Genomic DNA, 57,671 nt, shown 5'->3' on the forward strand with positions numbered 1-57,671 from the left:
ATCACGGGCAGCCGCATCACCCTTGGCGGATTGCTCGAGCAGGGGGGCAAAAGCCCGGCTGAACATCGTGTTCGCGGCCAGTCCGGCCTGCGCCAGCAAACCGGACTGCTGCACATAGTTTTCCAGCGTCAGCGCCACTTCTTTGTTGAACGCCAGCTGGTCGTTATGCCATTGGCGATAGACGTTACCGGCCAGTACCAGCGCCAGAAAAACAAAGCTGAGCAGAAACAGCGGAACATTCATCAGCGTGGAACGGCGCAGGTCGTCCTGGCCAGCTCGCTGTAACAGACGAAACAGCATGGCTAAAGAGTCTTATCTTTATTAATCATCATGGCGGAAGTATAGACAGCCAGGCGGGGTGTAGGCGACTTAATAAAGTACTGATGACATTTCTGTGACTTTGGACACAGCCAATAGTGTCTGCACGCAGAAAAAGCCACGACAATGGCCTGTTATGTTGCCATTAGCGGCGCTTTTCAGTAGCTTTGCCGCCATCTGATACGAGGTATTTTCCATGGCACAGTATGTATTCACCATGAACCGCCTGGGCAAGATTGTTCCGCCCAAGCGCCAGATCCTGCGTGATATTTCTCTTTCGTTCTTTCCAGGCGCCAAAATCGGTGTGCTGGGCCTGAACGGCTCCGGTAAATCCACCCTGCTGAAAATTATGGCGGGCCTGGATACTGACATTATTGGTGAGGCCCGTCCGCAGCCGGATCTGAAAATCGGCTACCTGCCGCAGGAGCCGGAACTGGACCCGGCCAAAGACGTTAAAGGTAACGTTGAAGATGGTCTGCGCGAACTGCTCGACGCCCGTGCCGCTCTGGATGCGGTCTACGCGGCATACGCTGAGCCGGATGCTGATTTCGATGCGCTGGCGAAAAAACAGGGTCAGCTGGAAGCCTTTATTGAAGCCTCCGGTGGTCATGACATGGAGCGCCACATGGAAGTTGCCGCTGATGCGCTGCGTCTGCCGCCATGGGATGCGGATGTGACCAAACTGTCCGGTGGTGAGCGCCGCCGCGTGGCATTGTGCCGCCTGCTGATGTCGAAGCCGGATATGTTGTTGCTGGACGAACCCACCAACCACCTGGATGCCGAATCTGTAGGCTGGCTGGAACAGTTCCTGGAAGAGTATCCGGGCACCGTGGTGGCGATTACCCACGACCGTTACTTCCTCGACAACTGCGCGGAATGGATTCTGGAGCTTGATCGTGGTCACGGTATTCCTTACGAGGGTAACTACACCACCTGGCTGGAAACCAAAGAAAAGCGTTTAGAGCAGGAAAAGAAACAGGAAGAGGCACACTCCAAAGCCATTAAACATGAGCTGGAGTGGGTGCGTCAGGGGGCTAAAGGGCGTCAGGCGAAGAGCAAGGCGCGTCTGGCAGCATTCGAAGAAATGAACTCGCGCGAATTCCAGACCCGTAACGAAACCAACGAGATTTATATTCCACCAGGCCCGCGTCTGGGCGACAAAGTCATCGAGTTTCATAACGTCACCAAATCTTACGGCGATCGTGTGCTGATCGATGATCTGAGCTTTACCGTCCCGCCGGGCGCTATTGTCGGTATCATCGGGGGGAACGGTGCCGGTAAATCGACCCTGTTCCGCATGATTGCCGGTACCGAGCAACCGGATTCCGGCAGTGTGGTGATGGGCGAAACCGTCAAACTGGCGTTTGTCGAACAGCTGCGCGATGAGCTGGACGATAAGAAAACCGTCTGGGAATCCATCTCCGACGGTATGGATATGATCAACATCAACGGCAAAGATTACCCAAGCCGCTCGTACATCGGCCGCTTTAACTTTAAAGGCGGTGATCAGCAGAAGCGTGTGGGTGATCTTTCTGGTGGTGAGCGCGGCCGTCTGCAACTGGCTTATACCCTGAAGCAAGGGGCTAACGTACTGCTGCTGGATGAACCGTCCAACGACCTTGACGTAGAAACCCTGCGGGCGCTGGAAGAAGCGGTGCTGGCTTTCCCCGGAGCGGTGATGGTGGTGTCGCACGATCGCTGGTTCCTTGACCGTATTGCCACGCATATTCTGGCGTACGAAGGCGATTCGAAAGTAACTTTCTTTGAAGGTAACTACACCGAATACGAAGCCGACCGTAAAAAGCGCCTGGGCAACGATGCGTCGCCTAAGCGCATGAAGTACAAGCGTCTGGCGTAAACGCCGGATAACAGGGGCAGAAGTCAGCCGTTATCAGCGGCTGACTTCTGCTCACTGATCTCCTTTCTGTCACAAACGGCAGCCGCCGCTGTTTGCGATATCAGTAATTCCAACTAAACCTTTATACATCTGTGGACATAATGTCCCGGAATGTGACAGAGGTAAGTCATGGATTCTCGGCAGTTCAAGCGTGTGCATTTTCTTCAGCGTGTCCAGGTCGAAACCGGCGGCGAACGCATGGAAACCCATTGCCTGGATATCAGTTTGCGTGGTGTTTTGCTGGTACGCCCACAGGATGTGAACTGGCGTCTGGAGCAGCAACTGGTGGTAACACTGGTACTCTCTCCGCAGGAGGCCATCGAAATGCGTTGTTCGCTGGTGCATATCGATGATGACGTTGTTGGCTGTGCCTGCGACTCGATGGATCTCGACAGCATGACGGCATTGCGCCGTTTGCTGGAGCTTAATATGGCAGACCCCAACGCGGTTCACCGCGAACTGGCTGAGCTGGTCCGCCCAACCGCAATGGATTAAACGTCTGTTGGCAGCGCTCCTGTGCTGACAAGATAGCCTGCTGACAAGGTATAGTAACGGCCTGTGATATTGATCAGGCCGTTTTTCTATGTATTTTCCCGTTGTTGAAGGTCGGACCTTCCCCCAGCCTACCGGCAAAATTGTCTGTGTCGGACGTAATTACGCCGAACACGCCCGCGAGCTGAACAATCCTGTTCCCAGTCAGCCGATTCTGTTTATCAAGCCCGCCGATGCTGCGGTATCTATGGCTCCGTCGTTCTGCATTCCGCAAGGGCAGGGCGCTGTGCATCATGAGCTGGAGATCGCGCTGCTGATTGGTCAGCGCTTATGCCACAGCACGGAAGATGAGGTACGGGCCGCCATTGCTGGTGTGGGCCTGGGGCTGGACCTGACTCTGCGCGATGTGCAGGACGGCCTGAAAACCAAAGGCCAGCCCTGGGAAATTGCCAAAGGCTTTGATGGTGCCTGCCCGCTGAGCGATTTTGTTGCCGCCTCAAAGGTGGACAGCTGGCAACAGCTGAGCCTGACACTGGTGCGTAATGGCCAGGTGCAGCAGCAGGGGAACAGCGCCGATATGCTGTTCCCTCTGCTGCCGCTGATTGCCTATATGAGCCGGATTTTCACGCTGAATCCGGGCGACATCATTATGACCGGCACCCCAGCCGGTGTTGGCCCTCTGCTGCCTGGCGACGAGTTGGAAGCCCGTCTGCAGGATTGGCTGACGGTTCGTTGCCATGTAGGAGAAACTGACTGATGGCGGCTTGTGATATGCCTGGTCTGACGCCGCTGGCGCAGGCGCTGGAAAGCCTGCTGGGCGCGATTGAAGCGCGCACCAGTAACGAATTCATTCGTCTGGAACAGGCGCTGGGCCGGGTGCTGGCTGAGGATGTACGCAGTACGCTGAACGTACCTCCGGCGGATAATTCGGCGATGGATGGCTATGCCGTGCGTGCCGCCGATTTAAGTGCCGACTGTGAATTAACCTTGCAGGGTAAAAGCATGGCAGGCCATCCGTATACCGGTGCGGTTGGTCAGGGCGGGTGTGTCCGTATTATGACCGGCGCGCTGCTGCCCGCCGGTGCTGACAGCGTGGTTATGCAGGAAAACGCCGCCTTGCTGGAAAACGGCCAGGTGCAGTTTCACTCGACTGTGCCGAAGGGCGATAACGTGCGCTATTGCGGTGATGACATTCGTGCCGGTGAGATTATTCTCCGTGCCGGTCGCCGCTTGCGGCCTGCGGATCTGGGTTTGCTGGCCAGTATTGGTATTGCGCAGGTCTGTGTTTATACGCAATTAAAAGTCGCACTACTGGCCACCGGTGACGAGCTGGTGATGCCGGGTGAGCCGTTAGCTGATGGGCAAATTTATCAGAGCAACAGTTTTACCGTGGCGGCTGTTGCCCGGCGTCTGGGTTGTGACGTGGTGGATCTGGGGAAGGTTGATGACAGCCCGGAAGCGTTACGACAGGCGTTTATTCAGGCCGACCGTCTGGCCGATGTGGTCATTACCTCTGGCGGTGTATCGGTGGGTGAAGCGGATTACACCAAAGACATTCTCGCCGAGCTTGGTGAAATCAGTTTCTGGAAGCTGGCGATTAAACCGGGCAAACCCTTTGCCAGCGGTCGTCTGCCCAATAGCGTATTTATTGGCTTGCCGGGTAACCCGGTATCGGCGCTGGTGACCATGCATCAGTTGGCCGCTCCGATGCTGCGCAAACTGGCGGGTGAGACACCGGTGCAGCCGCTGCGTTTACCGGCGCTGGCCGCCAGTGTTATCCGCAAAAGTCCCGGTCGTACGGATTTTCAGCGCGGCATCTGGCAACTGAATGAACAGGGTCAGGTAATGGTACGGCCAACCGGCGGGCAAAGCTCCGGTGTACTCAGTTCGATGAGTCAGGCGAACTGCTACATCGTACTGGAACAGATGCGTGGACCGGTTAATGAGGGCGAAAGCGTCATGATTGAGCCTTTTGATGCTTTACTGGAATAGTGTTGTTCGTCGGCTAATGGAACTCCCATGAGTCATACCCGTCCTACGCCGCTTGTTGTCCACAACCTGACGAAGAGTAACTTATGATCCCGATTACCCGACCGGTCGCATCGACCCGTATCGCAGTAGGCCTGATGGCCTTCGCTGCTGTGAGTGCCATGTTATCGGCACCCGCCAGCGCCGATGCTCTGCAACAGCAGGCTCAGGCTGTTTTTGGCTCAGGAGAGGCGCCGCAATTGCAGTCCTCAGAAGCGGAGGCCGCTCTGGGAAGGGTGTTATTTTTCGATACGCGTATCGGTCGTGATGGCACCAACTGTGGTACCTGCCATGAACAGAGTAAAGGCGGTGCCGACGGACGCAAAACCGCGCTGGGAGCATTTGGCCGCCAAGGTAAACGCAATACACCGACCATTGTCGATATTGTGCCGCAGATCAGTATGCACTGGACCGGCGACCGCGAATCTCTGGCTGATCAGGCGATCCGTTCGCTGACTGCGCCACCGGCCTATGCCCATGCTTCGGCCGATGAAGCGCTGGCGGTGATTAAAGCCCTGCCAGACCTGAATGAACGCTTTAATGCGCTGTACGACGACGGCGTAACCGCTGCCAACTGGGGTAAAGCCCTGAGCGCTTACCAGGAGCATCTGGTGACAACCTCTGCTTTTGACCGTTATCTGCAGGGGGATGTGCAGGCTCTGAATGCAGCGCAAAAACAGGGGCTGAAAACCTTTATTAATACCGGCTGTGCAGGCTGCCACAATGGGCGCTTACTGGGCGGAACTTCTTACCAGAAATTTGGCATCGTGGCCGACTACACGCTGTATACCGGTTCTCAGGAAGACATTGGCCGTATGGCATTTACTGGCAAAGAAAGTGATCGCCGGGTCTTTAAAGTGCCGCCATTGCGTCATGCCGCTCAGACGGCGCCGTATTTTCATGACGGCTCGGTCGCCGAGCTGAAGGATGCGGTTGATATTATGGCCAAGGTACAGCTGGGACGAACACTGAGTGCTGATGATAATCAGGCGATTCAGACGTTCCTGCAGGCGGTTACCGCGCCTATGCCGGCGGCACTGCAGCGGCCGTAACCGGCACCGAACAACAGACAATAAAAAGCCCTGCAAATGCAGGGCTTTTTATTGTTCCTCAACCGTTTAGCTCACAGAGCGAGTGAATCAGAACGGGATGTCATCATCAAAATCGTCAAAGCTGTTGCTTGGCTGTGGTGCATGCTGTGGCTGCTGTACAGGAGCCTGGGCAGGCTGCTGATAACCACCTTGGTAGGCTGGCTGTTGCGGAGCCTGTTGTGGTGCTTGTTGCGGAGCATGTTGTGGCGCTTGTTGCGGAGCATGCTGTGGCGCTTGTTGCGGAGCATGCTGTGGAGCTTGCTGATAACCGCGCGGAGCCTGAGCAGCTGCCATCGGAGCTTGTTGTGGCGCCGCCTGTGGCGCTTGTTGATAACCCTGGGGTGCGCTCATCGGCTGACCCATCGGCTGTGATGGCGCAGAGTAAGAACCCATGTTGTCGCCACGGCCATCCAGCATCATCATATCGTTGGCGATGATTTCGGTGGTGTAGCGCTTAACGCCGTCTTTTTCCCACTCACGGGTGCGCAGCTTACCTTCGAAATAGGCTTTTGAGCCCTTTTTCAGGTACTGCTGGATGATTTCCGCCAGCTTGCCGTACACGGTAATACGGTGCCATTCGGTCGACTCTACTTTCTGACCGGTTTGTTTGTCGTTGTAGCTTTCGTCGGTGGCCAGTGTCAGATTGGCCACGGCGTTGCCATTCGGCATATAACGAACTTCAGGGTCACGACCCAGAGTACCAATGAGTGTCACTTTGTTAACGCTGCGACCCATGCTCTTCTCCTGTGGAATGAATGATGGCTAATGCCTGTGTTCGATCAAAGGCATCAGCACTGACTTTTAAATAGATTGCGCCTTCACTGGCAAGCAGACTGACTTCCGAGACTCCGGCCAGTGCCATCAGTTGTGCAAGTTGTTGTTCGCTGCAGCCATCCGCGCTGTCCAGACGCACACTGGTCAGGTGCTGTGGGGCGGAAGACTGTGTCATAAGCAGCGCCCAAAGTATCACTAATGCCCCCAGTCCGACAAATAATGCACTGCTGCCATACTGACTCATCAGCCAGCCGCCAAGGCTGCCGCCGGCAAATGCGCCGAGGAACTGCATGCTGGAATAAATGCCCATAGCGCTGCCTTTTGCTCCGGCCGGAGCAATCTTGCTCAGCCAGGACGGCAGGCTGGCTTCCATCAGATTGAAGCCCCAGAAGTACAGCAGCATCAGCACCACCCAATGCCACATTTCAGAAGCGGCTGACATACCAAACAGGCTAATGGCGATAACGCTGGCACCGATGATTACTACGCTTTTCATCTTGCGGCGTTTTTCGGCAATGATGATAAACGGCACCATCAGTACAAACGCACTGAGCAGTACCGGCAAATACAACCAGCTGTGATGCTCAGCCGGCAAATCCAGTTTGAGCAATTGGCCGGGAATGGCGATGAAAATGGCCACCATCAAGGCATGCAGCAGAAATATTCCCAGGTTAAGAGGCCACAACTGGGTATTACGCAGCTGAATACCGACTTCGCTCAATACCGCTGATGCATCACGGTGGGGCAGTGCTGGTGGGGTTGGAATAATAAACAGCGTCACCAGAATACCCAGCAGGGCGAGTACGCCGGTCAGACCAAAAATAAGACTCAGGCCACCCATACCAGCAAGCCAGGGGCCAAGAACCAGCGCCACCGAGAATGACAAACCAATGCTGGCACCGATGGAAGCCATAGCCTTCATGCGGTTTTCTTCGCGGGTCAGGTCGGTCACCAGCGCCATAATGGCACTGGCAATGGCTCCACCACCTTGTAGTGCCCGGCCAAGAATTACGCCGTAAACGCTGTCGGCACTGGCGGCGATCAGGCTGCCAAGGGCAAAAATCAGCAGGCCACCGATAATAATAGGTTTGCGGCCAAAGCGGTCAGACAGCGTACCGGCGGGTATCTGCAAGAGTGCCTGCGTCAGGCCGTAGACACCCATGGCCAGGCCGAGCAGCTGCGGTGTGGCACCGTCCAGCTTCTGGCCTTCAATCATCATCACTGGCAGCACCATAAACAGCCCGAGCATGCGCAGGGCATAGAGTGACGCAAGAGAGACAACCGCGCGTTGTTCGGCGGCGGACACTCCGCTTTGTACTGTTTCAGGAGGGGTAGAACTCGACATACTCACAGGTATTCCGGTTGGCACAGCTAAAAAGTGCGCCAGTTTAACAGCAATGCCGTCTGTGGATTAAGTCTTAAGCGTGGTTATCTGTTGATTGATTGTTTTCTGCCAGCTTCTTTATTGGTACTAAGGTTCCTTAAAAAGCAGTAGGTCAATCCGTAAAACTACGAAAAAAAGTCATGCTCAAGTGGCAATTTGCAGCGGATTGCGTACACTCTTAGCACTGGTTTCGGAAGACCGGTTACGGATCACCCACTGGCATAAAGGAGTTATGTTATGGATCGTCAGACAAGTCTCCCTGGTCGTCGCATTATCTTGTTCGGCCAACAAAATCTGCAGAATTCCATCCTCATTGGTTACATTCATCAGCGTACCAACATCGACTGCCAGTTGGTCAGCGTGCCGGAATGGCGTGAAGACTGGAATCGCTATCCCTGTAAAACACTGGTTCTGGTTGATGCCGAGTGTGCTCGTCCGGAGAAGTTGCATGATCTGCTGGAACAGGTGTACGAACAGCCGGTGGATATAAAAGTGGCTTTTTTCAATACCCCGCATAATCATCCGGTCGAGCGCCTGATGGCCTGGCCGATGGTGAATGGCCTGTTCTATCGCGAATGCTCACAGCAGCAACTGAGCAAAGGTATTGTGGGTCTGTTTGAAGGGGAATACTGGCTGCCACGCCAGTTAGTGGGGCAGTATCTTGAGCGCACCCGCCACAAGCCACGTAAAATGAACACCACGACCACGGTACTGACCAAGCGCGAGAAGCAGATTCTGCGGTTAACCGCGACTGGCGCGACCAATATCGAGATTGCGGACAAGCTCAACGTCAGTATGCACACGGTTAAAACCCATATTTACAACCTGTTCAAAAAGATCGGTGCGGGCAACCGTATTCAGGCGGTGAACTGGGCTAAAGAATATATGGAAGACCTGTTGCACGAATCAGTTGAATAAGCGGCTGAACCCAACCTCTGCATGCACTACAATGGCGGCTTTTCTCTGATGTGATGAGTCGTCTATGGATAAGATTCAGGTGAGAGGGGCCCGTACCCACAATCTCAAAAATATCGATATCGATATTCCCCGCGACAAGCTGGTCGTTATTACGGGGCTGAGTGGCTCGGGCAAATCCTCTTTGGCATTTGATACGCTCTATGCGGAAGGACAGCGCCGTTACGTTGAATCCCTGTCGACTTATGCCCGTCAGTTCCTGTCGATGATGGAAAAGCCGGATGTTGATCTGATTGAAGGTCTGTCACCGGCGATTTCTATTGAACAGAAGTCCACTTCCCATAACCCGCGTTCCACTGTGGGTACTGTTACCGAAATTTATGACTACCTGCGTTTGCTGTTTGCCCGCGTAGGCATTCCCCGCTGTCCTGAACATGATGTTGCGCTTGAAGCGCAAACCGTCAGCCAGATGGTCGACAGCATTATGGATCTTCCGGACGACAGTAAGCACATGATTCTGGCTCCGGTGGTGCGTGACCGCAAAGGTGAGCATCTGCATGTGTTTGACAGTCTGCGCTCGCAAGGATTTATCCGTGTGCGGGTGAATGGTCTGGTATGCGACCTTGATGACACGCCAGAGTTGGACAAGCGTCGCAAGCACAGCGTCGAAGTCGTCGTCGATCGCTTTAAAGTGAAGGAAGGTATTGAACAGCGTTTGTCAGAGTCGCTGGAAACCTGCCTGGAACTGAGCGGCGGACTGGCACTGGTTGCCTCTATGGACGACGACAAGGCTGAACCATTACTGTTCTCTTCTCAGTTCTCCTGCCCGCACTGTGGTTACAGCTTGTCGGAACTTGAGCCGCGTCTGTTTTCTTTTAACAACCCGGCCGGTGCCTGTACCAGCTGTGATGGCCTGGGGGTAAAACAATATTTTGACCCTGATCTGGTTGTGCATGATCAGAACCTGAGTATTGGCGAAGGCGCGATCCGGGGTTGGGACCGCCGCAGTATTTACTATTATCAGATGCTCAGTTCAGTCGCCGAACATTATGGCTTCGATATTGAGAAAAATTTTGGCAAATTAAGCGTCAAACAACGTGACGTGCTGCTCTACGGCAGTGGCGATGAAGCGGTGAATTTTAATTACGTTAATTCCCGTGGCGACCAGATTATTAAAGCGCATCCTTTTGAAGGTGTGCTGCCTAACCTTGAACGCCGTTACCGCGAAACCGATTCGCAGATGGTACGCGAAGAACTGAGCAAATATCTCAGTGTGCAGCCATGCCCATCCTGTGAAGGCTCGCGCTTACGGATTGAAGCGCGCAATGTGTTTGTGGGCGATAAAACCATTCACGCCTGTACGGCGATGCCGGTTGAACAGGCATTTGATTATTTCACCGAGCTGCACCTTGCTGGTCACCGTGGTGAGATCGCCGAAAAAATTCTGAAAGAAATCCGCGAACGTCTGCGCTTTCTGGTTAACGTCGGACTCGAATACCTGACGCTGAACCGCAGCTCGGATACTTTGTCCGGTGGTGAGGCACAACGTATCCGTCTGGCCTCACAAATTGGTGCGGGTCTGGTCGGGGTTATGTATATCCTCGATGAACCGTCGATCGGTTTGCATCAGCGTGACAATGATCGCTTGCTGCAAACCCTGTTTCACTTACGTGATCTGGGTAACACCGTGCTGGTGGTCGAACACGATGAAGATGCTATCCGCAGTGCCGATTATTTAATTGATATCGGTCCGGGCGCGGGTGTGCATGGTGGTGAGATTATTGCTCAGGGAACGCCAGAGCAGGTTTTTGCGAATCCGAACTCGATTACCGGACAATTTTTGTCTGGCAAACGATCCATCCATATTCCGGAAGTGCGCACGCCTTACGATCAGGATAAAGTCCTGCAGTTAAAAGGCGCGCGTGGCAATAACCTGAATAATGTCGATCTGACCATTCCGCTGGGACTGATGACCTGCGTGACTGGTGTATCCGGCTCCGGTAAATCGACTCTGATTAACCGTACATTATTCCCGCTGGCTTCGACTGCACTGAATGGTGCCACGACCCTGAAAGCGGCTGAATACGATTCTATCGTTGGCCTCAAGCAGCTGGATAAAGTCGTCGATATTGATCAGAGTCCGATTGGACGCACACCGCGTTCCAACCCGGCCACCTATACCGGTATTTTTACACCGGTACGGGAATTATTTGCCGGCACTCAGGAATCCCGTTCACGCGGATACAAAGCCGGACGCTTTTCTTTTAACGTCAAAGGCGGACGCTGTGAAGCCTGTCAGGGTGACGGTGTTATCAAAGTGGAAATGCACTTTCTCGCCGATATTTATGTGCCCTGTGATATCTGTAAAGGTAAGCGTTATAACCGCGAAACTCTGGATATCCGTTATAAAGGCAAAAATATTCACGAAGTGCTGGATATGACGGTTGAAGATGCGCGTGAGTTCTTCGATGCGATTCCGGCCGTGGCACGTAAATTACAGACGCTGATGGACGTTGGTCTGAGTTATATCCGTCTTGGACAGGCGGCAACCACGTTATCCGGTGGTGAAGCCCAGCGGGTGAAACTGGCGAAAGAATTGTCGAAACGGGATACCGGAAAAACGCTGTATATTCTTGATGAGCCAACCACGGGTCTGCATTTTCACGATATTGAGCAATTACTGGCGGTGCTTCACCGTTTGCGCGACGACGGTAATACCGTCGTGGTGATTGAGCATAATCTGGATGTGATTAAAACCGCCGACTGGATTGTCGATCTTGGCCCCGAAGGTGGCTCCAAAGGAGGGTATATTATCGCTGAAGGCACACCGGAAGACGTGGTGAAAAACAAAGCCTCGCATACCGGTCATTTTCTTAAAGCGTTGCTTAAACCACGTAAATAATGAGTGAAGAGCATCTGCAAAAACGCCGGCACTGTGAGCAGTGCCAGCGTCCGCTGTCGGTGTGCTTGTGTCTATACCTGAAACAACTGCACAGTCCGCTACAGCTGATTATCTGGCAGGACCCGACGGAAGCACGACATCCTTTGTCGACAGCGCCATTACTGCATAAAAGTATTGCCGGCAGCCGTCTGGTTGTTGCCGATACGCTTCAGCCTCAGGATATTCTGCCGTCAGATGATCTGACGACAACGGCGTTGCTGTATCCTTTTACACATAAACCGCCGCTGACCGATACCGCACGTGGTGATATTAAACAATTGCTGATACTGGATGGAACCTGGCGTAAAGTCCGGCGTTTATTGCATTTAAATCCCTGGTTGAATGACTTGCCACATATCGCACTGAATCCTGCCGAGCCCAGCCGTTATGCCATTCGTTCTTCACGGCAGCGGGGTGGCTTATCGACCATTGAAGCAGGCGTTGCGGCACTGGAATGGCTGGACCCTGTAAACGAGTATGAACCTTTGTTGCAGGTGTTGAATAAAATGGTCGAAATTCAACAGGGCTTTGGTCATAAGGGTTGACCGCATGTTGAGACGATATGAAAACGCAGGAAAATAAAAAGGCGCCGAAGCGCCTTTTTAGTGTCTTAAATTCTCAGCAAAATCAGAATTTAAAGACAACCTTAACGGAACCATCGACCACCGAGGCATCGACATAACCGATCAGGTTAGGATTTTTAGCGACCAGGTCTTTGACTTCAGCATCCGAACCAGATTCTTTTGGCGGCGTACCTTTACCGGTAAAAATCAGGCGTGACCAGTAGGCTTTCAGCTGACTGGAGCTTTTGCCCAACACTTTATCGTTAAAGGCTTCACGACTGGCAGCCCCCTCTGTCTGATCGACCGGGATTGCCTGACTGCCATCGGGAAAGTTTGATGTCTTGCCCAGAAATACCCGTGAAATGGTATCTTGATCCAACGCCGCATTGGCATTGGATGCACTGACAATCACGGCGACTTCAGCGTGAACCAAAGAGCCAATCAGCAGAGTCAGGCCAATCGCAATTTTGGAGATTGATTTAAATAATTTCATGGTCTCTCTCCTCAAAATACCAGGTCAACAGCGACAGAATACAGCATGCCGGATTCGCCGGGAGCACCCAGGTAAGTATCTTCGTCCTGATACTGAGCTTCAACTTTGAAAGCGGTACTGGTGTCATAATCAAAACGCGCACCTAATGTGATGCTGCTTTCTTTACCTTCCAGATTTTTCTGAATCTGACCAACGGTGCCGGATTCCAAGTCATCGCTTTGATTGGAGTAGGTCAGGTGGATGGTCGTATCATCAAAACGTTTGGCTGCACTCACCATATAACCGGTGTCATCATTAAAAATGGCTGTTTCATGATTCAGTGCGGTCCATTCGGCAATAAAAAACATATCGCCGTTATCGTAAGTGACCGCTGCTTCATAGAAGCTGGTGGTTTCACCGTCCGGAACGAATTTATCGCCGACGCCTGCTCCGGTTGCCGCAGTGATAAGGCCATCAAGCGCTCCCGTTTTGGTTCCCAGCTCAGGCATATACATATCTGCCTGGTGATAGCTCAGGCGGGCACCAAAATCGCCTTGTGTCAGGTTCAGAACCACACCGGTAAAGTTGCGCAGCTCAATGTTGTATGTTTCGTCGACGGGGGTGAAGTCATCACTGAAACGACCGTAATAGAACTGCACCGAACCATCAACAGACCCGGTGCTGAAGCGTTGGGTAAAGTCGACACCATTGATGGATGAGAATGTATCCAGGCGGTACACCTCACCGGATGGTCGAATCCAGTTATAGGCATAACCGACTTCCAGGAAGTCGGAATAATAGAAGAATGGCGTACGCAGACGACCAAAGCGAACATCTAAGTCTTCGGTGGCGGCGTAGGTAATGTAAGCCCATGCAGCTTCGGTGTTGTAATCTTCGGTTCCGCGTGAAACCAGCTGCGCGGTGGCAGACGTTGTGTCGTTTACCTGCTTACTGATCTGCAGACCGACAATGGTGTCGTTGCTGAACGACGCATTGTCATCATAATTACCAATGTGCACATCGGTATTTGATAAAACACTGGCTCCGACGCTGACAAAGCCATTGATATTTAAATCGTCAGAAAAAGCAGCGGGGCTGCAGGCCAGCAGCACAGCAGCTGCCAGACCAGATTTACGAAGAACCATGGATGTATCCTCTACAGTTGGTTATCACAAATAACCTTAGTAGAGGTATTGAATAGTTCAAATTGGCAGAGTTTTTATTTTTATGCTTTTGGACGTGTATTTATTATCAGGCACTTTCTGTCATGGCTGTGATGTGTTTTATCTGGCGTTTAATTAACAGCTGATTTTTTTCAGCCAGGCTGTTCAGCCAGTAGCTGGCTTGCTCGCGCCCGTGTAAATCAGACACCAGTGGCCCTTCTTCCCAGGCAATACCGGCATCCTGAGGAATGTGGTTGAGCAGGGCATGGCTGACCAGCAGGCGTCGTTCTTCACCATTGGTCGCCAGATGCGAAGCCCAGTGCACGGTATCGCCGATCAGGCTGCACTGCACTTGTTCGTCATCGCTCAATGGCGCCATCAAAACCGGGCCCCAGTGAGCGGCGACGCGGAATTCGATCGGCAGTGTTTTACGGTCGTGATCACGCAGGTGATCGATCAGGCCGAGGAATAATTGGGCCGCATAAAGACAGTGTAAGGCTTCGTGTTCGTGGCCGGATTGCGGATCGCGTGACATACCGAACAGCATCACAACGCCATCGCCCAGGTAGCGATCCAGTTTGCCGTTGTAGAGTTTGGCGGCATGCGACAGAAGACGGTGATACTGGTTCAGTGTTTGGCCCAGTTGTTCGGCACTGAGGCGACTTTGCAGTACTTCCAGATCCTGAATCTCAATAAAGAGCAAGGCGCAGTCATGGTAGCGCAGCAACTCACCCGTGGCTGGCGACGCAGAAATAAAGCGGCCGAGCGCATCCTGCATGGCGCGCTGTTGTTGTTCTCGCAACGCTATTTTATTCAGCGTGCTGTGCAGTTGCTGTAAATCGGACAAGTAAGGTGGCGGTGGCAGATGTAACAGGTCTTTGCCTTCCTGCCAGTTGTGCAGACGCAGTTGCAGTTGGCGCAGGTAATTCAGGTAGTGCTCACTCAGCTGGTAAACCACCAGTGCCGCAAGCAATGCCGCCAGCGCGCTGGCAATCAGGCCCAGTGCCAGATAACGGCGTGCGGTTTGACTGGCGCTGCTGAAATTGATATCGGCGCGCAGTAAGCCGATGGATAAGTTGTCCTGAGTGACCGGTTGGCTCAGCTCAATGCTGTCAGGTGCCGGGCGGCCGCTTTCGGCGATGACCTGCTGATTGGCATTGAGCACCCGAATGGCGTCGATTTCCGGTCCTTTACTCCAGTCGCTGAGCGTCAGGCTGATGCTGATGCGATCCTGACGCAGCAGGCTGGGAGCCAGAGCAACGGTCAGACGCTGCAGTTGGCGCTGGGCATCCTGGCGTAACTTGGCGGACAGCTGAGTTTCAAGGTGGGTGTAAGTCAGACTGCTGATCAGCAGGCCTGTCAGTAAAATCAGAAAGGCTGCGAGCAGGCCGCAAATTTGACTTGTATTCAACTTTTGCCCAATCAGGCTGGCGATCCGCATCACATTACTCAAACAAACGAAGATTTCCTCAACATTGGTGGTATTATATGCGCCGCCTGCGGTAACGCTAGGGCGAAACGGCAATACTTGGCACTCTTATGAGGCTGTGGATGAACAATCCGGATTTGCTGTAAACCGAATTTATAATTTTGATGAATGGGGATTCACCATGAGCGACGTGAAACAGTCTCTGCAAGATAAGCTGCAACAACTGGAAAAAGGTCTGTACCTGATGAGCGTTGACCGCATACGCGCGCTGTCTGTGCATGAAACCGTTGACCTGATCGAAGAGTTGCGCGCGGTTGTGGCGGCTGCCAAAGCTGACGCCGGCAAACTGTAATTGCATCAAACCGATCTGCCTGCAGGTGTAGCATCCGTGACTGAATTGGTTCTAATCCGCGTGACTGGGGCCGATAAGCCCGGGTTAACCTCAAGCATCAGCGCCATTCTGGCGCAATATGATGTCACCATTCTTGATATTGGCCAGGCCGAAATCCACGATACCTTGTCGCTGGGTATTTTGGCCGCCATTCCTTCCCGTGCCGAATCGGGACCAGTATTGAAAGACGTACTGTTCAAAGCTCACGAGCTGGGTTTGTCCGTGCGTTTTACCCCGGTAACTCCTGAAAGTTATGAGCATTGGGTGCATGGGCAGGGCAAACCCCGGCACATTATTACCTTGCTCGCACGGGCGATTGAGGCTGATGCCATTTCACGCATCACCGCGATTGTCGCCGAGCATGGTCTGAATATTGACCAGATCAACCGTCTGTCCGGACGTGTGCCTCTGGTTCAGACCGAGCAGAATACCCGTGCCTGCGTCGAGTTCTCCGTCCGTGGCGAGGCTGAGCAAAGCGTTATGCGCGCGCAATTCCTGCAGGTGGCTAACGAGCTGGGTGTGGATATTGCGTTTCAGGAAGACGATGTTTATCGCCGTACCCGTCGCTTAGTCTGCTTCGATATGGATTCAACCCTGATTGAAGCCGAAGTGATTGACGAGCTGGCCCGTGCCGCCGGTGTTGGTGAGCAAGTGGCGGAAATCACTGAACGCGCCATGCAGGGCGAGCTGGACTTTATCCAGAGCTTTGAACAGCGCGTCGCATTGCTTAAAGGACTGAGCGGTGATGTGCTGCAAGGCATTGCGGAGCAACTGCCGGTAACAGAGGGGGCTGAGCGTCTGATCCGTAACCTGAAAGCACTGGGTTATAAAACTGCCATTCTGTCGGGTGGTTTTAATTACTTTGGCCGCTATTTGCAGGAAAAACTGGGCATCGATTATGTGTATGCGAATGAACTGGAAATGGAAGATGGCATCGTTACCGGGCGTGTCACCGGGCGTGTTGTTGATGGTCAGCGTAAGGCTGAGCTACTGCGTGAACTGGCAGAAAAAGAAGGCATTCGTCTGGAGCAAACCATCGCGGTTGGTGATGGCGCGAATGATTTGCCGATGCTGAGTATTGCCGGTCTGGGCATTGCCTTCCGCGCCAAACCTTTGGTGCGTGAAAATGCTAAAAATGCCATTTCTACCCTGGGACTGGATGGCATTCTGTATCTTCTGGGGTACCGCGATCGCGATATTCTCGAATAAGTCTGCAGACTGTACTCACAAAAAAGCCCGGTTCAGTATTGTGGTACTGCCGGGCTTTTTTGTGTCTGTCAGAGAGGGCTATTCATCATTTTCGTCATTGAAGTTGTAGCTCATCGCGGTCTGTGGAGGCTGCACATAGTAGCCCTGAATAAAGTGAACCCCCAGCTGCCAGAGTGAAGCAACAGAGTTTGCGCTTTCAACCAATGGCACAATGGTGCGTTTTTCTTCTTCATGCAGACCTTCAAGCAGGGCTTTCAGGTGTTTTTGCGCTTCCGGATTCTGCCCCAGTTCCTGAGTGAAGGAACCATCCACTTTGACGTAATCAACCGCCAGGTGTTTTAAGGTCTGCATCGGATTCAGCGCACAGCCGAAGCGGCTGAGCGCGGCCGGAATGCCTTTTTCCATCAGCGAGTGGCTGAACTGCTGCGTTTGTTTCAGCAAGCGGCTGGCATCTTCTTCATTGAACTGGAAAATAACCGAGCCTTTAGGGAGTTTGGCGGCATTAATGGCGACGCCAATCCAGCCGGGCAGGGTATCGTCGGTTAAGGAAGCGGCCGATAAGTTAATGAACATGCGGGTGTTATGACCCTTCGCCCGGTGTTCGCCGAGTAATTTCGTGGTATGCAGAATAACCCAGCGATCGATTTTGCGTTTCAGGTCATCGCTGATTTCAGCGCTGTTCAGGAAATCACCGCCAGACAGTTCATCACCATTGGGCTGATGCAGACGTAACAGCGTCTCGTAGTGTTCGGTTTCTTCACCACGCAGGCTGATCATCGGCTGGAATAACAGACGGAAGCTGTTGTTACGGATTGCATCGGTCAGTGTTTGCTGCAGATTGCTCGCCTGCTGTGGCTCATCTACTTCTTTTGGCAGATAGAGATGAACACCGTTGCCGCGCTCATGGCCGGCTTGTTTGCGTACATCATCAGAGGCGTGATGAGATTGCTGCAGAATATCTTCCGGGCGGGAGCTGTTTTCGGTGATCAGCGACAGGCCAATACTGGCGGTTACGGTCACTGTGCGGTTGCCAATATCAATCAGCAGATGCTCGATTTTATCGCGCAGGCGTTCACCAAACTGCAGTGCCGATTCCGCATCTGCGCCCATGCGCATACAGGTAAAAATATCCTCACCAATACGCGCCAGAATATCTTTGTCGTTGATCTGCCCTTTGAGGCAATTACCGATTTCGCTGATGACGGTGTCGGCATTACTGATGCCGATTTCACTTTTGATTTTGCCGAAGTGATCGATATTGATATACAACACCGCGCCTTTGGCGCCTTTCAGTACGGCACGGTCGACGGCTTCTTCCAGTCGGGCGTTGAAGTAAGGTTTGTTGTACAGGCCTGTCATCAGATCGCGGCTGCTGATTTCTTTCAGCTTGGCTTCCAGTTCGCTGTTATCGGCATTGGTGCGGATAACCACCTGGGTGCAGCGCTCATCAGCGTACGTTGCGGCAGAAAAGGTCATCAGCATCGGGAAGGTGTTGCCTTTGTCGCTGATGCCTGTGGTCTTAAGCTCCTGACTGCTGTTTTGCTCAGCATGATAGGTTTTCAGAAAGCTTTTAAAGTTGGCCTGACCTGAGCTGTCGACCATATCCATAATCGGCATGCCTTCCAGCTCTTCAACCGAGGCGTAGCCAAAGAGTTCAAGATAGGCCTGGTTGGCATATACGTGCATGCCATCGTGAATATAAGCCACCGCATCTTTTGAGCTTTCGAGCAGATTCTGGCAGCGTTTCTCGGCGTCACGGATGCGCACTTCAAGCGTGCGCAGCTCACGGCGGGAGCGCAGATGGCGCAGTTCGCGCTGGATCACCATCAACAACAGATTGCTTTCATCAATAGGAACAACGGTGCAGGCGCCGCGCTTGATGGCCGCTTCCATGATCATGGCATCGACTTCTTCGGCGATCAGAATGACGGGCAGGTCTTTGTTCAGACGTTTGATCTGTTTCAGCAGATCGTCATAACCGATGCCATTGACGTCTGGTTGGGCGACGAGAAGATCCCAGGATTTTTCCTGCAGTTGTTCGTTCAGGTCTGCCAGCGAGGTAATCTGGTGCGCACGGGTGGCGCTGCCGGAATTACGCATCAGGCTCACCAGACTTTCGGCATCATTCTGGGTTTCTGTGAGCAACAACAGATGCAATGTGTCCCGACTTGTCGACATGCCAACCTCTGGTAAATAAAAAGCGATTATAGAGCCCGTCTGCGAAAAAAAAATGACCAGGAGTGACAAAACAGTCAGTGGGGCGTTACAAAATGATCAGATGCGGGATATCTGATCAGAGTTTGTTCCAGATGGAGTCGAAATCGTCTTCGCCTAATCCCGGCGTCTGCTGCATTCCGGATGATTGGGGCTGACTGGTTGCACCGGCACCGCGGAACTGGAATTGACTGAAACTACTGGTCGATGTCAGCCGTTTGGTCAGCTGGTAACGTCCCTGAATCTCAGGATACATTAATTCCACTTTATTGCCTGTACGAAATGGAATGCGGGGCAGCAGTAATGTGGCCGGCTGCGCGATGGCCTTGATGGCCGGTAACAGCAGTGCCCGCATAAAAGGGCCATTGCTGCCGGTTTTCTGCAGCAAGCGCGCGGCGCCGACTTCGGCTTTCGGGGCCAGTAACTCTACCCCCAGTTGTGTGCCCTGATCGCGCAGATGACGGATCCAGCGGATAACACCGATCGACCAGTGTTTGACTCCGCGTTCCTGAATGCCCAGTAATTCACCGGCCTGAATACTGGCCGGTACATCGCCACTCCAGTGTATACAGTAACCGCCGGGGCTGGTGTTGATCAGGTTGACCTGATGCGCCGGATATTTCGTGGTTTCTTCTTCGCTGTCTTGATCCTGAGCTTTGTGCTTGTTGATGAATTCAATAGCATCAATATTCATTGCGGCATTTTCGGCAATACGTGCGCCGCCGGCATCAAACGCATTGGCCCAGACATCGCCTTCGCTGCTGGCTTTGCCTACATCAACACTGCGCTCACTACTTTCGCCTTCCAGCGTTTTGGGCTTAACCGAGGCCAGTGTTTTTTCAAAATCCTGCTGACCACCACTGTAATAATGCGTGGCCGAAAGGCCAATGCAAATGCGCAGCTGACCTTCGGTCTGGGCGCGGCGGAAAGAGCGTTGCCAGTGGATACCCCAGGATTGAATGGCATGGGACAGCAAATTGTCGCTGAGTTTCCCCGGTACGGTAATCTGGTGAGCGCCATTAGGGTTGGCGGCCCAATGTTTAAGAGCCTGCACCAGTTTGGCGGTGTTCAGACTGCGGAATAATGGTTTTTGCGCATCGCGCAAATGCTGACGATACTGCCCCGGACGGTCACGATGCAGGTTAATAATAAACAGTGCACTTTCGTCATCGGCGGCAGACAGCGATGCAAATTCGGCCCACAGTTCGCTGGCATCGTAGAGCTGAGCCAGATCTTGCTGACGCAGATTGTTCGGTTTGGCAGTGCCCAGCAGGTGAGCGCGGATATACACATCCTGAATGGTGGATGTGGATAAAAAACGTGTCTGACGATCGCTGACTTTAAAGGTCAGCAGCTTGTGCATTTCAGCCAGAAGATACAGTTGATTCACTTCCAGCCACGCGTGTTCCGGCGGCTGACAATAAAGCTGAAAGGCACGTAATATGGTTTGGTTGGTATCCGATATCGCCCGGTGGATGGCCAGTGTCACAATTTTTGAGGGCTTATCAGCCGGTGCTACACGGCTGATGCTGTGTGCAACAACCATCTTATAGCCGGTAGCCAGATGCCCTTGCATCGCCTGGCTGAGGTTTGCGATTTTGAGCTGCTTATCGTTCAGTGAGATCGACGATTGCAGAAAATGTTTGTTCAACAGCGTGCAGATGGAATAGATATACGGGCGCACCACTTCCAGCACTTTAAAGCGCAACAGCGGGTCGGTATTCCATTGATTCAGTTCACGGATGGCCTGATACAATTGGCGTGCAGCTTCACCGGTGTTGGCCATCGGTAATTCTTTGGCCCACTGGGTGACACCCTCAACATTACCCGCACAAAAGGATGGCTGCGCGAGAGGCGTTGTCGGTATGTGCAGTTTGATCGGCGTTTTCGGGCTTTCCATGCAATCCTGCTGTTGATTAAGCCAATGTTTCTTCATCCGGCGGATTTTTGCCGAACCTCACACACAGTATAGCGACTTTGCCGTAAGTGCATGTGATTCATAGCAAAAGCCTACTTCCTTATAGGCAATATCCGTTTACCTGTCGAGGTTGATTGGTGACTTGTTCGCTTTGCCAGCCTCCTCGCGAACCAGGCGCGGAACCAGATAACCAGGCAGTTCAGCAAGCAGTTGCCGGTACAGAAAAACGGCTTCCTGTTCGCTGACGTCGAAGTGGTGAGCTCCCCGGACGGAATCGAGCAGGTGAAGGTAATAAGGCAGCACTCCAAATTCAAACAACCGTTCGCTTAAATCAGACAGAATACCGAGGTTATTGTTCACTTTTCTCAGTAATACCGCTTGGTTCAGCAATGTGGTGCCACTCTGACGCAGAGCCTGCAACGGCTGGCGGTGAGCCTCGCTTAATTCATTGGGATGGTTGATATGCACAACGATGCTGGTCTGCAGGCGGCTGTTGTGCAGCATCTCTTGCAGGGCGGTTGTCAGACGTTGCGGGATCACCACCGGCAGGCGCGTATGAATGCGCAGACGACGGACATGGGGGATGTCTTCGATCAGATGAATCAGCTCCTGCAGTGCCTCATCCTGTAACAACAAAGGATCGCCACCGCTGAGAATGACTTCACTGATACCGGCATCGGCGGCAACGTAAGCCAGAGCTTCGGCCCATTGCTTACGGCCGATGCGATTGTCCGCGTAGGCAAAATGACGGCGGAAACAATAGCGGCAGTTGACCGCACAGCCTGCGGTGGCGAGCAGCAAAATACGGCCGCGATATTTATGAATGATACCGGGCTGAATGTTGGTGTCTTTTTCGGCCAGAGGATCGGTGATGTAGCCGGGCCGATGTTCATTTTCTGTCGCCTGAGGTAATACCTGCAGCAGCAGCGGGTCGTCCGCATCGCCAGGCAGCATTTGCGCAGCATAGGGGCGTGGCACCAGCATGCTGAACTCGTCGCAGGCCTGCAGGCGTTGCGGCAGCTCTGATAGTGGCAAATTGAGGTATTCCAGCAGTGCTTGTGGGCGGCGGAATGACTGCGCCAGAATCTGCTGCCAGTCTTCGGCCTCAACAGCGGCGGCAGATCGCGTTATGATAGGCAACTTGATATGAATTCCTAAGAAGCGATTAATTTAGAACGGGTTATTACATGGCGAATTATTCTACCAACGAATTTAAATCAGGTCTTAAAGTCATGTTCGATGGCGAGCCCTGTTCCATTCTGGATAACGATTACGTTAAACCGGGTAAAGGTCAGGCGTTTAACCGCGTTAAGCTGCGCAACCTGCGCAACGGCCGGGTAGTGGAAAAAACCTTCAAGTCGGGAGATTCACTGGAAGGTGCGGATGTTATGGAGCTCGATATGGAGTATCTCTATAACGATGGTGAGTTCTGGCATTTTATGGCGACCGATGGCTCTTTCGAGCAGCATGCGGCATCGCAGGAAGCGCTGGGCGATACCGTTAAGTGGCTGAAAGAGCAGGAAATTTACACCATCACGCTGTTTAACGGCGCGGTACTGACGGTGGCTCCGCCAAACTTTGTTGAACTGGAAGTGGTAGAAACCGATCCGGGTCTGAAAGGCGATACGGCTCAGGGCGGGAATAAACCGGCGACGCTGACCACCGGTGCGGTGGTGAAGGTGCCGCTGTTCATTAATATTGGCGACAAGCTGCGTATCGACACCCGCAGCGGTGATTACGTCAGCCGCGCCTGATTCCTTCAGCGCAGCACCCGGGAGCTTGGCGGCTCCCTTTTTTATGCCCGTCCGGGCGCGATCACAGGAATGTTATGAACTGGCAACCCTCCGCAGATATTCAGGCTTTACGTGCGCGTGCGCGGCTGAATCAGCAAATCCGGCAGTTTTTTGCCCAGCGCAATGTACTCGAAGTGGAAACGCCGGTGCTCGCGGCGGCTCCCGTGTCTGATCCTAATATCGAACCCATGTGCACCACCGAACAGCGCTGGCTGCATACCTCGCCGGAGTACGCAATGAAGCGTCTGTTGTGTGCAGGCAGTGGCGATATTTTTCAGATTGCCCGGGTGTTTCGCCGCGGCGAAGCCGGGCGGCGCCATAACCCGGAATTCAGCATGCTGGAATGGTACAGGGTGGGCTTTGATCACCGTCGGCTGATGGATGAAGTTGCAGAGCTTGTTACGCGGCTATTATCAGCCCGTTACCCGCAACTGCCACGGCTTAACCTGAGCTATGACGAGGCCATGAAAGGTTACGCCGGGCTGGACGTTCATTCTGCCAGTGATGAGCAGATTGCTTTGCTGGGCCAGCAACTGGCAGGACAGGATCTGCAGCTGAGCCGCGACGGGTGGCTGGATGTGATTATGAGCCATCAGGTTGAGCCATCCCTGCCGGCCGATACGCTGGTATTTATCGATGGGTTTCCGGCTTCACAGGCGGCGCTGGCTAAGGTAGCCGCCAATGCCGAAGGCATTCCGGTTGCGCAGCGGTTTGAGTTGTATTTTAACGGCGCAGAACTGGCCAATGGTTATCATGAGCTGACCGATGCGGATGAGCAGCGCCGACGCTTTACGCGGGAAGCGGACGGGCGTCCGGTCGATGAATATCTGCTGGCGGCGCTGGAGTACGGCCTGCCGGAATGTGCCGGCGTGGCGATGGGGCTGGATCGTTTACTGATGATTATTCAGAACACCGGCAACATTGCCGATGTGTTGAGTTTTGACTGGCTGCGGGCCTGAATCAGGCGACCGATAACGCCGTCTTACCGGCTTTCAGGTTCAGTTGCATTTGTTGGCCTGCGGTGTGGACAAAACCAAAGCGCGACAGCTGCTGCTGTGCCTGCTGGCTGATATCGGTCAGCAGTACGGTGATTTTCCCCCAGCCGGCTTGCCGGGCCTGAGTGATCGCTGCGTGTAACAGCGTGCTGGCTGCACCCTGATTACGGTAGGACGGTTGTACGACGATTTCATTCAGCTGCATGATGGCTGGCTGCTCACTGCCGGGGTTGGTGCTGCTCATGGTCAGCATGGCGATGATTTCGTCCTGATGACGGATGCAGAGCACGTGCGCGTGTTCTTTGGCCAGCAGCAGATTACCCAGCCGTCGTACCTGTTGATGACGACGCCCGAAAAAGTCCCCTTCCACTGGTTCCAGCATGGCTGCCAGATCACAGAGGGCGGAAATATCAGAAGTTGAAGCCGTGTCGATATACATCGTGTATTCCGTCGTTAGCGTAATTCATAAACTGATCAATGAGGCAACAGCTTACCCCTCAGGCGGGCGGGCTGCCCAGATTATTATTGATAAAAGAGTGGGCATTGTTGCCGTTAGTCATGATAACGCGCAGATCTGCGTAAAGCGGTGTTGAACTTCGCACTTTGTCCAATTGGGCCTGGGTGGCGTGCGCAGTGTGAGGAGAGAGCAGAGAAGGGCAGCGTATGCAGAACACTGCCCGGTAATCATCAGGCTTCTTTGTTACGGCTGAACAGTTTGCGTCCCAGTGCGGCCAGGCCGAGCACGATAAAAATGCCGAACTTCTTCAGAAATACCAGCGCCAGAGCGAGAAAGCCGGTCTTGGCCAGTACTTTGCCGGTAATCAGGGCCCCCAGACCGTAGGCGGCGACTTTATCCATGTCAGGGTTGAAGTCAGAGTAGGTTGATCCCTGATCGAATTCAGCGATATTCAATACGGTACTCAGATTGCTTTCGATGGTGCTCAGCTGATCAACACCGGCAATAAAGTTGAGCACCAGAACCCCTTTTCGGCCCAGAACGCGGATGTTGTAATTCAGGGTGTGCAGCTCCTCGTCGCCAAAGCGTAATTCTTTGGCCCAGTGCAGTTTTTTAGCATTGGAGTCGTAATAGGGTGAGGCGGCCCAACCAATCAGCTCAATCGGCTCGTAGCCCATGGATACGCGTTCTTTACTGGCCGTGCGGATGTCTTCTTTCATCTGTTGCAGTAATTCGCGGTAATCAATATCGGCGGCGTCTTCATCCGAAACGTAGCCTTCTTCTTCATATTCGATGGTAACGGCCCAGGCATTGTCATCAAACGGTGTCTGATCGGCAGGAAACAGCATGCCGAGGACATTCTGGCCCGGCATATTGCCCCAGACATCAACCAGTACGCGCTCGCTGTCATTGCCGTCGAGGAAGTAAAAGTCCTGCGGTACATGCAGGGTGGCACCGGCTTCGGCCAGTGGAATATCACCGCTCTGGCGGTTGAGAGAATTCCAGAATTGCTGGGCAGTCATGCCGCCTTCTTCTTCTGCACAAGGGGAGAAAGACAGGCACAACAGGGTAAAAGCGGAGAGCAAACGATTGAACATCGTATTTCCTTACACGGAGATAAATAAACGTCAGAAGGTCCATTTCAGCGGCGGAAAAAAACGCGGCGGGAAGGGCTTATGCCATCATTCAGGCAATGTAAGGAATTGTCAGGGCACTCCGGGTTTTATGCAACCCGGAGTTGACTGAAATATCAATCAGCCTTGGCGATGGCTTCGCCCATGCGCAGCGGAGAGTCCGCTTTCAGCTGATCGAGCCAGTCGATTTTGTCTTTACCGAAACAGAGCACAACGGTAGAACCCAGCAGGAAGCGGCCCATTTCTTCACCCTTTTGCAGGGTAATGGGTTGTGGATTGCTGAAGTCCGTTACTTTTAACTCTCGCTTCGGCGGAGTGATCAATCCGGCCCAGACGGTTTCAATGGCGGCCACAATCATGGCACCAACCAGGACCATGGCCATCGGGCCCTGTTCCGTATCAAAAATAGCCACCAGACGCTCATTACGGGCAAACAGGCGCGGCACATTTTCGGCGGTGGTTTTGTTAACTGAGAACAAATCGCCCGGCACATAAATCACTTCACGCAGGGTACCGGTTACTGGCATATGCACACGGTGATAATCCTTTGGCGACAGGTAAATAGTCGCAAATTCGCCGCCCATAAAAGGCTCGGCGCGCTGAGTGTCACCACCGAGCAACTCAATCAGCGAGTAATCCTGACCTTTGGCCTGAAAAATACGGCCGTTTTCAATCGGCCCCAGTTGAGATACGGCGCCATCGGCCGGTGACACGATTACATCGTCGCCGCTGGCGAGGGGGCGAGCGCCGTCTTCGAGTTCGCGGGTGAAAAAGTCATTAAAACAGCGGAATTCTTCAGCCGTTTTACGCTGTGCTTCCTTCATATTTACATCGTACTGATCGATAAACGTACGGATCAGTGGATTCTTGATCCACGACGTTTCACAACTGGCCAGCCAGCCAACGGCACGGGATAACAGGTGCTGTGGCAACAGGTACTGGGCGCCGATAAAAGCTTGTTCTTTAAATGACATGGGATTCCTCAGGGTTGGCTGCCAGTGGTGACAGGAGTGGCCGGGTCATTGCCCCATTCAGACCAGGAGCCGGCATAGCCTTTGATGTTCAGGCCAAGAATTTTTCCGACCAGATAGGTAAAGCCGGAGCGATGATGAGTCTGGCAGTGGGTGGCGATTTCTTTGCTGTTGTCGATACCCATATCAGACAGTAACTGACGGAAACCGTTCAGCTCGTTGATGCGCAGGCCGCGGGCTTTATCCATACCCAGCGTCCATTCGTAGTTCACCGCGCCGGGGATATGCCCGCCACGTTGTGAAATCACTTTTTCACCACAGTATTCAGCCGCTGAGCGGGCGTCCCAGATGGCGAAATCCGGCTGACCGAGACGTTCAATAATCTGCTCTTTATCCAGTGCAAATTCATGGTGCAGCGTGCCGACCCGGTAGTCCGATGGTTGTACTTTGTATTCACCACTTTCGGTTGGCAGGCCGGCGTCGCGCCAGGCAACGATGCCGCCGTTCAGATAGGAATAGTGCGGGTGGCCGATCATATCCAGCACCCAGATCAGGCGTCCGGCCCAGCCTCCGCCTTCATCGTCGGAGCAAATAACATGGGTATCCGGGGTCAGCCCCAGTGCGCTGAAAACCTCGGACAGCTGCTCAACCGGTGGTAACTTGCCGGGTACCGGCTGGCCGCTGCACTGCAGACGCTTGAAATCCAGATGTACAGCACCGGGAATATGCTGCTGCAGGTAATCGTCATACTTTGCCTGCTCAACAATCAGAACGCTGCCCTGAGCGGCTGTCAGCGGTAATTGCGCCGCCAGCGCTTCCGGTTCCAGCAACAGAGGAAAATCTGCCATGGAAAACTCCGCCAGTATCGATAATAAAGGCGAGAGTTTATCCAAGCTGAGGGCGGATGTCAGGCGTGGTGTACTCTGCGGTTATGAGCGGCCGGGTTTTCCTGCTGCACGACGCTCTTTGGCAGCTCTTTTTTCCGTATTCGCGCGCAGGGCCGCCAGGCTTTGACTGGTAACCTGGCAGAGGTTTTTAAAGCCAATATATTCCGCCGTTGACAGGTTTGGCTGATGTTCAGCGGCGAACCCCATCACCAGCCCGATTGGGGCTGCGCCGGCATCAATCGACATCATCATGGTTTGCTGTGGAATTAACTCGCTGGTGGCGGCTGGCAGATGTTGCAGGAAACGTTGGCGGTTTTCAGCGGTGAGCAGCAGGCTGGCTTGTTTTTCCAGCAGTTTGTTAAATAAAGACGGTTTACGCATGTCGACAACAAAGCGGCGCATCGGTGCCTGTTCGCTCATGCCCTCGACGTAAAACACTTTCAGCTGGGTTTTATCTTTGTTCAGCAAGGCAATGCAGGCGCTGGCCAGACCGATGCCTTCGCATACACCCTTCAGCATTCCACGCATGAGATAGTGCCAATCGCCGAAGCTGTCGGGTTCCTGTTGCAACTGGCGCAGCAGTTTCTTCATATATTTTTCGTCGAGGTGGCGTTCGTTGCTTTCTTCTACCACGGGCGCGCGTGCGCGGTGAGGCGCTTTTTCAGGGGTAGTGCTGGCGGGTGCCTGGGCGGCGGCTTCAATCCAGGGATATTCCTGAATTGCCGGTTGCGGGCTGAGCAACAGCTGCAGGCCGGTTGCGATACCGTCGTGCTGTTGGTGAGTGGTCGCGACCTGTAGCTGGCGCAATTCAGGCTGCAGCATGGGTTCAGGCTTGCCCAACCAGTGGCTGACCAGTGCCTGCCAGCGTTTGCTGCGACGACTGTCGGGGGCAATGTGCCAATGCCAGGCCAGGCTGTTGGCCATCAGGCTGATCATGGCGGGCTGCTGACAGTGGTGTATCAATGGGCGCTGATTGTCCAGATCGCGGGGGTCATGGTGCCGCAATACCCGCCACTCTGCCGGGGTTGGCCAGTTCTTTTTCTGAAAAACGGCTGTTGCCATCACGGGCAGATACAGCGCGTTGTTAAGCTTGTGAATGGACGACAGGGTGTGATCAAAAATCAGGCGACTGGCCTTGGCCAGCTCCGTACCATTGGTCAGCAGATGCAACCAATTCTGCGCGGGTTGATAATGCAGCAGAGCCAGCCACAGCGGAGCGGAAGTCAGCGTCGCACTCCAGCGGGCATAGTTTACCGAGGGATTACCTTTAACCGTGGCCCATTCGGCAGCCAGGTTTCCGGCCAGCTGGGCCGTCAGCAGCGCGCGCCGATACAGCTGCTGTCTGCTGTCTTCCGTGTCGGCGCTGACGACGGGCAGGTTTTTGATCAGCCTGACCAGTTCCTGCATGCCTAGTAATGACAGACAGCTGGCAGCGCCGGATATCTGCTCATTACAACCGGGGTGGCGTTCAACGCTCAGCCGCAGTAAATGCAGACACAGCGCCGGATCCCGCTCAATAGAGCCGGCCAGATCTTCAAAGCTGACGCTGCGGTTATGCATTTGCTGGCGAATACGCTGCCGCGATTCCTCAAGAATCGGAAAATCGTGGCAGGCCGCGAGCGTTTGCCAGAGCTCAGCGGGTGGTTTTGCTATCGATAAGTGTGTCATGACCCGGTTTGTGTAACAGCCATTTGTAGCCTTTACTTAACTATAGGAGCCTCTGAATAAACCTGCACAGCTCTGCGCGAGTATTTCCGGGCTGCAGAGCAAGGCGGCGAATGAAGATAATGGCGAGCCCTTTTTAAATTCGTCAACACCGCTGTGTGGCCCGGAAAACCGCGCCCGGCGGGGATAGCAGGAAAGCCCCGACTCTGTGTCGCCGTGTTTTGTCAGAGCCCGCTATGCCTGCAACCCGGCTTCGTGATTCAGGACTTTCATGCAATCCAGAGCGGGCACCGGGTTATTCAGAGGCTCCTGTAGTCTTAATCCTTCCCTCCGGGAGTTGTTGCACCAAGGACTCTAGTGAATGCTGTTTTTAATTGGGCTGGTGATCGTTTTCGGAAGCGTGCTGTATGGCTATGTCATGTCTCATGGCAATTTGCTGGCGCTATGGCAACCTTTTGAAATTCTGATTATTTGTGGTTCCGCTTTCGGAGCCTTTTTATTATCTAATCCATGGCATGTGGTGATGCAGTGCTTCAAGCTGACACCGCAGGTCATTATGGGCAGTAAGGTGAATAAGGCGATGTATATGGATGTACTCGGCCTGATTTACGACATCCTCAATAAAGCCCGGCGTGAAGGCATTATGGCGATTGAAGCGGATGTGGAAAGCCCGGCCTCCAGTGCGGTTTTTTCGCGTTATCCTGCGATTCAGGCGAACGAAGAGCTGGCCCATTTTATTGCCGATTATTTCCGCATTATTGCCGCCGGTAATCTGACTTCATTTGAGCTGGAGTCGCTGATGGATCAGGAAATTGATGCCCGTCTGCACGAACTGGAATTGCCCGGTAATGCAGTGGGGAAGGTGGCCGATGCCTTGCCGGGCTTTGGTATCGTGGCGGCGGTGCTGGGTATTGTAATCACCATGGGCGCTATCGGTGGCGAAGTGAGCGAAATCGGGGCGCATGTCGCGGCGGCTCTTGTCGGTACGTTCAGTGGTGTTTTTCTGGCTTACGGTATCGTTGGTCCGGTCAGTGCCGTTATGCGTCATCTGGCAGAAGAAGAAATCAAACTCTACGAAGCCAGTAAGTCCTGCATTATTGCTTCTCTGAACGGCTTGCCGCCCCAGCTGGCGGTTGAGTTTGGCCGTAAATCTCTGTTTACCCATGGTCGCCCAAGCTTTACCGAAGTTGAAAGCAAGGTTCGTGGTCGCTGATGGAAAATCTCGGTCCTCACCAGAATATTATTATCCGGCGTAAGAAAAAGGGCCGGCATGAAGATCACGGTGGCGCCTGGAAAGTCGCGATGGCCGACTTTGCGTTGGCGATGATGGCGCTGTTCCTGGTGTTGTGGGTGATCAACTCATCGAATGAACAGGAACGTGCCGCTATTTCTGGTTATTTTCAGGATCCGAAGGCCTTTGAGGACGGTACAAAAGTACCGTCGAAATATGTCATTGATCTGGGAGGCTCGCCTTCGGTTTCTGACAATGTATCGGAATCCGAAACCATCGATCCGGAAGATATTTTACAGGCTGAAGAAATCGAAAGTCTGGCGGAAGCGATTGAGAAAAAACGCATGGAGGATATGAAAGCGCAGATTGAAGCGCAGATTAACGCCAGCCCGACCCTGAGTCCGTTTAAAAATCAGTTGCTGCTGGATATCACCACCGAAGGCTTACGTCTGCAGATTGTCGATCAGACCAAACGGCCGATGTTTGATCCCGGCAGTGCGCGGCTGAAATATTATTCAGAAGATATTTTGTGGGAAATGGCACCATTACTGGCGACGATGGATCACCGTTTATCCATTGCCGGTCATACCGACTCATCGCGTGCCGGCGGTGCCCGCGATGAAGACGATATCAACTGGGGTTTGTCTTCTTTACGGGCCGATGCGGCACGACGGGCGTTGATGGAAGCCGGTGTGCCCAAATCACAGATTGCTCAGGTGATCGGCATGGGAGATACCGCACCACTCAAACCGGATGATCCGGGTAATGAAGTGAATCGCCGTATTTCTATCACGTTGCTGAATAAACGCTCGGAGAAAAGTGTCCGTGACCGTACCGGCGGTGAACCGCAGGTGGAATTTATCGACAGTAATGATCAGGCTCCGGCAGATGCCCGCCAGCCCGTTATTAATAAGGCCGGATCGCTGTTGGAAGAGTTGCGTAAAAATCGTGAAGCAAAAGATAACAGCTACGATAATCCGCCGAATAAGAACGAGGCCTTTTGGTAGAAGCCGCCAAGAGCAGGGCAGAATAAAAAAACGGCAGCGAATGGCTGCCGTTTTTATGTCTGCATTCAGGCAAACGGTCAGGGTCAGAGTTCGGTCAGCGTCTGCAGAATGCGCTGATAACTCTGGAAGCGCTCGGGTTGCACTTTACCTTCTTCAACGGCGGTACGGATTGCGCAGCCAGGCTCCTGCCCGTGAGCGCAGTCACGGAAGCGGCAATAACCGGCCAGAGGCCGCAATTCACGGAAGCCGTACAGCACTTCATCTTCACTCATGTGCCACAGACCAAATTCGCGGATTCCCGGTGAGTCAATCAGATCGCCACCGGCCGGAAAATGATACAGGCGGGCGGTGGTTGTGGTGTGCTTACCCTTACGGGTATTTTCCGACAATGCCCCGACTTTTAGTTCTTCACCTGGCAGCAACGTGGCAATCAATGACGATTTACCCACCCCGGACTGGCCGACAAAAACACTGATGCGGCCATTAAGAAATTCTTTCAACTCGCTCAGGCTGCTGTCTTCTTTGCTGCATACAAGCAAAGTACGGTAGCCCAAGGCTTCATAGGCCCCCAGCATCTGGTCAAAACGAGCGCTGTTACGTTCATCCAGCAGATCGGTTTTGTTGAGCAGAATGATCGGTTCGATATTGCAGTTTTCAGCGGCGACCAGATAGCGGTCAATCAGGTTGCTGTGCGCCTCAGGTTCGGGGGCAATCACCAGCACGATAAAATCGATATTGGCGGCAACCGGTTTGATTTCATTGTAAGGGTTGGGGCGGGAAAGCTCAGAGCTGCGTTCCAGTACGGTTTCCACCACCCCGGAATGCACCCCGTTATGCTCGGCTCCGGGGCGGAACACGACGCGGTCGCCGGTTACCAGTGAGCCAAGGTTCGCGCGCAGATAACAGCGATAGCGCTGCGCACCATCGGCGCTGCTTTCGATTTCAACCTGAGTGCCGAAGTGGGCAATCACCTGCCCCTGGCGCTCGTCACCCAGTTCACCGGCGTTCAGCTGCTCGGCAATACCACTTTCTTTTTGCTGGGCGCGTTTGGCTTTTTCTTCCTGGATTTTCTCCACGCGCCAGGTCTGGCGTTTGGTCAGTTTACGTTTGCTCATCAATCTTCGCTGCGGTGAGGGCAAGGCGGCCATTGTCCGTGTTGGCCGGGGCTGGCGCAAGTTGCTAAACAGGTGGGGCCTGTTAACACTAAGTGAATCGGGCCTGCTGAAAGCCAGTTTTTCTCAGAACAAGGAGAGAGGAGTGATATTAGTGGGCTAAATGAATGACGAGCGACGCAGTTAATGGGGAAAACTGGCCTCAGCCCGGAGGGTTATGGCTAAAAATTCCTCATCCTGCGTTGCTGTTCGTTAGCTTAACCCGTTAGGCTACACTCTCAGCGCCTTGTCTGAAATATTTTTAGCCGATAACAGGCCTGTTTAATTAGCGTTAACAGGCCCCAGTGTTTATCTATGAGCAGCCGTTATGAGCCAAAACGAAAATTTAGTCTGGATGGATCTGGAAATGACCGGTCTGGAGCCAGAGCAGGATGTGATTATTGAGATCGCGACCATTGTCACCGACAGCAATCTCAATATTGTTGCCGAAGGCCCGGTGCTGGCGGTTCATCAGCCCGATGTTCTGCTCGATGCCATGGATGAGTGGAATACCAAGACTCATGGCAATTCAGGCCTGACTGAGCGGGTACGCAACAGCAGTACCAATGCCCGTGACGCCGAACGGCTGACGCTGGAATTTCTGCGTCAGCATGTGAAACCGGGTACTTCACCACTGTGCGGCAACAGCATTCATCAGGATCGCCGTTTTCTGGTGAAATACATGCCGGAGCTGGAAGCTTATATGCATTACCGCAATATCGATGTATCCACGCTGAAAGAACTGGCCAAACGCTGGAAGCCTGCAGTGGTATCTTCCTTTCAGAAGAAAGGCAGCCATCAGGCGCTGGACGATATCAAAGAGTCGATTGCTGAAATGCAGCACTACCGTGAGCACTTTCTGGCGTTGTAAGAGTTTTGCCGGCCAGATCCTGTGCAATAAAAAAGCCCCGCGATTGCAGGGCTTTTTTATAACTGGCAGGAGCGTTCAGTCTCGCGCCTCTGTGCTATGCAGCAGGCAAATCTGATCCCGGCCATTGTTTTTGGCCCGGTACAGCGCCTGGTCCGCCAGATCCATCAGATCGGTTTCGCTTTCCAGTCCGCGCGCGGACGAGCCGGCAATACCAATGCTGAGCGTGACCTTCAGATCCGGTGCGACGTCGGTAAAGCTGAGGTTGCGCACGCGGTTGAGGATCCGTTTGGCCAGCTCTGCGGCCTGTCGTGGTTCGCAGTCATCGAGAATAATCAGGAATTCTTCACCGCCGTAACGGCCAATCGCATCCTGAGGGCGCAGTGCCTGGCGTAAGGCAGAGGCAATGTTTTGCAAAACCTTATCGCCCACTGTGTGGCCGTAGGTGTCGTTCACTTTTTTGAAGTGGTCAGCATCGATCATTAATACCGATAGCGGTGTCAGATTAAGCAGATGGCGCTGAAACGCCCGGTGCAGAATCTGCTTGATGGTGCCCTGATTCCACAGTCGGGTAAGGCTATCGATCCGGGCCTGTTGATAGGCTTCGTCCAGCTCGCCGATCAACTGTACCTGCATGTCGCTGAGTTGAGTCAGGTTAAGTTCGGTTTGTGCCCAGCTGGCGATATCGGCCAGTGCCGCAAGATCGTCTTGGCTGAACGAGCGTGGTTGGGTGTCAACGATGCACAGCGTGCCAACATTCTGTTCGCGGCTTTTGAGCAGGTAGCCGGCATAAAAACGCGCATAAGGCGCGCCTGTCACGTAGGGGTTGTCGGCAAAGCGTGGATCCTGAGTCATATCTTCACAAATCAGATATTCGTCTTCCAGCAGAGTGTGCTGGCACAGGGCATCGGAACGCGGGGTGTTGATCAGGTCGAGACCATGAATCGACTTGAACCATTGGGTTTCATCGTCAATGAGCGACAGGTACGCAACCGGAACATCAAATAACCGGCACAGGGTGCGGGTAATGCGATCAAAGCGGTCTTCCAGCGGCAGGTAGAGAATATCCAGCTCCTTTAATGCCTGCAGACGCTGATGTTCGCGGGCAGGATGTGAGGCAATGGTCATAAATCTCTCCAACAGCTGAGGCGTCTGCAAAACCGCCCGGTCATTCTGAAGTTTAGACAGTCTGACGGTATCAGACCGATGTTGTTTGCCCGCAGGTTTACCGTGTGGCTCATCGTGGGTTTTGCTGTTGCTGTAACGCCCAGTCGATATGCTCCTGCACCAGCGCGCTGACCTGCGGCCGTTTGCGCTGCAGGGCATCGGTGACTTCGAGGCTGCGCGGAGCGTTACCCAGGGCAACGGCGATATTACGCAGCCAGTTCTCGTAGCCGGTGCGGCGTATCGGCATGCCTTCGGTGCGGCTTAAAAAGGTCGCTTCATTCCAGGCGAACAGCTCCAGCAGACTGGCCTTGTCGAGCTGATGGCGTGGGCTGAAATCGCCTTCTTTGCTGGCATTGCTGAAACGGTTCCACGGACAGCCGATCTGGCAGTCATCACAGCCGAAGATACGGTTGCCGATGCCTGGTCGCAGGTCTTCAGGAATCGGCCCGTTCAGCTCGATGGTAAGGTAGGAAATACAGCGTCGCGCATCCAGCACATGCGGGCCAACAAAGGCCTGTGTCGGGCAGATGTCCAGGCAGGCTGTGCAGCGGCCGCAATGATCCTGGGTATAAGGCTTATCCATCGGTAACGGCAGATCGGTGAGGATTTCACCGAGAAAAAAATACGAGCCGGCTTTGCGGTTGATCAGCATGGTGTTTTTGCCGATCCAGCCCAGCCCGGCCTGGTTGGCCAGTGCCCGTTCCAGTACCGGCGCGCTGTCGACAAATGCACGGAAACCCATCTCGCCGGCGGCCTGTTGCAGGCGCTTACCCAGCTCGGTCAGGCGCTTGCGCACCAGTTTATGGTAATCGCGGCCAAGCGCGTAGCGCGAAATATAGGCCTGGTTTTTATCGCTCAGCTGTTCGCTGATGCGGATATCCGGCGCCAGATAATCCATACGCACGCTGATCACCCTGAGGGTACCGGGCAGTAATTCAGCCGGGCGCGAGCGCATATTGCCGTGGTCAGCCATATAAACCATATCGCCGTGATAACCGGCAGCCAGCCATTGTTGCAGCCGTTGCTCGTGTTCAGCCAGCTCTACACCGGTAATCCCCAGTTGCTGGAAGCCAAGTTCCGTGGCCCACTCGTCCAGCTGAGCACGTAAACCGGCCCATGACGGCGATAATTCAGCGCAATCCGGTGCATTGTCCGACGATCTTTCTGTCATGGGTTCGTCTTCAGGCTCAGCTTCTATATAATTTTGCGCAATTTAACATATTAGGCAGCCAAAGGATGAATCGACCTTACACCGCCAGGGATCATCTGCCGGGTGAACTCTACCGTGCCGAACAGGTGCGCGAGCTTGACCGGCTGGCGACAGAACAGGAAAACATCAGCGGCTTTGAGTTGATGTCCCGTGCGGGGGAAGCGGCTTTTGCCTGCTTGCTGGAACGCTGGCCCGATGAGCAGCACATCTGCGTTTTCGCCGGCCCCGGTAATAACGGTGGTGATGCCTGGGTGCTGGCGGCGCTGGCCTGCTACCACGGGATGGATGTGTCTTTCTATACGCTGGGCGATCTGCAGCAGCAGTCAGACAGTGCGCAGCAGGCGAGGACGATGGCGATTGATGCCGGCGTACAGCCGCAGGTGTTCAGTGGGGAACTGGATTACGACGGACGGGTCATTGTTGATGGGCTGCTGGGCACCGGGTTAAATGCCAGGGTCAGCGGCGATTATGCCGTTGCTATTGACGCTATTAATCAGCATTGGGCGGATGTGCTGGCGCTGGATTTGCCTTCCGGCCTGAATGCCGATACTGGCCGCATTATGGGTAATGCGGTGGAAGCCAGCCTGACGGTAACTTTTATCGGTATGAAGCGCGGCATGCTGACCGCGGCCGGGCCGGATGTGTGTGGCGCGATTGCGTTTGCTTCGCTGGCGGTTGATCCGCTGCTTTACCACCAGTTGCCAGCGGATGCTGAACGCATCAGTTGGGATCGTCTCGATCGTCTGGGACAGCGTTTACCCACTCGTCTGGGTAACGCGCACAAAGGTGAGTTTGGCCATGTGTTGGTGATTGGCGGCGATCAGGGTATGGGCGGTGCGGTGGCGATGGCAGCGGAAGCGGCGGCCCGCTGTGGCGCAGGACTGGTCAGTGCAGCAACGCGTACCGAGCATGTCGCCCCCCTGTTGATGCGCCGTCCGGAAGTAATGGTGCGGGCCGTTGAATCCGGTCTGGAACTGCAACCCCTGCTCCGCCGTGCGGCGGTGCTGGCGGTTGGTCCGGGGCTGGGCCAGAGCAGCTGGTCAGAGCTGTTGTTGCAGCAGGTTTTAGGTGATGAACGACCACTGCTGCTGGATGCTGATGCGCTGAATATTCTTGCATCACCGGGCTGGCGCTGTGATTTTGCCGGACGCGATTGCGTACTGACACCACACCCCGGTGAAGCCGCGAGGCTACTGGGTTGCAGCATTGCCGAAGTACAGGCCGACCGTTTTGCTGCCGCCCGTAAACTGGCGCAGGAATATCAGGCGGTGGTGGTGCTGAAAGGGCAGGGATCATTGATTGCCGCCCCCGATGGCCGGCTGGCGCTGTGCACCGACGGCAATCCGGGGATGAGCAGCGGTGGCATGGGCGATGTGCTCAGTGGCATCATCGCCGCGTTGCTGGCGCAGGGCATGACTCCCTGGGCGGCGGCACGTTATGGCGTTTGTTTGCACAGTGCTGCGGCTGATATGGTGGCGGCACGTTACGGTCAGCGTGGTTTACTGGCCAGCGATTTAATGATGATGTTGCGGGAGCTGATTAACTGATGACCATTCGCCTGTGCGGAGAATCCGCTATGACGGCCTTTGCGGCGGCCTGCGCGCCGGTATTCAGCGAAGGTGGCCTGCTGTTTCTGGAAGGCACGCTGGGGGCGGGCAAGACCACTTTCAGCCGTGGCCTGATTCAGGCTCTGGGTCATCAGGGCGCGGTTAAAAGCCCGACGTACACTCTGGTTGAAGATTATCCACTGGCCGCCTGTCATGTCTGCCACTTTGATTTATATCGTCTGGGGGATGCAGAAGAGCTGGAATTTATGGGCATACGCGATTACCTCGATAATCAGGCTCTGTGCTTAATTGAATGGGCCGAAAAAGGCCGCGGCATTCTGCCCGCAGCCGATCTGGTGCTGCATATTGACGACCTGGGCGACAGCCGTGAATTAAGCTGGACGGCAGGCACAGAACGGGGAGCGCGCTGGCAACAGGCGCTGAACCAGGTAGCACAGGAGTTTGCCCGGGCATGAGGTTTACTTTTCTGGCGCGGCTGATATTGCCATTGCTGCTGCTCAGTTCAGCGCTGCATGCCGATGTTAAAGATGTGCGGGTCTGGCAGTCACCGGACAAAACCCGGCTGGTGTTTGATTTATCCAGTCCGGCGGAGCATAAAATTTTTACCCTCAGTAATCCTGATCGGGTCGTCATTGATCTGTCTGACTCGAAAGTGCTCAATGATCTGTCTAAGGTGGATCTGCAATCAACCGCCATCCGGGCAATCCGCAGTGGTAAGCGTAACGGCAACGATGTCCGTATCGTGCTTGATGTGGCTGAACCGCTGAATCCGAAAAGTTTTCCTCTGCCGCCGAATAATGTTTACGCCAGTCATCGACTGGTGGTTGATCTGGAGCGCGAAATTGGCTCTCAGGTTATTTCCCCGATCAAAAAAGCCGATATTTATACCGACAATAAGCGCGACATTATTATTGCCATTGATGCCGGTCACGGTGGTGAAGATCCCGGTGCGATTGGTCATGGCCGTACGCGGGAGAAAAATGTCGTGCTGGCCATTTCAAAAGAACTACAGCGTTTGTTAGTTGCTGAACATGGGTTTCACCCGTTTATGGTACGAACCGGCGATTACTACATTGGCCTGCGTGAACGTACCGAAAAAGCGCGTAAAGCCAATGCCGACTTTTTTGTTTCCATTCATGCCGATGCGTTTAAACATCCGAGTGCGCATGGCAGTTCGGTTTTTGTGTTATCGGAACGCGGCGCAACCTCGGAGGCTGCGCGCTGGCTGGCTGATAAAGAAAACGAATCGGATCTGATTGGTGGCGTCAGTCTGGAAGATAAAGAAGACCATCTGGCGATGACGCTGCTGGATTTATCCATGACCGCCAAACGCAATTCCAGCGTTAAACTGGGTAGCCACATTCTCGACAATATTGGCAACGTTTCCCGGCTGCATAAAAACCATGTGGAAGAAGCGGCGTTTGTTGTTTTAAAAGCGCCCGACATGCCCGCGCTGCTGGTGGAAACCGGTTTTATTTCCAATCCGGATGAGGCCCGTAAGCTGGCAACCAGCAGTTACCAGAAAAAAATGGCGCGCGCTATTTTTGCCGGTATTACCGAATACTTCCGCGAGCATCCGCCGCGCGGTACTTTACTGGCCGCACAAAAAGGCAGTGCGCCGGTATTCAATACTTACGTGATTCGCAGTGGTGATACCCTGTCGGATATTGCGCTTAAAAATGGCGTTGCTATTAACGAACTGCGCCGCGTCAATGAACTGAAAAATGACCAGTTGCGTATTGGTCAGCGCATCAGAATTCCTAACACCTAATTTCCGGGCTGTATTGTTTATGAGTCGAATTCATCTGCTGTCACCGCGACTGGCGAACCAGATCGCCGCCGGTGAGGTAGTCGAACGCCCTGCCAACATTGTTAAAGAATTGGTGGAAAATGCTCTGGATGCCGGAGCAACCCGCATTGAAATTGATGCCGAGCAGGGTGGCGTTAAACTGCTGCGTATCCGCGATGACGGGCATGGCATTGAACACGACGATCTGCCGCTGGCACTCAGCCGCCACGCCACCAGTAAAATCATTACACTGGATGATCTTGAAGCGGTCGCTAGTCTTGGCTTTCGCGGGGAAGCGCTGGCAAGTATCAGCTCGGTGACCCGTTTAACCCTGACTTCAAGAGCGCAACATGCGGAAGAAGCCTGGAGCGTGCATGCCGAAGGACGCGACATGGCAGCCAGCGTTACTCCGGCGGCTCATCCGGTAGGCACCACGCTGGAAGTGCGTGATTTATTTTTTAATACCCCGGCGCGGCGTAAATTTTTGCGCACCGAAAAAACCGAATTTTCCCATCTGGAAGAAACCGTTAAGCGTCTGGCGTTAAGCCGTTACGATGTGGCATTTTCGCTGCGCCATAATGGCCGGGTTATTCACCAGCTGCGCAGTGCCGAGCGCACCATCGACCGAGAAAAACGCGTCGCCAGTCTGTTAAATAAAGACTTTATCGACAGCGCCGTGCACATCGATGCCGAAGCCGTGGGTCTGCAACTGCAGGGCTGGGTCGGCTTGCCGACCTTCTCGCGCTCGCAGGCGGATATGCAGTATTTCTTTGTGAATGGCCGTGTGGTTCGCGATAAATTAGTAGTGCATGCGATTAAACAAGCCTACCGCGATGTGCTGTATCACGGCCGTCATCCGGCTTTTGTGTTGTACCTCTGGCTGGACCCGAAACTGGTGGATGTAAACGTGCATCCGACCAAGCATGAAGTGCGCTTCCGCGATGGCCGGCTGGTGCATGATTTCCTGTTCCGTACGCTGCATAAAGCACTGGGTGATGTGCGTCCGGATGATCGCCTGGCGGGCAGTACACCGGCTACGCTGGTGCCGCAGACGGCGCCGCTCAGCGGTGTGCAGGCCGGTGAATTTCAGGAGCAGGCGCGCCTCGACTGGCAGGCGCAGAGCGTGCGGGAAAATGCCGGAGGTTATCTGCCAGCGTATAGTGCTGCGCCGCAACAGGGGGCTGTCAGTGCGCAGCTGGAAGGTTTGCGGGCACTCAGTCAGCCGCTCGACGATGCGCCCTGGGGGCAGGAAACACGGCAGGGTCAGCCACAGCCGTTACCACAAGCGCCCAGCGCCGATATGCCCCCGCTGGGTTATGCCATTGCGCAGCTGCATGGCATTTATATTCTGGCGCAGAATGCACAGGGTATGGTGGTGGTCGATATGCACGCCGCCCACGAACGCATTACTTACGAACGCTTAAAAATCGCCGTCGATCAGCAGGGGGTGCAGAGCCAGCCATTGCTGGTCCCGGTAACGCTGGCCGTCAGTGAGCGCGAAGCGGATGCCGCCGAGCAGTTTGCCGATGAATTCCGCTTGCTCGGCGTTGAGCTTGCACGGGTGGCACCGGAAAGCGTGGTTGTACGCCAGATTCCGGTGCTGCTGCAGCAGGCGGAAGTGCCGCGGCTGGTAACCGATATGCTGGGCGATTTGCTCGAACATGGCACCTCCGACCGTATTCTTGCGCACCGTAACGAATTACTCGGCACCATGGCCTGCCATGGCTCGGTACGTGCAAACCGCAAACTCAGTATTCCGGAAATGAACGCCTTACTGCGCGATATGGAAGCCACCGAGCGCAGCGGTCAGTGCAATCATGGCCGTCCGACCTGGACTCAGCTCACCATGGGTGAGCTGGATAAACTGTTTTTACGGGGCCGCTGATGAGCACTGTGCAAGCGTTACCACCGGCCATTTTTCTGATGGGGCCAACCGCCTCCGGTAAAACCGCATTGGCACTCGAACTGGTAGAAAAATATCCGTGTGAAATTATCAGTGTCGATTCGGCGCTGGTGTACAAGGGGATGGATATCGGTACCGCCAAACCCGACGCTAAAATGCAGAAGCGTGCGCCGCACCGGTTAATTGATCTGATTGACCCGGCAGAAAGTTATTCCGCGGCGAATTTTCGCGCAGATGCACTGCGTGAAATGGCCGACATTACCGCCCGTGGTAACGTACCGCTGCTGACCGGTGGCACCATGATGTATTTTAAATTTCTGCGCGACGGTGCGGCCCAATTGCCCCAGGCTGATGAAGAAGTGCGCGAGCGGCTGCTGGCTGAAGGGCTGCAATATGGCTGGCCATATATGCACGAAAAACTCGCCGCCATTGATCCGCAGTCGGCTGAGCGTTTAAAGCCCATGGACTCACAACGCATTCAGCGTGCGCTGGAAGTGTATGAGGTGTCCGGTAAAACGCTGACCGAGTTCTGGGCCGAACAGCAGAGCGAGCCGCTGCCTTATCATGTGGTTAACCTGGCGGTTTGTCCGCGTGAGCGCAGCACGCTGCATGAACGCATTGCACTGCGTTTTCGCCAGATGGTTGAGCAGGGATTTATCGACGAAGTGAAACAACTGCACGAGCGCGGTGATCTGAACGTTAATATGCCCTCCGTGCGCGCCGTCGGATACCGTCAGGCATGGGACTATCTGGACGGCAAATATGATTATGAGGAAATGATTGAGCGTGGCATTATAGCCACGCGCCAGTTGGCGAAGCGGCAGGTAACCTGGTTGCGCAGCTGGCCTGATCTTTACTGGCTGGAAACAGAGGATCGTAATCTTCTGCAAAGCGCCTTGAAAATCCTGCATGCCAACGCCATATTTAGCGCATCGTCCTGATTTCGCAGCTTTATCGCATTCGCGTCGCTCCGGACGAACTGGGGCTTATTACTTTTCTTGGCTGTCCCCACATTGGACGGCACACCTTCATTTAAGGAGACCATTATGTCAAAAGGGCATTCTCTACAAGACCCTTACCTCAATCAGCTGCGCAAAGAACGTATTCCAGTGTCTATTTTTCTGGTAAACGGCATCAAGCTGCAAGGTCAGATCGAATCATTCGACCAATTTGTTATTTTGTTGAAAAACACTGTTAGTCAGATGGTTTATAAACACGCAATTTCTACTGTTGTGCCATCCCGCAATGTGCGTCTGCAGCCTGCAGATACCGGCGAAGTTGATGGTAGCAGCGACGAGTAAACGCAGGAGTCGCTGATTTGTTCTTTGAACGCCCGGATAATAGCGGCGAAACCGCAGTACTGGTTCATATTGATTTTCCTGAGGGCCTCAATCGCGAGGACCTTAACGAGTTCAAAGAGCTGGTGATTTCGGCAGGTGCCGATCCGTTGGATCTGGTGACCACCAAACGTTCTACCCCCGATCCCAAAACCTTTATCGGTAAAGGTAAGGTTGAGGAAATCGGACAGGTTCTGCGCCTGCATGGCGCAGAGCTCGTTATTTTCAATCACGCACTATCCCCCAGTCAGGAACGTAACCTGGAGCGGGCTTTACAGTGCCGTGTTCTCGACCGTACCGGTCTGATTCTCGATATTTTTGCCCAGCGTGCGCGTACCCATGAAGGTAAGCTGCAGGTTGAATTGGCGCAGCTGCAGTTTCAGTCGACCCGTCTGATCCGTGGCTGGACTCACCTTGAGCGTCAGAAAGGGGGGATTGGTCTGCGCGGGCCGGGTGAAACCCAGCTCGAAACCGACCGCCGTCTGCTGCGCGAACGGGTTAAAAATATTAACGCCCGGCTGGAAAAGGTTCATGCCCAGCGTGATCAGAACCGCCGTGCGCGCAAGCGCTCATCCATTCCCAGTGTGGCCATTGTCGGTTACACCAACGCTGGTAAATCGACGTTGTTTAATACCCTGACGACGGCTGATGTGTATGCCGCGGATCAGTTATTTGCGACCCTCGATCCGACTCTGCGCCGTTTTGCAGTGGATAATGTTGGTGAAGTGGTGTTGGCGGATACCGTTGGTTTTATCCGTCATTTGCCGCATAAACTGGTTGAGGCGTTTCAGGCCACTTTGCAGGAAGCGGCCGAAGCCGATCTGCTGGTGCATGTCATCGACTGCGCTGCGCAGGAACGTGAGGGCAACATTCAGCAGGTTGAACTGGTATTAAAAGAAATCGAAGCGGATGTTGTGCCGCAACTGCGGGTCTATAACAAAATAGACCTGCTTGAACAGGCTGAAGCACGCATTGATCGTGATGATCAGGGGCAACCTGTGGCGGTTTGGGTATCGGCACAGCAGCGCCTTGGACTGGACTTGTTGAATCAGGCCATTGGCGAGTTATTGAGCACCGAAGTCTTCAATGAAGAGATCTGTCTGCACCCGGCGGAAGCCAAGTTACGTGCAATTCTTTACGATTTGGGTGCCATACAGAAAGAACACTATGCTGAAAACGGTGATATGGTACTGACCCTGAGAATGCAGCGTCAGGATTTCAAGCGTGCGCTGGCGCGTGCTGATGTCGCCGAAAGCCGTTTTCTTGAACCGATACAGGAAGCCTGGCACTGAATAATTGCAGTTTGCCCGGTGCATCCGGTTCCGATATTTTTCAGGATGCGTTGTCATACGGACGTGCGCATCAAATTGTCTGCCTAACTGGAGTGACTTATGGCCTGGAATGAGCCCGGCGGAAAGGGCAATCCCAATGATCCCTGGGGTAACAACAACCGCGGTAATAAAAATCGCGGTAATCAGCCACCGGATCTGGATGATGCCCTGAAACAACTGATGGACAAGATTAACGGTCTGTTCGGTAAGGGAAATGGCAATAACAATAACGGCGGTAACAGCGGTAGCGGTGCCGGCGGTTTCTTTGGTATTGCGGCGGCCATTCTGGTGGTGATGCTGGCCTTTAATTCTTTTTATACCCTCGACGAGCAGGAACGTGGTGTTGTGCTGCGTCTGGGTAAATACCTGAAAACGGAAAGTCCGGGTCTGCACTTTAAAGTGCCGCTGGTTGATCAGGTGATTCCGGTCAACACCACCAAAGTGCGTGAAGCCGAAATCAAAGAACGTATGCTCACCGAAGACGAAAACATCGTCGAAGTTGAACTGAACGCTCAATACCGGGTGGCCGATCCTATTGCTTTCGCCCTGCGTGTTGAGCTGCCGGAGCGTACTTTGCTGTCAGCTGCTGAAAGTGCCCTGCGCCATGAAGTCGGTTCGGCGGCCATGGATCCGATTCTGACGACTGGCCGGGCAGTGCTGGCCGAGAAAGTACAGATTCGTCTGCAGGATTACCTCGACCGTTATCAGACCGGTATGGTGCTGACCAACGTCAACATTAAAGATGCCCGCCCACCGGCTCAGGTGAAGGCAGCATTCGATGACGTGCAGAAAGCCAAGCAAGATAAAGAGCGCTTTATCAACGAAGCTGAAGCCTACGCCAATGCGGTTGTGCCGGAAGCCCGAGGTCGCGCTCAGCGTCAACTGGAAGAAGCCAGCGCTTATAAAGACCGTATCGTTGCTCGCGCAGAAGGTGAGGCGGCACGTTTCAATAACCTGTATTCCGAATACAAAAAAGCGCCGGCGGTTACCCGTGAGCGTCTGTACATTGAAGCCATGTCGGATGTGTACACCAACACCAGCAAAGTATTGGTGGATGTTAAAGGCGGTAACAACATGATGTACCTGCCGCTGGATAAGCTGATGCAGAATCTGCCGGCCGCGAAAGGCGAAGGTGGCTCTCTGAGCACGGGGGATATTTCCCGTTTGACCGATCAGGTGCTGAACGAAGTCCGCACCCGTCAGAACAGCACTGGTAACACTACTCGCAGGGAGGGTCGTTAATGTCTCCGAAAGCTTTATTGAGTCTGATCGTTCTGGGTGTGCTGCTGTTGGTAGCCAGTCAGGGTCTGTACGTCATCAACGAAACCGAGCGGGCGATCAAACTGCAGTTCGGTGAAGTGGTCGATAACGACATCAAACCGGGTATTCACTGGAAAGTACCGTTTATGCAGAACGTGAAGCGTTTTGATGCACGGGTACTGACACTGGATACCAATCCATCGCATTTTCTGACCTCCGGTAAGAAATACGTGATCGTCGACTCGTTCACCAAGTGGCGTATTAAGGATGTCAATTCCTACTACAAAGCCACTTCCGGTAACCGCCAGGAAGCTTCTAACCTGCTGGCTAACCTGGTGAACAAAGGTCTGCGTGATGAAATCGCCAACCGTACCCTGCATGAAGTGGTATCCGGTGAGCGTGACCAGCTGATGACCAAACTCACCGCCGCGCTGAATACGCAAACTCAGGATGATCTGGGTATTGAGATTCTCGATATGCGCGTGAAAGCCGTCGATCTGCCGGATGATCTGAGTGCCTCGGTGTATAACCGTATGTCGGCGGAACGTGAGCGTGAAGCACGCGAACACCGCTCACAGGGTAAAGAGCTGTCAGAAGGTATTCAGGCCGACGCCGATCGTCAGAAAACCGTACTGGAAGCTGAAGCTTACCGTGATGCAGAGCGCACCAAGGGTGAGGGTGATGCTGAAGCTGCACGTATTTATGCGTCTGCTTACAACAAAGACCCAGAGTTCTACGCCTTTACCCGTAGCCTGAAGGCCTATACACAGACCTTCAGCCAGGGCGATGTGTTGCTGCTGGAGCCGGACAGCGACTTCTTCCGTTATATGAAGGACGCAAAAGGCAAGTAAGCAATAACCAATGCCCGCGCCTTAACCATGTTCAAGGCGCAGCGGCTTTGGTAGAATCCTGTAACCGGGCCTGGTGCCCGGTTTTTTTGTGCGATTTTCTTTTGAGGACCTCCGGTGCAGCCCGATTTATGGCGCGAATTCGCTATCGCCCTCTGCCTGGTGTTTATTCTTGAAGGGGTAATGCCGTTTCTCTACCCCGCCCGATGGCGCAAGCTGGTCGCTCAGTTGGCTACCGTCGATGATCGCACGATGCGCATGACCGGTCTGATCAGCATGTTGATCGGGCTGGGTTTACTTTACGTAATCAATTAAAAGGCTGGACGATGACTAGCGCTGACCGTTGGCTATTGCCGGATGGTATTGAAGAAGTGCTGCCGCCTCAGGCGCGGCGGATTGAACAGTTGCGTCGCCGTTTGCTCGACCAGCTGGATAACAGTGGCTACGACCTGGTGATTCCACCGGCGCTTGAATATCTTGACTCGTTGCTGACCGGCGTCGGTAAAGATCTCGATCTGCGTACCTTTAAAGTCACTGACCAGCTGTCTGGCCGGTTGATGGGCCTGAGTGCCGATACCACGCCTCAGGTTGCCCGTATCGACGCTCACAGTCTGGCGCCGGAAGGCATCAGCCGTCTGAGCTATTGCCGTACCGTATTCCACGCCAAGGCCAGCTCGCTGCTGGCCAGTCGGACCCCGACGCAGATTGGTGCTGAACTGTACGGTGAAGCCGGTGTTGGTGCTGACGTTGAGATCATCAGCCTGATGCTGACCCTGCTTGAGTCCGCCGGTGTGCAGCAGGTGCATCTGGACCTGGGCCATGTTGGTGTCTTCCGTGCGTTGGCGGCCAAGGCCGGTATCAGTGCCGAGCAACAACGCGAATTATTTGATCTGCTGAAACTGAAATGCGCCACCGACCTTGAAGCCTGGGCCGCGCGCGAAATTCAGGATGCCGCACTGGCTGAAGCCTTTGCGCTGCTGATCCGCCTGCAGGGCGACCGTCAGAAACTGGATGCCGCCATCAGCCGTATGGCCGAGCTGGTACCGGAAACCTCCGCTGAACTGGCGCATATCCAGCAGGTGGCTGAACAGCTGGCGCTGCGTTTCCCGCAGACGTCACTGTATTTCGACCTGACCGAGCTGCGCGGCTATAACTATCACACCGGTCTGGTGTTTGCCGCTTATATCCCAGGTTATGGCGATGCCATTGCCCAGGGAGGCCGTTATGACGAAACCGGTGCCGTATTTGGCCGTGCCCGTCCGGCAACCGGCTTCAGTGCCGATCTGAAAGTACTGGCACGTTTTGGTACCTATCAGACAGAAGCAAAACAGACAGTAGTTGCACCCAATGATAATGACCCGGCCTTATGGCAACTGATTGCGCAATTGCGTGAGCAGGGCAAGCGGGTAGTGGTGCCGTTGAACGATGATGCGATCCGGGCGGATCTGTATCTGAAAAAACTGGATGGCCAGTGGCAGCTGGTCGAAGCTTAATTTTTTAGAGTGATTGATACCGCGATGGGCAAAAGCGTTGTTGTTCTGGGCACCCAATGGGGTGACGAAGGTAAGGGTAAGATTGTTGACCTGCTGACTGAAAAAGCCGCCGCAGTGGTGCGTTTTCAGGGTGGTCACAATGCTGGTCATACACTGGTAATCAACGGTGAAAAAACCGCACTGCACCTGATTCCATCCGGCATCCTGCGTGATGGCGTGACCTGTATCATCGGGAACGGTGTGGTGGTTGCTCCGGATGCGTTGCTGAAAGAGATCCGCGCCCTGGAAGAGCGTGGTGTACCGGTGATGGAGCGTCTGCGCATTTCCCATGCCTGTCCGCTGATTCTGCCGTATCACTGTGCTCTGGATCAGGCCCGTGAAATCAAACGCGGCAATGCCAAGATCGGTACCACCGGTCGTGGTATCGGCCCGGCCTACGAAGATAAAGTATCCCGTCGCGGCCTGCGCGTTGGCGATCTGTATCAGCCGGAATTTGCCGACAAGCTGAAAGAAGTAATGGAATACCATAACTTCTCGCTGAAAAATTACTACGGCGTTGACGAAGTCAGCTACGAAGAAACCCTGGCATCCTGCATGGATTGGGCCGCACAGATCAAAGACGTTGTTGTTGACGCCGTGAACCTGGTGCATGAAATCCGCGAAAGCGGTGGCGATATCATGTTTGAAGGTGCCCAGGGCACACTGCTGGATATCGACCACGGTACCTATCCGTTCGTAACCTCGTCCAACACCACTGCCGGTGGCGTAGCGACCGGTTCCGGCGTAGGCCCGCTGTATCTGGATCAGATTCTGGGTATTACCAAGGCTTACACCACCCGTGTGGGTTCTGGTCCGTTCCCGACCGAACTGTTTGACGACGTGGGTGTGCACCTGGCGACCGTTGGCAAAGAGAAAGGCACCACGACCGGTCGTGACCGCCGCTGTGGCTGGTTTGATGCGATGCTGGTGAAGCACGCGATCCGCGTTAACTCCATCAACACCATCTGTTTGACCAAGCTCGACGTACTGGACGGTCTGGAAACCATTAAGGTGTGTGTCGGTTATGAAGATGCCGATGGCAACGCCGTTAATGTACCGGCCAGTGCTGATCAGTTTGATAAAATCAAACCGGTCTATAAAGAGCTGCCAGGCTGGACGGAGTCAACCTTCGGTGCCAAGAGCATTGATGAGCTGCCAGAAAATGCGCGCGCCTACGTGCGTTTTATCGAAGAGGCCATCAAAGCGCCAATCGATATCATTTCTACCGGTCCTGACCGTATAGAAACCATCGTCCTGCGCCACAGCTTCGAGCTGTAATTCCGGCACTTTCTGGTACGAAGAGAAACCCCGCAGCGTAAGCTCCGGGGTTTTTTTATGCCTGCCGTCCGGAGAGGGTCGCGCTTTTTCGTCATATCCGTGATCTTTAATCATTAATTTTTCATTTTTTCTAACTACGATTCCTTTCAGGAAATAAAGGCACGGCTATTGCTAAAATGTCTTTTCTGACTTTTAAGACATCAATAATTGTCAGAAAACCGGCACACAGAGGCCGGTTCTCACCACTTTAACAACAGGAAAACGCAATGCAGGATTTGTATGATTATCCGGTCGTCATTGAAGTAACGGTGGCCTGGGGCGAAATGGATGCCTTTCAGCACGTCAATAACGCTCAGTTCTTCCGCTACTTTGAGAGTGCGAGGGTGCAGTATTTCGACAACCTGAAAATTCTCGATTACATGAACAACTACGCCCGCGGGCCGATTCTGGCGTCGACCAATGCTAAATTTCTGGCACCGGTGAAATACCCGGACACGCTGAGTGTCGGTATCCGCAGTGTGCAGCTGGAGAGCGGGCGTATTACCCAGGAGTACGCGGTCTGGAGCCACGAAACATCGCGCCTGGTGGCCAAAGGTGAAAGTCTGCTGGTGTTCTTTGATTACAAGGCCGGGCGTCCCTGTGAGATTCCACCGGCGTTGGCAGAAAGTATTCTGAAACTGGAGCCGTATTTAGCGGAAAAGGCATCGAGCTGACAGGCCCAATAAAAACGGCAGGATAATCCTGCCGTTTTTTTGCCGCTGCTGAGCTTCACAGCACTATGTCGGCAAAGCTGCTGACGGCGGTATGAGTGGTGTTCTGCGGCAATGCACCATCACGCACCAGCCAGCAGGTCTGCATGCCCGCTTCGCGCGCGGCATCCAGTTCTTCAGCGATATCCGACAGAAACAGCACATCCGCCGCCTGAATATCATGTTGCTTCTGCAGTTCGGCGAGGATATTCCGGTAGGAACCGGCCTCACGTTTGCCGCCAACCAGAGTATCGAAATGACCGCTGAACAACGGCAGCAGATCGCCATCCTGTGAATATCCGAAAAACAGCTTCTGTGCCTGTACTGAGCCAGAAGAATAGACATACAGCGGAATACCGTTGGCATGCCAGCGCTGCAGATATTCGGTGGCATCGGCATACATATGGGCGGCGTAATCACGGTTCTTGTAGCCCGATTCCCAGATCAGCCCCTGCAGTGCTTTCAGCGGTGTTACTTTGCGGTCGGCGGCGATCCATTCCTGCAGCAGGGCGATCAGCGCTTCATGATCGCTGGCATCAATATTCAGGCCCTCCGCGGCAGCCAGTTGTGCTGTAGCCGTCAGGTGTTCTTGCACCTGGGGATTACTCAGATGGTTGCGTATATAGTCCGGTAAATGCTGTGCGGCATAGGGGAACAACACGTCTTTAACAAACGCAATGGAGGACGTGGTGCCCTCAATATCGGTCAGAATCAGTTTTACGGTCATCAGGGTTGCGGCTCAGTTTTCCAGACGGTTAAAGCGTTCGGCGATGTCGCTGCCGGTAAAGTTGGCGACCCAGCCGTCGGGATTATTAAACAGACGGATGGCAATAAAACCGGGGTTCGGTCCCATATCAAACCAGTGGGGAGTATTGGCCGGTACGCTGATCAGGTCGCCTTTCTGGCATAACACTTCAAAGATTTTTTGTTCGGCGTGCAGGGTGAACAGACCTTCACCGGAGACAAAAAAGCGTACTTCGTCTTCGCTGTGAGTATGTTCGCTGAGGAATTTCTGGCGCAGTTCAGCCTTTTGCGGATGATCGGAATTAAGACTGACCACATCCACAGTTTGGTAACCGTCCTCACGCATCAGGCGTTCGATATCCTGTTGATAGGCGCTGATGACTTCTTCCTGTTGCGCCCCGGCACTGAGGTCGCTGCCGGTTTGCCACTGCTCGAAGCGTACGCCGATCTCCGCCAGTCGCGACTGAATCTTGCTGCTGTTATCACTGGTGAACAACAGGTTCGTTGTATCGTGATCGGTATAGATGCGGATAATGCTCATGGCAGTCCCTTAGAGTTGACGGAGTTTCAGCAATTCGAGCTGGTAGCCTAACAGGTTTTCCAGCGCTTCCAGATGACGGAAACATTCCGCCAGATCTTTGCCCCAGGTGTACACGCCGTGGCCGCGTATCAGGTAGGCGTGGCCCTGGCCCTGGGTGCTCATGTGCTGTTCGACCAGAGCGGCCAGACGGGCAATGTCCTGATCGTTGGCAAACAGCGGGAAGCTGAGGGTGTCTTCGTGGGTAGTTTCCCCGGCAAAGGCTTTCTGCAGTTCCCAGCCGCTAAGCTGTAGCTGATCCTGTGGCCAGATTTGTGACAGCACCACCGCCACCGGCGAATGGGTATGAAGCACAGCACCAATGGTCGGATCACGCTCATACAATTGAGTATGCAACAGGGTTTCGGCGGAAGGCTTGCCTGAAGTCAGTGCGTGGCCTTGCCAGTCAACGACCAGAATATCCGCCGGAGTGAGCTCGCCTTTATGCTTGCCTGAGCTGGTCAGCGCGCAGCACTGCTCATTCAGGCGTACGGAATAGTTGGAACTGGTGGCCGGTGACCAGCCACGGCTGTAGAGGATGCGGCCGTAATCGCACAGCGCCTGGGCGGCGCGGGCAAAATCCTGCTGATTGAACATGGCCATTCCTCAGCGCGCCAGCAGCAGCGCAACGCTGTCGCGGTCGGGTTGCATGATCAGGCCTTTTTCGGTGGCGATCACATCAATCAGCCCGGCCGGGGTAACATCAAATGACGGGTTAATTGCATGGCAGCCTTGCGGTGCAATAGGGTGGCCAAACAGGCTGGTGACTTCTTCCTGTGGGCGCTGCTCAATCGGAATATCGTCGCCGCTGGCCAGGGTTAAGTCGAAGGTGGTGGTCGGTGCGGCGACCATGACTTTGACACCATGATGCTTGGCCAGAACGGCCAGGCTGTAGGTACCGATTTTGTTGGCCACATCGCCGTTGGCGGTAATGCGGTCGGCACCAACAATGACCCAATCCACATTACCCTGACGGAACAGTTGTGCAGCCGCGCCGTCGCAGACCAGCGATACCGGAATCTGATCCTGCATCAACTCCCAGGCGGTGAGACGTGCCCCCTGTAACCATGGGCGGGTTTCACCGGCATACACCTGAGTAACCTTACCTTCAGCATAACCGCTGCGGATAATGCCAAGGGCGGTGCCATGACCACCGGTGGCCAGTGCGCCGGTGTTGCAGTGGGTGTAGATCACGGCATTTTCCGGCAATACCGAGGCACCGAATTCGCCCATGGCGAGGTTGGCGGCAATGTCTTCTTCGTGAATCTTACGGGCTTCGGCCACCAGTGTATGAGCATCGGCGGAGTTCAGCGCGGCCATACGCTCCAGCGCCCAGAACAGATTCACGGCGGTTGGGCGGGATTCTGCCAGAACATGATAAGCCTGTTGCAGATCGCGTCCGGCCAGTGCGTCCAGAGCATAGCCATAAGCCGCGGCAATACCAATGGCCGGGGCACCGCGCACGACCATGGCGCGGATAGCATCGGCGACTTCGGCGGCGGTGGTGTATTCGAGTACACGGTGTTCGTGCGGGAGAACGCGCTGATCAAGCAGGTGCAGGCTTTGCTGGCGCCATTCAATGGCATGAAAAGAAGCGTGTGCGGATGCAGAATGTACAGACATGGTGGCCGTCCTGATAGCAAGGCGCGTGACAGTGATAATACCTCTGCCACGCGCTTAAAATAAGGCGGCTATTTTAGGGCCTGTTAACACTAATTGAACAGGCCTGTTATTGGCTAAAAATGTCTCAGGCAAGGCGCTGAGAGTGTTGCCTAACGGGTTAAGCGAACGAACAGCAACGCAGGATGAGGGATTTTTAGCGATAACCCTTCGGGCTGAAGCCAGTTTTCCCCATAAACATCGTCGTTCGTCATTCATTTAGCCTGCTAATATCACTTCTCTCTCCTTGTTCTGAGAAAAACTGGCTCTCAGCAGGTCCGGTTCACTTAGTGTTAACAGGCCCTGGCCGAATGACACCTGATCCTAAACTTTAAACTCGTTTACGATGCTGCGCAGTTGCTCAGCCTGTTCCGCCAGCTGTTCGGAAGCGCTGGCGGTATTGGTGGCTTCGCGCACGGTGTTTTCGGATACCTGATTAATACGCACGATGTTGGCGCTGATTTCGGCAGCGACCTGGCTTTGCTCTTCGGCGGCGGTGGCCACCTGTGCGTTCATATTGTTGATGGTGGTCACGTGCTGCATGATGCTGTTGAGTGAGCTTTCGGCCTGACGTGATTGTTCGACCGCTTTCTGTGCATTGCTCTGGCTCAGCTCCATCACCTGTACCGCCTCCTGCATATTGCGGTTGAGTCGTTCGGTAACACTCTGAATATCGCTGGTGGTTTCTTCGGTACGGGCCGCCAGTGCCCGTACTTCATCGGCGACGACGGCAAAGCCACGGCCCTGTTCACCGGCCCGGGCGGCTTCGATGGCAGCATTCAGTGCCAGCAGGTTGGTTTGTGCAGCAATGCCCTGAATGGTTTTTGAAGCATTACCGATTAACTCGCTTTCTTTGGACAGCGTCTGGATGACGTCGCGCGCACGCTGAACATCCTCTACCAGCTCGGTAATGGCGCGGATATTCGCTTCCATCACTTTTTGTGAGGCGCTGGTCTCGTCACTGGCTTTGCGTGTTGCATCGGCAGCGGACTCCGCGCTCTCAGCCACTTCGGAGGCGGTGGCTGACATCTGATTGACGGCGGTAGCCACCTGTTCAATTTCATCCTGCTGATGCTCGATACCACGGCGGGTCGCGGTGGCGATGGTCAGTACTTTTTCTGAACCCGCCGAAACGCCCAGACTGAGGTTGGCCATTACCCGTACCAGCAGTTGCAGATGGCTGATAAAGCCATTGAAGTTGGTGACCAGTTTACCGATTTCGTCGGTAGCGCGGGTTTGCAGGCGTACGGTGAGGTCACCATGGCCAGTCGCCATGGCTCCCAGCGAGTGCACAATACGGTTGACCAGGCGGGTGATCAGGCTGGATATATACCAGGCCGTAAACTGCAGCATGGCGATCATGATCAGAGCAATGACCAGTCCCACTTGCAGGGTACGGCTGCTTTCATTACTGGTTGCCTGAATTTCGGCGGAGAAATTACGGTAGTTTTGCTGACGCAGTTGTTCCAGCATTTTGCTGAACGCATCGTAAGTCTGATTGGCTTTTTGCGCCTGCTGGGCCAGTTGCGCAAGTTCAATTGTGCCCTGAATCATCCCTTCGGCCATCTGGCTGGCACTCGCCCAGTACTGGTTGTAAGCGGCGTTCAGCTCCTGCAGTTGTTGTTGGCTGTCCGGCAGCAGCTGGCGGATGTCGGTCAGCGTTGCCTGCATATCCTCATGGTGGCGGCGTGCTTCGTTGATGCGGTCTTCATCCAGGTCAGCCACCGCGTTGGCCAGTTCGTTCCGCACCTTAAACAGCAACAGACCGCTGTGGTCGATTTTTTCCGTCAGCGGGAAGGTGATCTTTTCCATGTGGTTCAGGCTGGACTCCATTCGCTGTTGTGCCAAAAGCGAGTAGCCCAGATAGATGATAAAGCCGGCGGCGCCCGTCAGGGCAATGGCGAATATTTTGTAACGCAGTGATAGTCCGTTGAACAGGGTCATTCAGCATCATCCTGATTGATAACTCAGCATTAGGAATAGCCGATGAAACGCCGCTGCTCAAGCGAACTGACGTGATAGTCAGCGCGTCCTTTGCGGCGGAAGAAAATAAGGGTATTTAGTAGTGCTCAGGCATGAGGCAGGGCTCATGCCTGAGTATCAGACGGGATCAGAGCATTTCCTGCATCTGCTGGAACGCACGCACGAGGCCGTTGGTAGAACCATCAAAATGCTGCGGAATACGTTGTGATTCCAGCGCTTCCAATACTTTATTACCAAGCTGCTTGCCCAGCTCAACACCCCACTGATCGAAGGAGTTAACGCCCCAGAGCATGCCCTGAGCGGCCACTTTATGTTCATACAGTGCGATTAAGGCCCCGATGGTCTGGGGCTTGGATTTCGGGTAGTACAGCGTGTTACTTGGGCGGTTTCCGGGGATTACCTTCTGCGGCGCCAGGACGATGGCTTCGGCTTTGCTCATGCCGGCGGCAATCAGTTCCTCAACCGCTTCTTCTTCCGATTTGCCCTGCAGCAGGGCCTGACTTTGGCTCAGGCAGTTGGAGACCAGTATGGCGTGGAAGTTATCAATGGGGTTGTGGCTGCACATTGGCATAATGAAGTCACAGGGCGAGAAGTGGGTGCCCTGATGCAGCAGCTGGTGAAATGCATGCTGGCCGTTGGTGCCTACACCACCCCAAATGATCGGGCCGGTCTGATAGTCAACCTGATAACCATCGGCGGTCACCGACTTACCGTTACTTTCCATATCCAGTTGCTGCAGGTGGGCCGGTAATGTGCGCAGATAATGGTCGTAGGGCAGAATGGCGTGGGAGTTCACACCAAAGAAATTGACATACCAGACCCCCAGCAATGCCATCAGTACCGGCATATTCTGTTCCAGTGGCGCGGTGCGGAAATGCTCGTCCATTTCAAAGGCACCGCGTAACAAATCGCGGAAGTTGTCGATGCCAATCGCCAGCGCCAGCGGCAGACCAATGGCTGACCAGAGTGAATAACGGCCGCCGACCCAATCCCACATCGGGAAAATATTTTCTTTGGCGATACCAAATTCAACGGCTTTTTCAACGTTGGATGATACGGCGGTAAAGTGCTTGGCCAGATCGCTTTCGTTGCCGCCGTTATCGAGGAACCAGCGCCGGCAGGCCAGCGCATTCTTCAGGGTTTCCTGCGTACTGAACGACTTTGACTGGATAATAAACAGCGTGGTGGCCGGATCGAGACGTTTAAGAATCTCGGTAATGTGCGAGCCGTCAATATTGGCCAGATAGTGGATCGTCAGGCGACTGTCCCAGTAAGGTTTCAGCGCTCCGGAAGCCAGTTTGGGGCCAAGGAATGAACCGCCGATGCCAATGGATACCACGTCGGTAAAAGGTTTGTTGCTGTAGCCACGCCATTGGTTACGGCGGATCTTCCAGCAGAACTCTTCCATACGATGCACGGTGTCTTTGATTTCCGGCATGATGTCCTGGCCGTTCACCATCACCGGACGGTCGCTGAAATTGCGCAGGGCGGTATGCAGAGCCGGGCGCTTTTCGCTGCGGTTGATGGCCTCACCACTGAACATATTGTCTATGTGCAACGGCAGTTCGCGCTCTTTGGCCAGTTGCAGCAGCAGGCGCATGGTTTCTTCGGTGACCCGGTTTTTGGAGTAATCCAGACTCAGTCCGGCTGCCTGGATATGGAAGCGCTCAAAACGGTAAGGATCATCAGCAAACCAGTCGCGCATATGCTGGTCTTTGATGGACAGATGATGCTGCTGCAGCGATTTCCAGATCTCAGACTGGGTCAGGCTTCCTGTAACGGCCATGGGCTTTCCTTAAATACGGTCGGATAACAACGACAAATCAGATGCGGCGAGTATACGGAAGGCAGCAACAACGGCAAAGCTCAGGGGGGAAGTATTGCCAGCAGAACGTAAGTATTGTCCGGGTGAGCGAAGTAAAAAAAACGCCGCTGAAAAGCGGCGTTTATGGGGCAGGCTGTGAGATGAACTCAGGCAACCTGAACCGGAATATCGAAGCTGGTATGGCTGACGCTGTTATCGGCGTTCAGGTAAACCATTTTAGGCTTGAACGTAGCCAGTTCTTTTTCGTCATAGTTCGCGTAAGCACAAATAATAATGCGGTCGCCCACATCAGCCATATGCGCTGCAGCACCATTAACGGAAATGATACCTGAACCATCTTCGCCACGAATAATATAGGTGGTGAAGCGTTTGCCATTATTGATGTTATAGATCTGGATCTGTTCAAACTCACGCATGCCCGCGAGATCCAGTAACTGGCCGTCAATGGCACAAGAGCCTTCATAGTTCAGGACTGAGTGCGTAACCCTTGCCTGATGAAGCTTGGCTTTGAGCATGATGGATTGCATGGTAAACCCTTTCTTTACTATTCGGACGATTCTTCGCCGCAGGACAGAATCCCGCGACGCCGGAATTGTTCACTTATCACCCATATGGGCGCAAGGCGGCGAAGTATGCCTCAATCATTCGCCTGATTCAATGTCACCTGAAGATTATCAATTAAGCGCGCTGAGCCAAGGAAAGCCGCGGCCAAAACGACGACAGAGTGATCACCCAGAGTGGCGGTTGCCAGGTCTGAGGAACGGCGGATTTCCAGGTAATCGGGACGGAAACCACGCTGCTGCAGACGTTCTGCCGCTTCTTTCAGACTGACGGCAAGGTCTTTGCCGGCCTTGAAGTCGGCGGCAATCTCGGTCAGGGTCAGGTACAGGCCCGGCGCCAGCGCGCGTTCATCGGCGTTCAGATAACCGTTACGCGAACTTAAGGCGAGTCCGTCATCAGCCCGTTTGGTGGCTACCGGGACGATTTCTACCGGCATGCACAGGTCGTTTACCATCTTGCGGATCACCGCCACCTGCTGAAAGTCTTTTTCACCAAAGAAGGCGATATCCGGCAGAACCTGATTGAACAGTTTGCTGACCACCGTGGATACGCCATCAAAATGCCCCGGGCGGCTGCCGCCGCACAGGCCCTCGGACACGACCGGCACATGCACAATGCTTTGGGCGTCCTGTCCGTTGGGGTACATCTCATTGACGTCGGGTGCAAATAACAGATCGCAACCTGCTGCCGCCAGTTTTTCCTGATCCGCCGGCAGGGTGCGCGGATAACGCGCCAAATCGCTCTGGTCGTTAAACTGCAGCGGATTCACAAAGATGGATGAGACGGTAAAGCAGTCTTCCGCCAGTGAGCGCTCAATCAGGCTGATATGGCCTTCGTGCAGATTACCCATGGTTGGCACAAAACCGATACGACGGCCATTGCTGCGGGCGTTGCGGACGTGCTCACGCAGTTCGCTGATGGTATGAACGGTAATCATGCGCTGAATCCGTGCTCGGCGGCCGGGAATTGGCCGGATTTCACTTCTGCCACATA

54 protein-coding genes (2 of these 54 only partly in view) are annotated in these 57,671 nt (G+C 54.0%); 28 read left to right on the forward strand and 26 right to left on the reverse strand.

What is annotated here, in order from left to right:
• Positions 1–300, reverse strand: the beginning of a protein-coding gene (locus NYR02_RS15180; protein WP_260977200.1) for a sensor domain-containing protein. The gene continues 3,873 nt to the left of window position 1, outside the view; only the first 300 of its 4,173 coding nucleotides appear in the window; it begins with the start codon at positions 298–300; the stop codon falls past the left edge of the window.
• 214 nt (positions 301–514) lie between these two features.
• On the opposite strand from NYR02_RS15180, the gene ettA reads away from it, so the two are divergent.
• The 5 genes from ettA (at position 515) to NYR02_RS15205 (ending at position 5,787) form a co-directional block, all read left to right on the forward strand.
• On the forward strand, positions 515–2,176 hold the full coding sequence (gene ettA, locus NYR02_RS15185) for an energy-dependent translational throttle protein EttA (protein ID WP_260977201.1): 1,662 nt from the start codon (positions 515–517) through the stop codon (positions 2,174–2,176).
• A 168-nt stretch (positions 2,177–2,344) separates the two neighbouring features.
• Positions 2,345–2,710 (forward strand): PilZ domain-containing protein, encoded by a 366-nt coding sequence (locus NYR02_RS15190; RefSeq protein WP_260977202.1) that lies wholly within the window; start codon positions 2,345–2,347, stop codon positions 2,708–2,710.
• 88 nt (positions 2,711–2,798) lie between these two features.
• Positions 2,799–3,464, forward strand: a complete 666-nt coding sequence (locus NYR02_RS15195) for a fumarylacetoacetate hydrolase family protein (RefSeq protein WP_260977203.1) — start codon at positions 2,799–2,801, stop codon at positions 3,462–3,464.
• Positions 3,465–3,478: 14 nt separating this feature from the next.
• The gene (moeA, locus tag NYR02_RS15200; protein WP_260977204.1) at positions 3,479–4,699 is read left to right on the forward strand and encodes a molybdopterin molybdotransferase MoeA; all 1,221 of its coding nucleotides are present in this window, start codon (positions 3,479–3,481) and stop codon (positions 4,697–4,699) included.
• An 83-nt stretch (positions 4,700–4,782) separates the two neighbouring features.
• On the forward strand, positions 4,783–5,787 hold the full coding sequence (locus NYR02_RS15205) for a cytochrome-c peroxidase (protein ID WP_260977205.1): 1,005 nt from the start codon (positions 4,783–4,785) through the stop codon (positions 5,785–5,787).
• An 87-nt stretch (positions 5,788–5,874) separates the two neighbouring features.
• Here NYR02_RS15205 and ssb read toward each other — a convergent pair whose 3' ends face one another.
• Together ssb and NYR02_RS15215 are read right to left on the reverse strand one after the other, a co-directional pair.
• Complete coding sequence (gene ssb / locus NYR02_RS15210; protein ID WP_260977206.1) at positions 5,875–6,561, reverse strand: single-stranded DNA-binding protein; 687 nt, start codon at positions 6,559–6,561, stop codon at positions 5,875–5,877.
• Positions 6,545–7,945, reverse strand: coding sequence for an MFS transporter (locus NYR02_RS15215; protein ID WP_260977207.1), 1,401 nt, complete (start codon positions 7,943–7,945; stop codon positions 6,545–6,547). Before NYR02_RS15215 ends, ssb begins: the two co-directional genes overlap by 17 nt.
• Before the next feature lie 276 nt (positions 7,946–8,221).
• On the opposite strand from NYR02_RS15215, the gene NYR02_RS15220 reads away from it, so the two are divergent.
• The 3 genes from NYR02_RS15220 (at position 8,222) to NYR02_RS15230 (ending at position 12,385) form a co-directional block, all read left to right on the forward strand.
• Positions 8,222–8,902 carry a LuxR C-terminal-related transcriptional regulator gene (locus NYR02_RS15220; protein ID WP_260977208.1) on the forward strand — a complete coding sequence of 227 codons (681 nt, stop codon included), beginning with the start codon at positions 8,222–8,224 and terminating at the stop codon, positions 8,900–8,902.
• 64 nt (positions 8,903–8,966) lie between these two features.
• Positions 8,967–11,801: an excinuclease ABC subunit UvrA gene (gene uvrA, locus NYR02_RS15225; protein ID WP_260977209.1), complete on the forward strand. Its 2,835-nt coding sequence runs from the start codon at positions 8,967–8,969 to the stop codon at positions 11,799–11,801.
• Entirely contained in the window at positions 11,801–12,385 is a 585-nt protein-coding gene (locus tag NYR02_RS15230) for a tRNA-uridine aminocarboxypropyltransferase (RefSeq protein WP_260977210.1), read from the forward strand. Before uvrA ends, NYR02_RS15230 begins: the two co-directional genes overlap by 1 nt.
• Positions 12,386–12,467: 82 nt before the next feature.
• On the opposite strand, the gene NYR02_RS15235 is transcribed toward NYR02_RS15230, so the two are convergent.
• The 3 genes from NYR02_RS15235 to NYR02_RS15245 form a co-directional block, all read right to left on the reverse strand.
• Positions 12,468–12,896: a type 2 periplasmic-binding domain-containing protein gene (locus tag NYR02_RS15235; protein ID WP_260977211.1), complete on the reverse strand. Its 429-nt coding sequence runs from the start codon at positions 12,894–12,896 to the stop codon at positions 12,468–12,470.
• Between the two features lie 11 nt (positions 12,897–12,907).
• Positions 12,908–14,020: a hypothetical protein gene (locus tag NYR02_RS15240; RefSeq protein ID WP_260977212.1), complete on the reverse strand. Its 1,113-nt coding sequence runs from the start codon at positions 14,018–14,020 to the stop codon at positions 12,908–12,910.
• A gap of 106 nt (positions 14,021–14,126) precedes the next feature.
• Positions 14,127–15,449 (reverse strand): adenylate/guanylate cyclase domain-containing protein, encoded by a 1,323-nt coding sequence (locus NYR02_RS15245; RefSeq protein ID WP_260977213.1) that lies wholly within the window; start codon positions 15,447–15,449, stop codon positions 14,127–14,129.
• A gap of 199 nt (positions 15,450–15,648) precedes the next feature.
• On the opposite strand from NYR02_RS15245, the gene NYR02_RS15250 reads away from it, so the two are divergent.
• Positions 15,649–15,819 (forward strand): hypothetical protein, encoded by a 171-nt coding sequence (locus NYR02_RS15250; protein WP_260977214.1) that lies wholly within the window; start codon positions 15,649–15,651, stop codon positions 15,817–15,819.
• A 36-nt stretch (positions 15,820–15,855) separates the two neighbouring features.
• Positions 15,856–17,067: a phosphoserine phosphatase SerB gene (gene serB, locus NYR02_RS15255; protein WP_260977215.1), complete on the forward strand. Its 1,212-nt coding sequence runs from the start codon at positions 15,856–15,858 to the stop codon at positions 17,065–17,067.
• Positions 17,068–17,145: 78 nt separating this feature from the next.
• Here serB and NYR02_RS15260 read toward each other — a convergent pair whose 3' ends face one another.
• From NYR02_RS15260 to epmB, 3 genes are all read right to left on the reverse strand, one after another.
• Positions 17,146–19,245, reverse strand: a complete 2,100-nt coding sequence (locus tag NYR02_RS15260; protein ID WP_260977216.1) for an EAL domain-containing response regulator — start codon at positions 19,243–19,245, stop codon at positions 17,146–17,148.
• Positions 19,246–19,360: 115 nt separating this feature from the next.
• Entirely contained in the window at positions 19,361–21,181 is a 1,821-nt protein-coding gene (locus NYR02_RS15265) for a GTPase (protein WP_260977217.1), read from the reverse strand.
• Positions 21,182–21,316: 135 nt separating this feature from the next.
• Positions 21,317–22,339, reverse strand: a complete 1,023-nt coding sequence (epmB, locus tag NYR02_RS15270) for an EF-P beta-lysylation protein EpmB (protein ID WP_260977218.1) — start codon at positions 22,337–22,339, stop codon at positions 21,317–21,319.
• Positions 22,340–22,386: 47 nt separating this feature from the next.
• Between epmB and efp the strand changes: the two genes are divergently transcribed.
• Positions 22,387–22,953, forward strand: a complete 567-nt coding sequence (gene efp / locus NYR02_RS15275; RefSeq protein WP_260977219.1) for an elongation factor P — start codon at positions 22,387–22,389, stop codon at positions 22,951–22,953.
• Positions 22,954–23,027: 74 nt separating this feature from the next.
• Positions 23,028–23,951, forward strand: a complete 924-nt coding sequence (epmA, locus tag NYR02_RS15280) for an EF-P lysine aminoacylase EpmA (protein WP_260977220.1) — start codon at positions 23,028–23,030, stop codon at positions 23,949–23,951.
• A gap of 1 nt (position 23,952) precedes the next feature.
• On the opposite strand, the gene NYR02_RS15285 is transcribed toward epmA, so the two are convergent.
• The 5 genes from NYR02_RS15285 to NYR02_RS15305 all read right to left on the reverse strand — a co-directional run bounded on the left by NYR02_RS15285 (position 23,953) and on the right by NYR02_RS15305 (position 29,103).
• Positions 23,953–24,426 carry a GNAT family N-acetyltransferase gene (locus tag NYR02_RS15285; protein ID WP_260977221.1) on the reverse strand — a complete coding sequence of 158 codons (474 nt, stop codon included), beginning with the start codon at positions 24,424–24,426 and terminating at the stop codon, positions 23,953–23,955.
• 248 nt (positions 24,427–24,674) lie between these two features.
• Positions 24,675–25,541, reverse strand: coding sequence for a DUF2167 domain-containing protein (locus NYR02_RS15290; RefSeq protein WP_260977222.1), 867 nt, complete (start codon positions 25,539–25,541; stop codon positions 24,675–24,677).
• A 152-nt stretch (positions 25,542–25,693) separates the two neighbouring features.
• Entirely contained in the window at positions 25,694–26,551 is an 858-nt protein-coding gene (gene asd / locus NYR02_RS15295; protein WP_260977223.1) for an archaetidylserine decarboxylase, read from the reverse strand.
• A gap of 8 nt (positions 26,552–26,559) precedes the next feature.
• Positions 26,560–27,396 (reverse strand): sulfurtransferase, encoded by an 837-nt coding sequence (locus NYR02_RS15300; protein WP_270049642.1) that lies wholly within the window; start codon positions 27,394–27,396, stop codon positions 26,560–26,562.
• An 81-nt stretch (positions 27,397–27,477) separates the two neighbouring features.
• Positions 27,478–29,103: an HDOD domain-containing protein gene (locus NYR02_RS15305; protein ID WP_260977224.1), complete on the reverse strand. Its 1,626-nt coding sequence runs from the start codon at positions 29,101–29,103 to the stop codon at positions 27,478–27,480.
• A 358-nt stretch (positions 29,104–29,461) separates the two neighbouring features.
• On the opposite strand from NYR02_RS15305, the gene motA reads away from it, so the two are divergent.
• Positions 29,462–30,313, forward strand: coding sequence for a flagellar motor stator protein MotA (gene motA / locus NYR02_RS15310; RefSeq protein WP_260977225.1), 852 nt, complete (start codon positions 29,462–29,464; stop codon positions 30,311–30,313).
• Entirely contained in the window at positions 30,313–31,338 is a 1,026-nt protein-coding gene (motB, locus tag NYR02_RS15315; protein ID WP_260977226.1) for a flagellar motor protein MotB, read from the forward strand. The genes motA and motB overlap by 1 nt, the downstream gene beginning before the upstream one ends.
• 83 nt (positions 31,339–31,421) lie before the next feature.
• Here the strand turns inward: motB and rsgA are convergent, their stop codons facing one another.
• Positions 31,422–32,453 carry a small ribosomal subunit biogenesis GTPase RsgA gene (gene rsgA / locus NYR02_RS15320; RefSeq protein ID WP_260977227.1) on the reverse strand — a complete coding sequence of 344 codons (1,032 nt, stop codon included), beginning with the start codon at positions 32,451–32,453 and terminating at the stop codon, positions 31,422–31,424.
• A gap of 364 nt (positions 32,454–32,817) precedes the next feature.
• Here rsgA and orn point away from each other — a divergent pair, with 364 nt between their 5' ends.
• Positions 32,818–33,360 (forward strand): oligoribonuclease, encoded by a 543-nt coding sequence (orn, locus tag NYR02_RS15325; protein ID WP_260977228.1) that lies wholly within the window; start codon positions 32,818–32,820, stop codon positions 33,358–33,360.
• A gap of 75 nt (positions 33,361–33,435) precedes the next feature.
• Here orn and NYR02_RS15330 read toward each other — a convergent pair whose 3' ends face one another.
• Positions 33,436–34,485, reverse strand: a complete 1,050-nt coding sequence (locus tag NYR02_RS15330; protein WP_260977229.1) for a GGDEF domain-containing protein — start codon at positions 34,483–34,485, stop codon at positions 33,436–33,438.
• A 109-nt stretch (positions 34,486–34,594) separates the two neighbouring features.
• Complete coding sequence (queG, locus tag NYR02_RS15335; RefSeq protein WP_260977230.1) at positions 34,595–35,695, reverse strand: tRNA epoxyqueuosine(34) reductase QueG; 1,101 nt, start codon at positions 35,693–35,695, stop codon at positions 34,595–34,597.
• 65 nt (positions 35,696–35,760) lie between these two features.
• On the opposite strand from queG, the gene NYR02_RS15340 reads away from it, so the two are divergent.
• The 13 genes from NYR02_RS15340 to NYR02_RS15400 all read left to right on the forward strand — a co-directional run bounded on the left by NYR02_RS15340 (position 35,761) and on the right by NYR02_RS15400 (position 49,293).
• Positions 35,761–37,281, forward strand: a complete 1,521-nt coding sequence (locus NYR02_RS15340; RefSeq protein ID WP_260977231.1) for an NAD(P)H-hydrate dehydratase — start codon at positions 35,761–35,763, stop codon at positions 37,279–37,281.
• On the forward strand, positions 37,281–37,757 hold the full coding sequence (gene tsaE, locus NYR02_RS15345) for a tRNA (adenosine(37)-N6)-threonylcarbamoyltransferase complex ATPase subunit type 1 TsaE (protein ID WP_260977232.1): 477 nt from the start codon (positions 37,281–37,283) through the stop codon (positions 37,755–37,757). The genes NYR02_RS15340 and tsaE overlap by 1 nt, the downstream gene beginning before the upstream one ends.
• On the forward strand, positions 37,754–39,073 hold the full coding sequence (locus NYR02_RS15350; protein WP_260977233.1) for an N-acetylmuramoyl-L-alanine amidase: 1,320 nt from the start codon (positions 37,754–37,756) through the stop codon (positions 39,071–39,073). Before tsaE ends, NYR02_RS15350 begins: the two co-directional genes overlap by 4 nt.
• Positions 39,074–39,092: 19 nt before the next feature.
• Positions 39,093–40,976 (forward strand): DNA mismatch repair endonuclease MutL, encoded by a 1,884-nt coding sequence (gene mutL, locus NYR02_RS15355; RefSeq protein ID WP_260977234.1) that lies wholly within the window; start codon positions 39,093–39,095, stop codon positions 40,974–40,976.
• On the forward strand, positions 40,976–41,935 hold the full coding sequence (gene miaA, locus NYR02_RS15360; RefSeq protein ID WP_260977235.1) for a tRNA (adenosine(37)-N6)-dimethylallyltransferase MiaA: 960 nt from the start codon (positions 40,976–40,978) through the stop codon (positions 41,933–41,935). The genes mutL and miaA overlap by 1 nt, the downstream gene beginning before the upstream one ends.
• Before the next feature lie 105 nt (positions 41,936–42,040).
• The gene (gene hfq / locus NYR02_RS15365; RefSeq protein WP_145469863.1) at positions 42,041–42,295 is read left to right on the forward strand and encodes an RNA chaperone Hfq; all 255 of its coding nucleotides are present in this window, start codon (positions 42,041–42,043) and stop codon (positions 42,293–42,295) included.
• Positions 42,296–42,312: 17 nt separating this feature from the next.
• On the forward strand, positions 42,313–43,623 hold the full coding sequence (gene hflX, locus NYR02_RS15370; protein WP_260977236.1) for a ribosome rescue GTPase HflX: 1,311 nt from the start codon (positions 42,313–42,315) through the stop codon (positions 43,621–43,623).
• Positions 43,624–43,722: 99 nt separating this feature from the next.
• Positions 43,723–44,904 (forward strand): FtsH protease activity modulator HflK, encoded by a 1,182-nt coding sequence (gene hflK, locus NYR02_RS15375; RefSeq protein WP_260977237.1) that lies wholly within the window; start codon positions 43,723–43,725, stop codon positions 44,902–44,904.
• Complete coding sequence (gene hflC, locus NYR02_RS15380) at positions 44,904–45,773, forward strand: protease modulator HflC (RefSeq protein ID WP_260977238.1); 870 nt, start codon at positions 44,904–44,906, stop codon at positions 45,771–45,773. Before hflK ends, hflC begins: the two co-directional genes overlap by 1 nt.
• A gap of 114 nt (positions 45,774–45,887) precedes the next feature.
• Positions 45,888–46,085 carry a DUF2065 domain-containing protein gene (locus NYR02_RS15385; protein WP_145469859.1) on the forward strand — a complete coding sequence of 66 codons (198 nt, stop codon included), beginning with the start codon at positions 45,888–45,890 and terminating at the stop codon, positions 46,083–46,085.
• An 11-nt stretch (positions 46,086–46,096) separates the two neighbouring features.
• A complete protein-coding gene (locus NYR02_RS15390) occupies positions 46,097–47,263 on the forward strand; it encodes an ATP phosphoribosyltransferase regulatory subunit (protein ID WP_260977239.1) in 1,167 nt (388 codons plus the stop codon).
• Between the two features lie 24 nt (positions 47,264–47,287).
• Entirely contained in the window at positions 47,288–48,580 is a 1,293-nt protein-coding gene (locus tag NYR02_RS15395) for an adenylosuccinate synthase (protein ID WP_260977240.1), read from the forward strand.
• Positions 48,581–48,846: 266 nt separating this feature from the next.
• Complete coding sequence (locus tag NYR02_RS15400) at positions 48,847–49,293, forward strand: acyl-CoA thioesterase (protein WP_260977241.1); 447 nt, start codon at positions 48,847–48,849, stop codon at positions 49,291–49,293.
• 55 nt (positions 49,294–49,348) lie between these two features.
• Here the strand turns inward: NYR02_RS15400 and mtnC are convergent, their stop codons facing one another.
• From mtnC to panB, 9 genes are all read right to left on the reverse strand, one after another.
• Positions 49,349–50,056, reverse strand: a complete 708-nt coding sequence (gene mtnC / locus NYR02_RS15405) for an acireductone synthase (protein ID WP_260977242.1) — start codon at positions 50,054–50,056, stop codon at positions 49,349–49,351.
• Between the two features lie 12 nt (positions 50,057–50,068).
• A complete protein-coding gene (locus NYR02_RS15410; RefSeq protein WP_260977243.1) occupies positions 50,069–50,614 on the reverse strand; it encodes a 1,2-dihydroxy-3-keto-5-methylthiopentene dioxygenase in 546 nt (181 codons plus the stop codon).
• Positions 50,615–50,623: 9 nt separating this feature from the next.
• Positions 50,624–51,247, reverse strand: coding sequence for a methylthioribulose 1-phosphate dehydratase (locus NYR02_RS15415; RefSeq protein WP_260977244.1), 624 nt, complete (start codon positions 51,245–51,247; stop codon positions 50,624–50,626).
• A 9-nt stretch (positions 51,248–51,256) separates the two neighbouring features.
• Positions 51,257–52,273: an S-methyl-5-thioribose-1-phosphate isomerase gene (gene mtnA / locus NYR02_RS15420; RefSeq protein WP_260977245.1), complete on the reverse strand. Its 1,017-nt coding sequence runs from the start codon at positions 52,271–52,273 to the stop codon at positions 51,257–51,259.
• 360 nt (positions 52,274–52,633) lie between these two features.
• Positions 52,634–54,253: a methyl-accepting chemotaxis protein gene (locus NYR02_RS15425; RefSeq protein ID WP_260977246.1), complete on the reverse strand. Its 1,620-nt coding sequence runs from the start codon at positions 54,251–54,253 to the stop codon at positions 52,634–52,636.
• Between the two features lie 166 nt (positions 54,254–54,419).
• Positions 54,420–56,078 (reverse strand): glucose-6-phosphate isomerase, encoded by a 1,659-nt coding sequence (gene pgi, locus NYR02_RS15430; protein ID WP_260977247.1) that lies wholly within the window; start codon positions 56,076–56,078, stop codon positions 54,420–54,422.
• Between the two features lie 185 nt (positions 56,079–56,263).
• Positions 56,264–56,644 (reverse strand): aspartate 1-decarboxylase, encoded by a 381-nt coding sequence (gene panD, locus NYR02_RS15435; protein ID WP_260977248.1) that lies wholly within the window; start codon positions 56,642–56,644, stop codon positions 56,264–56,266.
• A 110-nt stretch (positions 56,645–56,754) separates the two neighbouring features.
• Positions 56,755–57,615 (reverse strand): pantoate--beta-alanine ligase, encoded by an 861-nt coding sequence (panC, locus tag NYR02_RS15440; RefSeq protein WP_260977249.1) that lies wholly within the window; start codon positions 57,613–57,615, stop codon positions 56,755–56,757.
• On the reverse strand, positions 57,612–57,671 hold the 3' end of the coding sequence (gene panB, locus NYR02_RS15445; protein WP_260977250.1) for a 3-methyl-2-oxobutanoate hydroxymethyltransferase. Its footprint extends 750 nt past the window's final position; only the last 60 of its 810 coding nucleotides appear in the window; its start codon lies off the right edge, out of view — the gene reads right to left on this strand; it ends in the stop codon at positions 57,612–57,614. Before panB ends, panC begins: the two co-directional genes overlap by 4 nt.

It is taken from the genome of Thalassolituus pacificus, from assembly GCF_025318105.1.
Classification (GTDB): Bacteria; Pseudomonadota; Gammaproteobacteria; order Pseudomonadales; family Oceanobacteraceae; genus Venatoribacter; species Venatoribacter pacificus.

Excerpts from the sequence above, each read along its gene's own strand:
- ettA (WP_260977201.1), top strand. The coding sequence starts at position 515 with ATGGCACAGTATGTATTCACCATGAACCGCCTGGGCAAGATTGTTCCG.
- NYR02_RS15190 (WP_260977202.1), top strand. The coding sequence starts at position 2,345 with ATGGATTCTCGGCAGTTCAAGCGTGTGCATTTTCTTCAGCGTGTCCAG.
- NYR02_RS15195 (WP_260977203.1), top strand. The coding sequence starts at position 2,799 with ATGTATTTTCCCGTTGTTGAAGGTCGGACCTTCCCCCAGCCTACCGGC.
- moeA (WP_260977204.1), top strand. The coding sequence starts at position 3,479 with ATGCCTGGTCTGACGCCGCTGGCGCAGGCGCTGGAAAGCCTGCTGGGC.
- NYR02_RS15205 (WP_260977205.1), top strand. The coding sequence starts at position 4,783 with ATGATCCCGATTACCCGACCGGTCGCATCGACCCGTATCGCAGTAGGC.
- ssb (WP_260977206.1), bottom strand. The coding sequence starts at position 6,561 with ATGGGTCGCAGCGTTAACAAAGTGACACTCATTGGTACTCTGGGTCGT.
- NYR02_RS15215 (WP_260977207.1), bottom strand. The coding sequence starts at position 7,945 with ATGTCGAGTTCTACCCCTCCTGAAACAGTACAAAGCGGAGTGTCCGCC.
- NYR02_RS15220 (WP_260977208.1), top strand. The coding sequence starts at position 8,222 with ATGGATCGTCAGACAAGTCTCCCTGGTCGTCGCATTATCTTGTTCGGC.
- uvrA (WP_260977209.1), top strand. The coding sequence starts at position 8,967 with ATGGATAAGATTCAGGTGAGAGGGGCCCGTACCCACAATCTCAAAAAT.
- NYR02_RS15230 (WP_260977210.1), top strand. The coding sequence starts at position 11,801 with ATGAGTGAAGAGCATCTGCAAAAACGCCGGCACTGTGAGCAGTGCCAG.
- NYR02_RS15235 (WP_260977211.1), bottom strand. The coding sequence starts at position 12,896 with ATGAAATTATTTAAATCAATCTCCAAAATTGCGATTGGCCTGACTCTG.
- NYR02_RS15240 (WP_260977212.1), bottom strand. The coding sequence starts at position 14,020 with ATGGTTCTTCGTAAATCTGGTCTGGCAGCTGCTGTGCTGCTGGCCTGC.
- NYR02_RS15250 (WP_260977214.1), top strand. The coding sequence starts at position 15,649 with ATGAGCGACGTGAAACAGTCTCTGCAAGATAAGCTGCAACAACTGGAA.
- NYR02_RS15260 (WP_260977216.1), bottom strand. The coding sequence starts at position 19,245 with ATGTCGACAAGTCGGGACACATTGCATCTGTTGTTGCTCACAGAAACC.
- NYR02_RS15265 (WP_260977217.1), bottom strand. The coding sequence starts at position 21,181 with ATGGAAAGCCCGAAAACGCCGATCAAACTGCACATACCGACAACGCCT.
- efp (WP_260977219.1), top strand. The coding sequence starts at position 22,387 with ATGGCGAATTATTCTACCAACGAATTTAAATCAGGTCTTAAAGTCATG.
- epmA (WP_260977220.1), top strand. The coding sequence starts at position 23,028 with ATGAACTGGCAACCCTCCGCAGATATTCAGGCTTTACGTGCGCGTGCG.
- NYR02_RS15285 (WP_260977221.1), bottom strand. The coding sequence starts at position 24,426 with ATGTATATCGACACGGCTTCAACTTCTGATATTTCCGCCCTCTGTGAT.
- NYR02_RS15290 (WP_260977222.1), bottom strand. The coding sequence starts at position 25,541 with ATGTTCAATCGTTTGCTCTCCGCTTTTACCCTGTTGTGCCTGTCTTTC.
- asd (WP_260977223.1), bottom strand. The coding sequence starts at position 26,551 with ATGTCATTTAAAGAACAAGCTTTTATCGGCGCCCAGTACCTGTTGCCA.
- NYR02_RS15300 (WP_270049642.1), bottom strand. The coding sequence starts at position 27,396 with ATGGCAGATTTTCCTCTGTTGCTGGAACCGGAAGCGCTGGCGGCGCAA.
- NYR02_RS15305 (WP_260977224.1), bottom strand. The coding sequence starts at position 29,103 with ATGACACACTTATCGATAGCAAAACCACCCGCTGAGCTCTGGCAAACG.
- motA (WP_260977225.1), top strand. The coding sequence starts at position 29,462 with ATGCTGTTTTTAATTGGGCTGGTGATCGTTTTCGGAAGCGTGCTGTAT.
- motB (WP_260977226.1), top strand. The coding sequence starts at position 30,313 with ATGGAAAATCTCGGTCCTCACCAGAATATTATTATCCGGCGTAAGAAA.
- rsgA (WP_260977227.1), bottom strand. The coding sequence starts at position 32,453 with ATGAGCAAACGTAAACTGACCAAACGCCAGACCTGGCGCGTGGAGAAA.
- orn (WP_260977228.1), top strand. The coding sequence starts at position 32,818 with ATGAGCCAAAACGAAAATTTAGTCTGGATGGATCTGGAAATGACCGGT.
- NYR02_RS15330 (WP_260977229.1), bottom strand. The coding sequence starts at position 34,485 with ATGACCATTGCCTCACATCCTGCCCGCGAACATCAGCGTCTGCAGGCA.
- queG (WP_260977230.1), bottom strand. The coding sequence starts at position 35,695 with ATGACAGAAAGATCGTCGGACAATGCACCGGATTGCGCTGAATTATCG.
- NYR02_RS15340 (WP_260977231.1), top strand. The coding sequence starts at position 35,761 with ATGAATCGACCTTACACCGCCAGGGATCATCTGCCGGGTGAACTCTAC.
- tsaE (WP_260977232.1), top strand. The coding sequence starts at position 37,281 with ATGACCATTCGCCTGTGCGGAGAATCCGCTATGACGGCCTTTGCGGCG.
- NYR02_RS15350 (WP_260977233.1), top strand. The coding sequence starts at position 37,754 with ATGAGGTTTACTTTTCTGGCGCGGCTGATATTGCCATTGCTGCTGCTC.
- mutL (WP_260977234.1), top strand. The coding sequence starts at position 39,093 with ATGAGTCGAATTCATCTGCTGTCACCGCGACTGGCGAACCAGATCGCC.
- miaA (WP_260977235.1), top strand. The coding sequence starts at position 40,976 with ATGAGCACTGTGCAAGCGTTACCACCGGCCATTTTTCTGATGGGGCCA.
- hfq (WP_145469863.1), top strand. The coding sequence starts at position 42,041 with ATGTCAAAAGGGCATTCTCTACAAGACCCTTACCTCAATCAGCTGCGC.
- hflK (WP_260977237.1), top strand. The coding sequence starts at position 43,723 with ATGGCCTGGAATGAGCCCGGCGGAAAGGGCAATCCCAATGATCCCTGG.
- hflC (WP_260977238.1), top strand. The coding sequence starts at position 44,904 with ATGTCTCCGAAAGCTTTATTGAGTCTGATCGTTCTGGGTGTGCTGCTG.
- NYR02_RS15390 (WP_260977239.1), top strand. The coding sequence starts at position 46,097 with ATGACTAGCGCTGACCGTTGGCTATTGCCGGATGGTATTGAAGAAGTG.
- NYR02_RS15395 (WP_260977240.1), top strand. The coding sequence starts at position 47,288 with ATGGGCAAAAGCGTTGTTGTTCTGGGCACCCAATGGGGTGACGAAGGT.
- NYR02_RS15400 (WP_260977241.1), top strand. The coding sequence starts at position 48,847 with ATGCAGGATTTGTATGATTATCCGGTCGTCATTGAAGTAACGGTGGCC.
- mtnC (WP_260977242.1), bottom strand. The coding sequence starts at position 50,056 with ATGACCGTAAAACTGATTCTGACCGATATTGAGGGCACCACGTCCTCC.
- NYR02_RS15410 (WP_260977243.1), bottom strand. The coding sequence starts at position 50,614 with ATGAGCATTATCCGCATCTATACCGATCACGATACAACGAACCTGTTG.
- NYR02_RS15415 (WP_260977244.1), bottom strand. The coding sequence starts at position 51,247 with ATGTTCAATCAGCAGGATTTTGCCCGCGCCGCCCAGGCGCTGTGCGAT.
- mtnA (WP_260977245.1), bottom strand. The coding sequence starts at position 52,273 with ATGTCTGTACATTCTGCATCCGCACACGCTTCTTTTCATGCCATTGAA.
- NYR02_RS15425 (WP_260977246.1), bottom strand. The coding sequence starts at position 54,253 with ATGACCCTGTTCAACGGACTATCACTGCGTTACAAAATATTCGCCATT.
- pgi (WP_260977247.1), bottom strand. The coding sequence starts at position 56,078 with ATGGCCGTTACAGGAAGCCTGACCCAGTCTGAGATCTGGAAATCGCTG.
- panD (WP_260977248.1), bottom strand. The coding sequence starts at position 56,644 with ATGCAATCCATCATGCTCAAAGCCAAGCTTCATCAGGCAAGGGTTACG.
- panC (WP_260977249.1), bottom strand. The coding sequence starts at position 57,615 with ATGATTACCGTTCATACCATCAGCGAACTGCGTGAGCACGTCCGCAAC.